Origin of the sequence: Staphylococcus sp. GDY8P196P (assembly GCF_017891705.1) — a bacterium.
Taxonomy (GTDB): Bacteria; Bacillota; Bacilli; order Staphylococcales; family Staphylococcaceae; genus Staphylococcus; species Staphylococcus ureilyticus.
Genome location: NZ_JAESJS010000014.1, coordinates 1 through 57,671 on the forward strand (window position 1 = coordinate 1; position 57,671 = coordinate 57,671).

General features: G+C 32.7%; 57 protein-coding genes and 6 tRNA genes (1 of these 63 running past the window's edge). 52 read left to right on the forward strand and 11 right to left on the reverse strand.

The genetic code is table 11. The features are described from left to right. Positions 1-31 precede the first annotated feature (31 nt). The 10 genes from KA814_RS08470 to glmM all read left to right on the forward strand — a co-directional run bounded on the left by KA814_RS08470 (position 32) and on the right by glmM (position 4,943). Positions 32-106 (forward strand) — tRNA-Asn (locus tag KA814_RS08470). Between the two features lie 3 nt (positions 107-109). Continuing rightward, positions 110-181, forward strand: a tRNA-Glu gene (locus KA814_RS08475). 12 nt (positions 182-193) lie between these two features. Then, positions 194-269, forward strand: a tRNA-Val gene (locus KA814_RS08480). Between the two features lie 18 nt (positions 270-287). Next, positions 288-371: transfer RNA gene (locus KA814_RS08485), tRNA-Tyr, on the forward strand. A 4-nt stretch (positions 372-375) separates the two neighbouring features. Beyond that, positions 376-450 (forward strand) — tRNA-Gln (locus KA814_RS08490). Between the two features lie 3 nt (positions 451-453). Next, positions 454-526: transfer RNA gene (locus KA814_RS08495), tRNA-Lys, on the forward strand. 250 nt (positions 527-776) lie between these two features. Next, positions 777-1,682, forward strand: a complete 906-nt coding sequence (gene rocF, locus KA814_RS08500; protein ID WP_064209820.1) for an arginase — start codon at positions 777-779, stop codon at positions 1,680-1,682. A gap of 140 nt (positions 1,683-1,822) precedes the next feature. After that, entirely contained in the window at positions 1,823-2,629 is an 807-nt protein-coding gene (gene cdaA, locus KA814_RS08505; protein ID WP_019467737.1) for a diadenylate cyclase CdaA, read from the forward strand. A gap of 1 nt (position 2,630) precedes the next feature. Further along, positions 2,631-3,563, forward strand: a complete 933-nt coding sequence (locus tag KA814_RS08510; RefSeq protein ID WP_064209821.1) for a CdaR family protein — start codon at positions 2,631-2,633, stop codon at positions 3,561-3,563. A gap of 24 nt (positions 3,564-3,587) precedes the next feature. Continuing rightward, the gene (gene glmM, locus KA814_RS08515) at positions 3,588-4,943 is read left to right on the forward strand and encodes a phosphoglucosamine mutase (RefSeq protein WP_046207709.1); all 1,356 of its coding nucleotides are present in this window, start codon (positions 3,588-3,590) and stop codon (positions 4,941-4,943) included. Between the two features lie 310 nt (positions 4,944-5,253). Here glmM and KA814_RS08520 read toward each other — a convergent pair whose 3' ends face one another. Genes KA814_RS08520 through KA814_RS08535 form a run of 4 tightly spaced genes read right to left on the reverse strand, consistent with a single transcriptional unit; the run spans position 5,254 to position 10,401 of the window. Then, a complete protein-coding gene (locus tag KA814_RS08520; RefSeq protein WP_064209822.1) occupies positions 5,254-6,357 on the reverse strand; it encodes a mannitol-1-phosphate 5-dehydrogenase in 1,104 nt (367 codons plus the stop codon). Then, positions 6,357-6,791 (reverse strand): PTS mannitol transporter subunit IIA, encoded by a 435-nt coding sequence (locus KA814_RS08525; RefSeq protein ID WP_046207711.1) that lies wholly within the window; start codon positions 6,789-6,791, stop codon positions 6,357-6,359. Before KA814_RS08525 ends, KA814_RS08520 begins: the two co-directional genes overlap by 1 nt. Before the next feature lie 5 nt (positions 6,792-6,796). Further along, complete coding sequence (locus KA814_RS08530) at positions 6,797-8,827, reverse strand: BglG family transcription antiterminator (RefSeq protein ID WP_064209823.1); 2,031 nt, start codon at positions 8,825-8,827, stop codon at positions 6,797-6,799. 38 nt (positions 8,828-8,865) lie between these two features. Continuing rightward, positions 8,866-10,401, reverse strand: a complete 1,536-nt coding sequence (locus KA814_RS08535) for a PTS mannitol transporter subunit IIBC (protein ID WP_046207713.1) — start codon at positions 10,399-10,401, stop codon at positions 8,866-8,868. A gap of 641 nt (positions 10,402-11,042) precedes the next feature. Between KA814_RS08535 and glmS the strand changes: the two genes are divergently transcribed. The 4 genes from glmS to KA814_RS08555 all read left to right on the forward strand — a co-directional run bounded on the left by glmS (position 11,043) and on the right by KA814_RS08555 (position 15,088). Further along, positions 11,043-12,848 carry a glutamine--fructose-6-phosphate transaminase (isomerizing) gene (gene glmS, locus KA814_RS08540; RefSeq protein ID WP_046207715.1) on the forward strand — a complete coding sequence of 602 codons (1,806 nt, stop codon included), beginning with the start codon at positions 11,043-11,045 and terminating at the stop codon, positions 12,846-12,848. 149 nt (positions 12,849-12,997) lie between these two features. Then, the gene (locus tag KA814_RS08545) at positions 12,998-13,357 is read left to right on the forward strand and encodes a DUF2200 domain-containing protein (protein WP_046207716.1); all 360 of its coding nucleotides are present in this window, start codon (positions 12,998-13,000) and stop codon (positions 13,355-13,357) included. A 27-nt stretch (positions 13,358-13,384) separates the two neighbouring features. After that, positions 13,385-14,185, forward strand: a complete 801-nt coding sequence (locus tag KA814_RS08550; RefSeq protein ID WP_064209824.1) for an ABC transporter ATP-binding protein — start codon at positions 13,385-13,387, stop codon at positions 14,183-14,185. 51 nt (positions 14,186-14,236) lie between these two features. Further along, the gene (locus KA814_RS08555) at positions 14,237-15,088 is read left to right on the forward strand and encodes an HAD family hydrolase (RefSeq protein WP_210122722.1); all 852 of its coding nucleotides are present in this window, start codon (positions 14,237-14,239) and stop codon (positions 15,086-15,088) included. 269 nt (positions 15,089-15,357) lie between these two features. On the opposite strand, the gene KA814_RS08560 is transcribed toward KA814_RS08555, so the two are convergent. Continuing rightward, complete coding sequence (locus KA814_RS08560; protein ID WP_064209825.1) at positions 15,358-16,446, reverse strand: hypothetical protein; 1,089 nt, start codon at positions 16,444-16,446, stop codon at positions 15,358-15,360. Between the two features lie 131 nt (positions 16,447-16,577). Between KA814_RS08560 and KA814_RS08565 the strand changes: the two genes are divergently transcribed. Continuing rightward, positions 16,578-17,309: a metallophosphoesterase family protein gene (locus KA814_RS08565; protein WP_064209826.1), complete on the forward strand. Its 732-nt coding sequence runs from the start codon at positions 16,578-16,580 to the stop codon at positions 17,307-17,309. A gap of 133 nt (positions 17,310-17,442) precedes the next feature. Here the strand turns inward: KA814_RS08565 and czrB are convergent, their stop codons facing one another. Together czrB and KA814_RS08575 are read right to left on the reverse strand one after the other, a co-directional pair. Then, the gene (gene czrB, locus KA814_RS08570) at positions 17,443-18,396 is read right to left on the reverse strand and encodes a CDF family zinc efflux transporter CzrB (RefSeq protein WP_046207721.1); all 954 of its coding nucleotides are present in this window, start codon (positions 18,394-18,396) and stop codon (positions 17,443-17,445) included. Positions 18,397-18,422: 26 nt separating this feature from the next. Further along, positions 18,423-18,722, reverse strand: a complete 300-nt coding sequence (locus KA814_RS08575; protein ID WP_080937829.1) for an ArsR/SmtB family transcription factor — start codon at positions 18,720-18,722, stop codon at positions 18,423-18,425. Positions 18,723-18,869: 147 nt separating this feature from the next. Here KA814_RS08575 and KA814_RS08580 point away from each other — a divergent pair, with 147 nt between their 5' ends. The 9 genes from KA814_RS08580 to KA814_RS08620 all read left to right on the forward strand — a co-directional run bounded on the left by KA814_RS08580 (position 18,870) and on the right by KA814_RS08620 (position 26,944). Continuing rightward, the gene (locus KA814_RS08580; protein WP_064209828.1) at positions 18,870-19,529 is read left to right on the forward strand and encodes an SDR family oxidoreductase; all 660 of its coding nucleotides are present in this window, start codon (positions 18,870-18,872) and stop codon (positions 19,527-19,529) included. 131 nt (positions 19,530-19,660) lie between these two features. Next, positions 19,661-20,359 carry a FadR/GntR family transcriptional regulator gene (locus KA814_RS08585; RefSeq protein ID WP_046207724.1) on the forward strand — a complete coding sequence of 233 codons (699 nt, stop codon included), beginning with the start codon at positions 19,661-19,663 and terminating at the stop codon, positions 20,357-20,359. Between the two features lie 538 nt (positions 20,360-20,897). Next, positions 20,898-21,836, forward strand: coding sequence for a type I phosphomannose isomerase catalytic subunit (locus KA814_RS08590; protein WP_046207725.1), 939 nt, complete (start codon positions 20,898-20,900; stop codon positions 21,834-21,836). A gap of 24 nt (positions 21,837-21,860) precedes the next feature. Beyond that, complete coding sequence (locus KA814_RS08595; RefSeq protein WP_046207726.1) at positions 21,861-22,091, forward strand: hypothetical protein; 231 nt, start codon at positions 21,861-21,863, stop codon at positions 22,089-22,091. A 209-nt stretch (positions 22,092-22,300) separates the two neighbouring features. Continuing rightward, complete coding sequence (locus KA814_RS08600) at positions 22,301-23,281, forward strand: YeiH family protein (RefSeq protein WP_046207727.1); 981 nt, start codon at positions 22,301-22,303, stop codon at positions 23,279-23,281. A 72-nt stretch (positions 23,282-23,353) separates the two neighbouring features. After that, positions 23,354-24,721, forward strand: a complete 1,368-nt coding sequence (locus KA814_RS08605) for an EVE domain-containing protein (protein ID WP_046207728.1) — start codon at positions 23,354-23,356, stop codon at positions 24,719-24,721. 323 nt (positions 24,722-25,044) lie between these two features. After that, on the forward strand, positions 25,045-25,428 hold the full coding sequence (locus KA814_RS08610; protein WP_064209829.1) for a thiol-disulfide oxidoreductase DCC family protein: 384 nt from the start codon (positions 25,045-25,047) through the stop codon (positions 25,426-25,428). A gap of 23 nt (positions 25,429-25,451) precedes the next feature. After that, positions 25,452-26,315 (forward strand): ribokinase, encoded by an 864-nt coding sequence (rbsK, locus tag KA814_RS08615; protein WP_064209830.1) that lies wholly within the window; start codon positions 25,452-25,454, stop codon positions 26,313-26,315. Positions 26,316-26,494: 179 nt separating this feature from the next. Next, positions 26,495-26,944, forward strand: coding sequence for a Dps family protein (locus KA814_RS08620; RefSeq protein WP_046207731.1), 450 nt, complete (start codon positions 26,495-26,497; stop codon positions 26,942-26,944). Positions 26,945-27,079: 135 nt separating this feature from the next. Here KA814_RS08620 and deoD read toward each other — a convergent pair whose 3' ends face one another. Continuing rightward, on the reverse strand, positions 27,080-27,790 hold the full coding sequence (gene deoD / locus KA814_RS08625; protein ID WP_046207732.1) for a purine-nucleoside phosphorylase: 711 nt from the start codon (positions 27,788-27,790) through the stop codon (positions 27,080-27,082). Between the two features lie 179 nt (positions 27,791-27,969). On the opposite strand from deoD, the gene deoC reads away from it, so the two are divergent. From deoC to KA814_RS08645, 4 genes are all read left to right on the forward strand, one after another. Continuing rightward, positions 27,970-28,632: a deoxyribose-phosphate aldolase gene (gene deoC, locus KA814_RS08630; RefSeq protein WP_046207733.1), complete on the forward strand. Its 663-nt coding sequence runs from the start codon at positions 27,970-27,972 to the stop codon at positions 28,630-28,632. A gap of 67 nt (positions 28,633-28,699) precedes the next feature. After that, positions 28,700-30,001, forward strand: coding sequence for a pyrimidine-nucleoside phosphorylase (locus tag KA814_RS08635; protein WP_064209831.1), 1,302 nt, complete (start codon positions 28,700-28,702; stop codon positions 29,999-30,001). Positions 30,002-30,012: 11 nt separating this feature from the next. Then, on the forward strand, positions 30,013-31,200 hold the full coding sequence (gene deoB, locus KA814_RS08640) for a phosphopentomutase (RefSeq protein ID WP_064209832.1): 1,188 nt from the start codon (positions 30,013-30,015) through the stop codon (positions 31,198-31,200). Continuing rightward, a complete protein-coding gene (locus KA814_RS08645) occupies positions 31,197-31,550 on the forward strand; it encodes a DoxX family protein (protein ID WP_064209833.1) in 354 nt (117 codons plus the stop codon). Before deoB ends, KA814_RS08645 begins: the two co-directional genes overlap by 4 nt. Positions 31,551-32,343: 793 nt before the next feature. On the opposite strand, the gene KA814_RS08650 is transcribed toward KA814_RS08645, so the two are convergent. Continuing rightward, a complete protein-coding gene (locus KA814_RS08650) occupies positions 32,344-32,814 on the reverse strand; it encodes an S-ribosylhomocysteine lyase (RefSeq protein WP_046207737.1) in 471 nt (156 codons plus the stop codon). A 252-nt stretch (positions 32,815-33,066) separates the two neighbouring features. On the opposite strand from KA814_RS08650, the gene KA814_RS08655 reads away from it, so the two are divergent. The 3 genes from KA814_RS08655 to KA814_RS08665 all read left to right on the forward strand — a co-directional run bounded on the left by KA814_RS08655 (position 33,067) and on the right by KA814_RS08665 (position 36,271). Then, positions 33,067-34,251 (forward strand): M20 family metallopeptidase, encoded by a 1,185-nt coding sequence (locus KA814_RS08655; protein ID WP_064209834.1) that lies wholly within the window; start codon positions 33,067-33,069, stop codon positions 34,249-34,251. Further along, the gene (ldmS, locus tag KA814_RS08660) at positions 34,248-35,441 is read left to right on the forward strand and encodes an L-aspartate--L-methionine ligase LdmS (RefSeq protein ID WP_064209835.1); all 1,194 of its coding nucleotides are present in this window, start codon (positions 34,248-34,250) and stop codon (positions 35,439-35,441) included. The genes KA814_RS08655 and ldmS overlap by 4 nt, the downstream gene beginning before the upstream one ends. 164 nt (positions 35,442-35,605) lie before the next feature. Beyond that, positions 35,606-36,271, forward strand: a complete 666-nt coding sequence (locus tag KA814_RS08665; RefSeq protein WP_064209836.1) for a DUF2750 domain-containing protein — start codon at positions 35,606-35,608, stop codon at positions 36,269-36,271. A gap of 141 nt (positions 36,272-36,412) precedes the next feature. Here KA814_RS08665 and coaW read toward each other — a convergent pair whose 3' ends face one another. Then, entirely contained in the window at positions 36,413-37,213 is an 801-nt protein-coding gene (gene coaW / locus KA814_RS08670) for a type II pantothenate kinase (protein ID WP_046207741.1), read from the reverse strand. 91 nt (positions 37,214-37,304) lie between these two features. Here coaW and KA814_RS08675 point away from each other — a divergent pair, with 91 nt between their 5' ends. From KA814_RS08675 to KA814_RS08690, 4 genes are all read left to right on the forward strand, one after another. Next, the gene (locus KA814_RS08675; RefSeq protein WP_064209837.1) at positions 37,305-37,670 is read left to right on the forward strand and encodes a VOC family protein; all 366 of its coding nucleotides are present in this window, start codon (positions 37,305-37,307) and stop codon (positions 37,668-37,670) included. Positions 37,671-37,756: 86 nt separating this feature from the next. Continuing rightward, positions 37,757-38,617: a GNAT family N-acetyltransferase gene (locus tag KA814_RS08680; RefSeq protein ID WP_064209838.1), complete on the forward strand. Its 861-nt coding sequence runs from the start codon at positions 37,757-37,759 to the stop codon at positions 38,615-38,617. A gap of 115 nt (positions 38,618-38,732) precedes the next feature. Beyond that, positions 38,733-39,227, forward strand: coding sequence for a DNA-directed RNA polymerase subunit delta (rpoE, locus tag KA814_RS08685; protein WP_210122723.1), 495 nt, complete (start codon positions 38,733-38,735; stop codon positions 39,225-39,227). 325 nt (positions 39,228-39,552) lie between these two features. Next, positions 39,553-41,163: a CTP synthase gene (locus tag KA814_RS08690; RefSeq protein ID WP_046207744.1), complete on the forward strand. Its 1,611-nt coding sequence runs from the start codon at positions 39,553-39,555 to the stop codon at positions 41,161-41,163. 104 nt (positions 41,164-41,267) lie between these two features. Here the strand turns inward: KA814_RS08690 and KA814_RS08695 are convergent, their stop codons facing one another. Beyond that, positions 41,268-41,789 carry a DUF2529 family protein gene (locus tag KA814_RS08695; RefSeq protein ID WP_064209840.1) on the reverse strand — a complete coding sequence of 174 codons (522 nt, stop codon included), beginning with the start codon at positions 41,787-41,789 and terminating at the stop codon, positions 41,268-41,270. Between the two features lie 220 nt (positions 41,790-42,009). Here KA814_RS08695 and fdaB point away from each other — a divergent pair, with 220 nt between their 5' ends. From fdaB to atpB, 17 genes are all read left to right on the forward strand, one after another. Continuing rightward, positions 42,010-42,870: a class IIb fructose-bisphosphate aldolase FdaB gene (gene fdaB, locus KA814_RS08700; protein WP_046207746.1), complete on the forward strand. Its 861-nt coding sequence runs from the start codon at positions 42,010-42,012 to the stop codon at positions 42,868-42,870. A 361-nt stretch (positions 42,871-43,231) separates the two neighbouring features. Next, positions 43,232-44,491: a UDP-N-acetylglucosamine 1-carboxyvinyltransferase gene (locus tag KA814_RS08705; RefSeq protein ID WP_046207747.1), complete on the forward strand. Its 1,260-nt coding sequence runs from the start codon at positions 43,232-43,234 to the stop codon at positions 44,489-44,491. A gap of 87 nt (positions 44,492-44,578) precedes the next feature. Next, positions 44,579-44,902: a winged helix-turn-helix transcriptional regulator gene (locus KA814_RS08710; protein WP_046207748.1), complete on the forward strand. Its 324-nt coding sequence runs from the start codon at positions 44,579-44,581 to the stop codon at positions 44,900-44,902. A gap of 434 nt (positions 44,903-45,336) precedes the next feature. Next, entirely contained in the window at positions 45,337-46,767 is a 1,431-nt protein-coding gene (locus KA814_RS08715) for an aldehyde dehydrogenase family protein (RefSeq protein ID WP_046207749.1), read from the forward strand. Positions 46,768-47,327: 560 nt separating this feature from the next. Next, the gene (gene rho / locus KA814_RS08720) at positions 47,328-48,644 is read left to right on the forward strand and encodes a transcription termination factor Rho (protein ID WP_046207750.1); all 1,317 of its coding nucleotides are present in this window, start codon (positions 47,328-47,330) and stop codon (positions 48,642-48,644) included. 133 nt (positions 48,645-48,777) lie between these two features. Then, the gene (locus tag KA814_RS08725) at positions 48,778-49,035 is read left to right on the forward strand and encodes a type B 50S ribosomal protein L31 (protein WP_019468287.1); all 258 of its coding nucleotides are present in this window, start codon (positions 48,778-48,780) and stop codon (positions 49,033-49,035) included. A gap of 202 nt (positions 49,036-49,237) precedes the next feature. Beyond that, positions 49,238-49,837: a thymidine kinase gene (locus KA814_RS08730; protein WP_046207751.1), complete on the forward strand. Its 600-nt coding sequence runs from the start codon at positions 49,238-49,240 to the stop codon at positions 49,835-49,837. Then, positions 49,837-50,913: a peptide chain release factor 1 gene (prfA, locus tag KA814_RS08735; RefSeq protein ID WP_046207752.1), complete on the forward strand. Its 1,077-nt coding sequence runs from the start codon at positions 49,837-49,839 to the stop codon at positions 50,911-50,913. The genes KA814_RS08730 and prfA overlap by 1 nt, the downstream gene beginning before the upstream one ends. Then, positions 50,900-51,736, forward strand: coding sequence for a peptide chain release factor N(5)-glutamine methyltransferase (gene prmC / locus KA814_RS08740; RefSeq protein WP_064209841.1), 837 nt, complete (start codon positions 50,900-50,902; stop codon positions 51,734-51,736). The genes prfA and prmC overlap by 14 nt, the downstream gene beginning before the upstream one ends. Before the next feature lie 95 nt (positions 51,737-51,831). Beyond that, positions 51,832-52,875 carry an L-threonylcarbamoyladenylate synthase gene (locus tag KA814_RS08745; RefSeq protein WP_046207754.1) on the forward strand — a complete coding sequence of 348 codons (1,044 nt, stop codon included), beginning with the start codon at positions 51,832-51,834 and terminating at the stop codon, positions 52,873-52,875. Next, positions 52,872-53,294: a low molecular weight protein arginine phosphatase gene (locus tag KA814_RS08750; RefSeq protein ID WP_064209842.1), complete on the forward strand. Its 423-nt coding sequence runs from the start codon at positions 52,872-52,874 to the stop codon at positions 53,292-53,294. The genes KA814_RS08745 and KA814_RS08750 overlap by 4 nt, the downstream gene beginning before the upstream one ends. 144 nt (positions 53,295-53,438) lie before the next feature. After that, entirely contained in the window at positions 53,439-53,963 is a 525-nt protein-coding gene (locus tag KA814_RS08755) for a TIGR01440 family protein (RefSeq protein WP_046207756.1), read from the forward strand. Positions 53,964-53,984: 21 nt separating this feature from the next. Beyond that, a complete protein-coding gene (gene glyA / locus KA814_RS08760) occupies positions 53,985-55,223 on the forward strand; it encodes a serine hydroxymethyltransferase (RefSeq protein ID WP_046207757.1) in 1,239 nt (412 codons plus the stop codon). A gap of 16 nt (positions 55,224-55,239) precedes the next feature. Continuing rightward, positions 55,240-55,869, forward strand: coding sequence for a uracil phosphoribosyltransferase (gene upp / locus KA814_RS08765; RefSeq protein ID WP_019468295.1), 630 nt, complete (start codon positions 55,240-55,242; stop codon positions 55,867-55,869). A 22-nt stretch (positions 55,870-55,891) separates the two neighbouring features. Further along, complete coding sequence (gene wecB, locus KA814_RS08770; RefSeq protein WP_064209843.1) at positions 55,892-57,022, forward strand: non-hydrolyzing UDP-N-acetylglucosamine 2-epimerase; 1,131 nt, start codon at positions 55,892-55,894, stop codon at positions 57,020-57,022. 155 nt (positions 57,023-57,177) lie between these two features. Beyond that, positions 57,178-57,528 (forward strand): ATP synthase subunit I, encoded by a 351-nt coding sequence (locus KA814_RS08775; RefSeq protein WP_046207759.1) that lies wholly within the window; start codon positions 57,178-57,180, stop codon positions 57,526-57,528. Between the two features lie 27 nt (positions 57,529-57,555). Then, positions 57,556-57,671, forward strand: partial view of a F0F1 ATP synthase subunit A gene (atpB, locus tag KA814_RS08780; RefSeq protein ID WP_019468297.1) — the start only. The gene runs 607 nt beyond the window's last position; only the first 116 of its 723 coding nucleotides appear in the window; it begins with the start codon at positions 57,556-57,558; its stop codon lies beyond the right edge, outside the window.

Genomic DNA, 57,671 nt, shown 5'->3' on the forward strand with positions numbered 1-57,671 from the left:
AGTAGGACGTTGCCAGGCAATGTATTATTATTCCACAGTAGCTCAGTGGTAGAGCTATCGGCTGTTAACCGATCGGTCGTAGGTTCGAGTCCTACCTGTGGAGCCATATGGCCCCGTGGTCAAGCGGTTAAGACACCGCCCTTTCACGGCGGTAACACGGGTTCGAGTCCCGTCGGGGTCATTGATACATATTGGAGGATTAGCTCAGCTGGGAGAGCATCTGCCTTACAAGCAGGGGGTCGGCGGTTCGAACCCGTCATCCTCCACCATTGCTAATTTAATAATACGGAGGGGTAGCGAAGTGGCTAAACGCGGCGGACTGTAAATCCGCTCCTTCGGGTTCGGCAGTTCGAATCTGCCCCCCTCCACCATTAATGGGCTATAGCCAAGCGGTAAGGCAACGGACTTTGACTCCGTCACGCGCTGGTTCGAATCCAGCTAGCCCAGCCATTAGAGCCATTAGCTCAGTTGGTAGAGCATCTGACTTTTAATCAGAGGGTCAGAGGTTCGAATCCTCTATGGCTCACTTTTAAGCATTCCTTCGGGAATGCTTTTTTTGTTTTTAATAGAAGTTTTTTGATATTTATTATATACATTTTTTTGTTTAAAATAATGAAATTATGTTGCTATACCTAGTTATTTTGAATTAAAAATCGTTATTTTGTTTCTTTATGTAATTTGCTTAAATTTACATAATTGGGGGCTTTTGTATTAGCTTGAAAGTCATATCACTTTAGATTATCCTAGTATCAAACGAAAACAAAGGGGTTTTTTAAATGGATAAATTAGTAGAGATTATTGGTGCACCTTCGACTTATGGCCAAAAAAAATTGGGGGTAGATTTTGGACCGGACGCAATCCGTTATGCAGGTATTGTAGAACGAATACAAAATATTGGAATTAATGTTAAAGATTCAGGTAATATTAGTGTTCCTGCAATACATTTAGAGAAGTTCAACTCAGCTCAAAAAGGATTACGCAATTTAGATGAAATAGTTGAAGTATCTAACCAACTTAGTGAAACAGTATCACAAAGTGTTGATAATGGTAATTTTCCACTTATATTAGGTGGTGACCATTCCATAGCAATAGGCTCAATTTCTGGTATTAGTAAACACTATGAAAATTTAGGAGTGATTTGGTATGATGCACATGGTGATTTAAATGTACCTGAAGAATCACCTTCAGGTAATATACATGGGATGCCACTGCGAGTGTTGGCAGGCGAAGGGGACTCACGATTAGTGAATATCTCTAATTATGCGCCAAAAGTTAGACCAGAGAACATTGTACTGATAGGTATGAGAGATTTAGATAAGGGAGAACGTCAATATATTAAAGAAAATAATATAAAAACATATACAATGGCCGATATTGATAAACTTGGGATTAAGCACGTGATGGAGACAACTTTAGATTACTTGAAATCTAAAACAGATGGCATTCATTTGTCATTAGATGTAGATGCCTTAGATCCTGCTGAAACACCAGGAACTGGTACAAGAGTACTAGGAGGCTTAACATATAGAGAAAGTCATTTTGCGCTAGAATTATTACATAATTCAAATTTAATCACTTCCATGGATTTAGTTGAAGTAAATCCATTGATAGATATGAATAATCACACGGCAGAACAGGCAGTTTCATTAGTAGGTAGTTTCTTTGGTGAAACATTATTGTAAAACAATAAAAGGAATAATATGGGGGGTAATTCCATATTATTCCTTTTAATTTTATGATAAAAAATTAATACTTAATATGACAGTTAATGTTATGATTGGTATAATATATAACATGGGAACAGATAACCGGAGGAGATGTTATGGATTTATCCAACTTTTTTGATGATTGGAGTACAGTCAAAATAATTGCTAGTGTACTCGATTTGCTCATTGTATGGTATGTACTTTATCTTCTCATTACAGTATTTAAAGGTACAAAAGCGATTCAATTACTGAAAGGTATTGTAGTAATTGTGATCGGCCAACAAGTGAGTAAAATGTTAAACTTAACAGCGACATCTCGTTTGTTTGATTTAGTAATACAATGGGGTGTTTTAGCTTTAATCGTTATATTTCAGCCGGAAATTAGACGTGCTTTAGAACAACTGGGTAGAGGAAGTCTATTTAAACGCTATTCTACAAGTTTGAATAGTGATGAAGACAAGCTTATTTCATCTGTTTCTAAGGCTGTTCAGTATATGGCTAAACGCCGGATTGGCGCATTAATCGTATTTGAAAAAGAAACAGGATTACAAGATTATATTGAAACAGGTATAGCAATGAATTCCGAAATTTCTCAAGAATTACTGACTAATGTGTTTATACCAAATACACCTTTACATGATGGTGCTATGATCATTCAAGCGAACAAAATTGCAAGTGCTGCCAGTTATTTGCCACTGTCAGACAGTGCTAAAATAGCTAAAAGTCTGGGAACAAGACATAGGGCAGCTGTGGGCATTTCAGAAGTTTCAGATGCATTTACAGTAGTAGTATCTGAAGAAACAGGATCTATTTCAGTCACGTTTGATGGTAAATTAAGAAAAGATATCTCTAATGAAGCATTTGAAGAATTATTGGCTGAACATTGGTTTGGCACACACTTTCAAGAGAAAGGTGTGAATTAATATGTTAGAAAGTAAATGGGGATTAAGATTAATCGCATTAGTTTTAGCATTAGTATTCTTCTTATCTGTCAATAACATGTTTGGTAATATCTTTAATGCTGACCAACTGGGACAAAAATCTACTGAAACACTTCAGGATGTACCAGTACAAGTTAATTATGATAGTAAATCGTTATATGCTAGCGATGTACCGAATAAAGTGGATATTGAAATATCTGGTCCACAATCTCAAGTGTTGAAAGCTGAAAACGGCGAAAATATTAAAGCTGTACTTGATTTGAGTGGTGAGAAGGCTGGAAAACATACCACACAATTCAAGGTCAATGGTTTAAATAAAGACGTTGATTATACAGTTAAGCCAAAAGAAACAACAGTTAATCTTGAAGAAAAAGTTACTAAGAAACTTAAAGTAGAACCTGATGTGAGTGATAATGACTTAGATGCCAATTATAAAGTGAGTGACCAAAGCGTATCGCCTGAAACAGTTAAAGTTACTGGTGGTAACAAGCAAATTGATAAAATTGCATACTTAAAAGCTACGTTTAAAGATAAAGATAAAATTAGTAAAGATACTACGGATATTGCACGTATCACTGCTTTTGATAGAAAACTCAATAAAATCAAAGTATTAATACAACCAAATGAAGTTAATTTGAGCGTCAAATTGGAAGATTATAGCAAGAAAGTAAAAGTGAAAACTAAAGCAATAGGCGCCTTACCTAAAGGTAAAGAGATAGATGATATAAAATTAGATAAAGAAGAAGTAGAAATTTTCGGTAATAGAAACGACATTCAAGATATTGACGAAATTACTGCAGAAATCGATTTAGATGGAGTTACAGAATCAACTGAAAAAAATGTAGAATTTAAATTACCAGATGACGTTTCAAAAATTGAACCAAATGAAACAACAGCAAAAATTAATATTAAATAGATTTTTATAAAGGAGATATAAATCATGGCAAAATATTTTGGTACAGACGGCGTAAGGGGCGTTGCAAACAAAGAATTAACGCCAGAACTTGCGTTTAAATTAGGGCGTTTTGGAGGTTACGTGTTAGCCCATAATGAAGGTGAAAAGCACCCTAAAGTACTAGTAGGTAGAGATACTCGTGTTTCTGGTGAAATGCTTGAATCTGCGTTGATCGCTGGATTGATTTCAATCGGTGCAGAAGTCATGCGTTTAGGCGTTATATCAACACCTGGCGTAGCATATTTAACTAAAGAGATGGAAGCTGAATTAGGTGTTATGATTTCTGCTTCTCATAATCCTGTCCCAGATAACGGTATTAAATTTTTCGGTTCAGATGGTTTCAAACTATCTGATGATCAAGAAAGAGAAATTGAGCAATTATTAGACCAAGAAAATCCAGAATTACCACGTCCTGTCGGTGAAGACATTGTGCATTATTCTGATTATTTTGAAGGTGCGCAGAAGTATTTAAGTTATTTAAAATCAACGATTGATGTTAACTTAGATGGTATGAAAATCGCCTTAGATGGTGCCCATGGTTCTACTTCATCTCTAGCACCGTTTTTATTTGGAGATTTAGAGGCTGATACAGTTACGGTTGGTTGTAATCCTAATGGTTATAATATTAATGATCATGTAGGATCAACACATCCAGAAACATTGTCTGAAAAAGTTGTTGAAGCTGAATGTGACTTTGGATTAGCGTTTGATGGTGATGGCGATAGAATAATCGCTATTGATGAAAATGGAGATATCGTTGACGGAGATCAAATTATGTTCATCATTGGTCAAGCAATGAGCAAGAACCAAGAATTAAATAATAATATGATCGTCTCAACCGTCATGAGTAATTTAGGATTCTACAAAGCTTTAGAAGATGAAGGTATTCAATCTAATAAAACAAAAGTAGGAGATCGTTACGTAGTTGAAGAAATGCGTAGAGGTAATTATAATTTAGGTGGAGAACAATCTGGCCATATCGTGTTAATGGATTATAACACTACTGGTGATGGTTTATTAACAGGCGTGCAGTTAGCAAGCATTATTAAAATGACTGGTAAAAGCTTGAGTCAACTTGCAAGACAAATGAAAAAATATCCTCAATCTTTAGTTAATGTGCGTGTGACTGATAAATATCGCGTAGAAGAAAATGTAGATGTTCAGGAAGTTATGACTAGAGTAGAGGTTGAAATGAACGGAGAAGGGCGTATTTTAGTTAGACCATCAGGCACGGAACCATTAGTAAGAGTTATGGTTGAAGCAGCAACTGATGAAGCAGCACAACATTATGCCCAAACAATTGCAGATGTAGTTAAAGAGAAAATGGGGTTAAATGAATAAGTTCTATGTCTTATTTGAAACTGTTAATACAGATACTAATGATAGTGTTAGTACATGTATTGACAGTTTTTTTATTAGCTATAAACCAAACGAAGTGTGTAATTCATAATATTATATTTTAAATTCATTTTGTAAATTAAGTTAGGTAGATATCTAGTAGAATCAGAAGCATAAGAAAAGTACAGAATTGAGCTATAAAGTCACTTATTTCTTGCAAATACAACTAATGTTATAAAAATTAACTAAAAAGACTAATCCATATAAATGAGGATTAGTCTATAATTTTGGATATTTAATAATACATTATCTTTTATAAAACGTTGTATTCTTTGTTAATTTCAGAAGCCAAGTGATCATCAATTTTAGCATAATCTTTTAAGAAGGCTTCAACACCATAATCTTTAATATAATTATTTTTTTCAACTGTTTCTTGATCATTCGTATCATCGTATTTTAATAGTAATGCAGCTGCTTTAATTAAGGCATGATGTTTTAGATTATTTTGATAGAGATAATTTAATGGTTTAATTATTCTATCTTGAGGTCCAATTTTACGGATTGTGCCTCGACCAACACGAGTTACTTCATCTGAAAGATGAGGGTTTTTAAAGCGCTCAATAATTTTATCAACGTATTTTGCTTGTTCTGATGTTGAAAAATCAAATTGGTTCGTAATGTATTGACTGGTTTCTTTTAAAACTTCTTCCAGGTCATGTTTGATTATTTTATCATTCATTGCATCTAAAATCGTAGGTTGATTATTATATCTACCAGCGTAGGCTAAGAATGCATGACCAGTGTTTACCGTCAATAATTTTCGTTCAATATAAGGCGTTAAATTAGACACGTATTTGATATGATCTAATTCTGGACCATACCATGCATCTTTTTCTACAACCCATTCATAGAAAGGTTCCACGATGACATCTAAAATATTCTCATTGGACTGCAGAGGAACAATTCGATCAACTGCAGAATTGACAAAATGAATATGGTCATCTAATGGACCAGTGATATCTAAGATTGCCTCTTTCAATGTGTTCGTAGCCATAATGGCATTTTCACATGCTACAATATTTACCGGTGTTTCTTTTTCTTTTAAATAAGGCGCAAACGTTTTAGCTATAATTGGTAAAATATTTACACCGACTGCAGTAGTAATTAAATCAGCTTCTAATACAGCTTGTTTTAATTTAGCAGAAGGTTGTCCTGAATTGATTGCGTCAACATTGTGCACACGAGTTGTTGTTTGCGCATCGTCAGCTAGTATCACATCATATTCATGTTTTGAATCTAAAGCATCAATAATTTCAGCATTGACATCTGCAAATGTAACTTTAATATCATTATCAGCTAAAATATAACCAATAAAACCACGACCAATGTTACCCGCACCAAAATGTAATGCTTTCATTATGCGTCAGCCTCCTCAAATACTTGTTTAATTTCTTCAGCTGATGAAGCATTGATAATGCGTTCAACATTTTCTTCTTCACTAAATGTAATAGCAATTTTTGATAGTAAATCTAAATGCTCACCATCTTTACCTGCGATACCTACAACCACTTTAACTTCTTCTCCATCCCAATCAACACCATCAGGAATTTGAATTAAAGTTAACCCTGATTTTAATACACTAGTTTTCGCTTCATCAGTACCGTGGGGAATGGCCAATCCATTACCCATAAATGTTGTTACAACTTGCTCACGATCTTTCATAGCTTGAATGTAGTCTTCTGTAACTGCACCACTGGATACAAGTGCTTGTCCTGCTTTTTCAATTGCTTCGTTTTGATCTTTCACTGTTTGATTAATAAAAATATTGTCATTGCTAAATAATTCGCTCATATTATTCACTCCATGTTTAATTGATTTTGTAATGCTTTCAGATAACTTTGTTTTAGTAAATCTGATAATTGTTCTGGTTGTTGCATAAATTGATCGATATTATCGAGATGCTCACCAATTTTTCCAGATAATTCACTAATAAGTTGTGCCATGATATCATCCGGAGGTATGAACATATTTAATAAATATGTTACAGAAACTTTGTCATTTTGATTACTTTTAAGCAAAAGTGGGTTTTCTAATATAGTGACTAGGATAAATGGTTTTTTAATTAAATCACTTTTTAAGTGTGGCATAGCAATAGGATAAGGATCTAAAACAAAGCCTTGTTCATCCATGCGTTGCTTAATAAGTTCAGCGAATGACTGTTTATCTTCAATAATTTGATGTTTAAATAATTGTCTTGTTAAATAAATAATCCAATCTTGAATATGTGTATAATCAATATATATCGAATCAATGACTTCAAGTCCTTTACGGATATAATCTAATTGATATTCAGGATTTGAAAAGGTTATATCAGCATCATCAAATATTTGCGTTTGTGGCTTGTCTTGTTGCATGTTTAGAAAAGCAGCTACGTGATTAATGTCTGCATCTGGTAACAATGGATTAACAGTGAGATATGGTAAGCTGATATCTAGATTAACTGTTGAAATAATAGCATCATATTGTTGAATATCAATGGAATTAAGATCACCCACAGAGGCTTGCGTTGTTTGTTGAATTTCACTAAATGTTTGTTGTAATCGTGTAGCAAGTAGACGGCTTGTACCAATCCCACTACTGCAAACGACGAGCACCTTATAAAAAGATGTGGCTTGTTTTTGAATTGCACCACCGAAATGTAATACGATAAATGCAATTTCACTTTCTGGAAATTGAAAATTTGGCCATGTTTTTATTAAACCTTGATGTACACTTTCAAATAATCTTGGATATTTATGCTTAATCATTTCAGTTAAAGGATTATGCGTTTCAATATTAGCATTTAATCGATTGATTGCAGGTATTATATGCAATTTTAACCCTTCGCTTAATGTTCGCCAATCTTTAAATGTTTGTTGAGAAATCTCTGATACCATTTGAATAAGATTTTTGATGCGTTGATCATCTTTATTATTTTTAAACACTTCAGTAGTTTCTTTGCGTTTGGCCCCGCGTAAATGAATCGTGATAAAGGTTATTTCGGCTTGGTTGAACTGAACGCCGTAGATGTGCTCTAAATGTAATGCTAAAGCTGAGGCGACTTGATGTTCAAAGGTATCTTTGACATGATTATAAATATCATCATTTAAAGCTACATATTCATCTTTAAGCATTCGATCAATGCTGAGCACAATGTGTACTGTTAAAGTTAAATAGCTTGATTCTGTCAGTGAATAAGGTAGTTGTCCTAAATGATCCATAAGAATTCTCTCAACTTGGAAGATTTTATCTAAATCTACCATTGGTAACTGAGTTTGATTAATGGATTGATACACAAAGTGGTTTTCTATTACAGAATAAACACTCGTACTGTTTAAATTATTAACCATCAATTGACTTAATAACTCTCTTTTTTTTGATTCAGCACCATAAAGGTGAATACCTTCACCACGCTTTTTTTGAAGCGTTAATTGATATTGTACGAGTTCACCATCTAACTCATCTAGTAATTTAGCTAGGGTTTGCGTAGAAACACCAATTTCGTGTGCTAAACTGTATTGCTTGATTGGATCTTTAGCTTGAATAAGTGCATATAATATAATTACTTTTTGTTCTTCTTGAGACAAATCAATCGTAACTTGTTGAAGTAATTCATTTTTTAATGAATGTATCGCTGATGGACTACCAGATAACTGTAAACCTTTTTTCGTAACGCGTTCCAATTCAATATTAAAACTTTCTAAAAATGGCTCAATAGACTTTAATTCTCTATGAATAGTACGAGAGGATACAGCTAAATGTTGAGCAATGTCATAAATAGTGACATATTGACCGTGATACTTAATTAACATTTCGATAATTTCCTTTTCACGTGTACTCAAAAACATAGCCATACCCTCCAATTTATTTCTCTTTTAGTGAGTGATTAGTTTTCTTCTTTTTTAAGGTTTTCTAATAATTCATCATATCTAGGAGAATTTAAGAAATTCTCTACTGAAATATGAATTGCATTTGGAACTTGTTTGATTGCTCTATCTGTTAATTTTTTCTGAGTAATGACAAGTTGAGCGTCACTTGGCAATTGATTAATCGCTGTATTCGTTACTTCAACGTCTTGAATGCTAGCTTTTTTGAATTTGTTACGTAACATGCTTGCGCCCATAGCACTTGATCCCATACCTGCGTCACAAGCGAAGATAACATGATTTACTTTACTGTAGTCATGTGCATCTACATTCTCTGTATCATAGTTATCTAGTAAATCATCCTCTGATTGACTATCACTATTTTTGTCAGCTGTATCTTTTGTAGTTGTTGAAGTGTTATCATCACTATTCCCTGTTAACTTAGAAGATACACTCGATTTTTTACCTTTTGAGGCTTCCATTTTCTCTGTCGCTGCTTCTAAATCTTCTTCTGTTTCTTTTGTGAATTTTAAAATAATTGATGAAACAATAAATGAAACGATTGCTGCTAATAACACACCTGTAATCATGTGTAAGAATTCGCCTTTAGGGGCATTTAACATATATACGATAAATGAACCAGGTGAAGCTGGACTCTTGAACCCAAAGTCTAATAATGAATAAGTAGCAACACCAGTCATACCACCTAATATTACTGCGATGAACAATAAAGGTCTCATTAACACATAAGGGAAGTAAATTTCATGAATACCACCTAAGAAGTGGATAATCCCAGCCCCATATGAAGTAGCTTTAGCTGTCCCTTTACCAAAGATCATATAAGCAACTAAAACACCTAAACCTGGACCAGGGTTTGATTCGATTGTGTATAAAATAGATTGGCCTGCAGATGCAGCTTGATCTGCACCCAATGGTGTAAATACACCATGATTTATAGCGTTATTTAAAAATACGATCTTAGCAGGTTCAACAATAATACTTACCAATGGAAGTAAATGCGCATGTACCAATGCTTCAACAGCAACTGATAAAATATGCATGATAAATTCCATGATTGGTGCTAATATTTTAAAACCTATGATAGTCATAATAAAACCTAAAATACCAGCTGAGAAGTTATTGAATAACATTTCAAAACCTTGTGGTGTTCTTGGTTGAATGAATTCATCAGTTTTCTTCATTAACCAACCAACAAGTGGTCCCATAATCATTGCACCTAGTAACATAGGTGTTTCTGGTAATGCTACAATAACACCCATTGTTGCTACAGCTGCAATAATTCCGCCACGCATCTCGTGTATTAGGCGACCACCACTATAAGCAATTAATAATGGTATTAAATAAGTAATCATTGGTCCAGCTAATTCACCTAAATCTTTATTTGGCCACCAACCGCCATCTATAAATATTGCTGCTATAAAACCCCAAGCAATAAAAGCACCAATATTAGGCATAATCATACTACTTAAAAATGAACCAAAGGCTTGAACTTTACGACCAATTCCTTTATTTTCTTGAGCATCTGTTTGTGACATAATTTGCACCTCTTTTTCTCTGTATTTAAGTATCATTGTAGGTCTGTTTACATAAATAAACAACAAATAGTAATCTCAAATTTGTCACATATTTTTTGACAAGTTTATGACTATTAATATATGGAAGGTTTTGAATTTTTAATAATAAAAACATTTTGCAATTATTTTAAGGATGAAGTTAATAAAAAATTTGCATTTGGTCACAAATACATTGTACAATTAGTGGTATTGAAGGAAAGGAGGAAAGTTTGTCTTAAATATATCAATAAAAGCGCCTGTGCAAGTGAAGCGGTTAAATATTTAACATTTAAGATTTATAGCAGAAATCTTAATAGATATGAAATCGAAGCTTGTAGACGAGGAGGATAGTTATCGAACCATCGGCGGATGCTATCCCGGATGTGGCTCATTCGTAAACTTATTAAGGAAAACATTAGGGTGACCTAGTGCACAAAGTTAATAAGATAGCCAAATTAAATAAAAATTAAAAGTAAAGGTGAATGGGATTTCTGTGCCTATTTTTAAAATTTCTTACAAAAACGAATGTTAAGAAATTTATTTGAATTGGTCTTATATATTGAACAGGTTCCTATACGCCGAACGTTCAATACCCTTCACCATTAAATTGGAGGAGTATTTATATGTGTGGAATAGTTGGATATATCGGGCATGATAATGCCAAAGAATTGTTACTAAAAGGATTAGAAAAATTAGAATATAGAGGATATGACTCTGCTGGTGTTGCTGTTGTTAACGATGATGGCACAAATGTATTTAAATCAAAAGGACGTATTGCAGAGTTAAGAAAAGTTGCAGATAGTAAAGACGTTGATGGCAATGTAGGTATTGGTCACACACGTTGGGCAACACATGGTGTGCCAAATTATGAAAATTCACACCCACATCAATCTGCAACTAAACGTTTCACTTTAGTGCATAATGGTGTAATTGAAAACTATGAAGAGTTAAAAAATGAATATTTATCAGATGTAAAATTTCTATCTGAAACTGATACAGAAGTTATTGTTCAATTAGTTGAATACTTCTCAAATACTGGACTTTCTACAGAAGCAGCGTTTACGAAAGTTGTATCGTTATTAGAAGGTTCTTACGCATTAGGATTAATTGATAGTCATGACCGTGACACTATGTATGTTGCAAAAAATAAATCGCCGTTATTAATTGGTGTAGGCGATGATTTTAATGTTATTGCTTCAGATGCACTTGCAATGTTACAAGTAACAAACCAATACAAAGAAATTCATGATCATGAAATTGTTATTGTTAAACGTGATGATGTAGTTATTAAAGACCAAGAAGGTACGGTACAAGACAGAGAAGCATATACTGCACAAATTGATGCTGCTGATGCAGAAAAAGGTGTTTATGATCATTACATGTTGAAAGAAATCCATGAACAACCTGCAGTAATGCGTCGTATTATCCAGGAATATCAAGATGCTGAAGGTAATTTGAAAATGGATGCGGATATTATAAAAGATGTAGCAGATGCAGACAGAATTTACATCATCGCAGCAGGTACAAGTTATCATGCAGGATTAGTTGGTAAAGAATACTTAGAAAAATGGGCAGGCGTGCCTACAGAAGTACATGTTGCTTCAGAATTTGTATATAATATGCCATTACTTTCTGAAAAACCATTATTTATTTACATTTCACAATCAGGTGAAACAGCGGATAGTCGTGCTGTATTAGTAGAAACTAAGAAACTAGGGCACAAATCATTAACAATTACAAACGTTCCTGGTTCAACATTATCTCGTGAAGCAGATCATACTTTATTATTACATGCCGGTCCTGAAATAGCCGTTGCATCTACAAAAGCCTACACTGCACAAATTGCAGTACTTTCAATTTTGTCACAAATTGTAGCGAAAGAACACGGTAAAGAAGCCGACGTTGAGTTATTACGAGAACTCGCGAAAGTGACTACTGCTATTGAAACAATTGTGGATGATGCAGATGTAATGAAACAAATTGCTACAGATTTCTTAGAAACAACTAGAAATGCATTCTTTATTGGTCGTACAATCGACTATAATGTTAGTTTAGAAGGCGCATTGAAGCTTAAAGAAATTTCTTATATTCAAGCAGAAGGTTTTGCAGGTGGTGAACTTAAACACGGTACGATTGCTCTTATTGAAGAGGGTACTCCAGTGATTGCTTTAGCTACACAAGAAAATGTAAACCTTTCTATTCGCGGCAATGTGAAAGAAGTTGCTGCACGTGGCGCAAACCCTTGTATAATTTCTATGGATGGATTAAATAAAGAGGGCGACACATACGTTATTCCTCATGTCCATGAGTTGTTAACACCATTAGTTGCTGTTGTTGCAATGCAGTTAATTTCATATTATGCTGCACTGCACAGAGATTTAGATGTGGATAAACCACGTAACTTAGCTAAGTCTGTAACAGTTGAATAAATTTATAAATAAGTTTGAGCTGGGACATTAAATTGTCTCAGCTTTTATTTTTAACTTATTGAAAGTGAAATGTTTTCAAAAGTTTAGAAAATTTAATATGCTAAGAAGAACGATTACATATAGAAATTAAAGAAAGGTAGTGTAAAATAATGACAAAACCTAAAATTTATACTATGGCTTTTGGAAATGTTTATCCTCATTTAGTGAAAAAGGCCGAAAAAAAAGGTAGAACGAAAAATGAAGTGGACACGATCATTAAGTGGATGACCGACTATAGTCAACCTCAGTTGGATGAAATGGTAGAAGATGGCACTGATTATGAAACATTTATTCAACAAGCACCACAATTAAATCCACATAGAACTAAAGTGACAGGTGTTATTTGTGGGATTCGTGTTGAAAATATGGAAGAATCAGTAATGAAAGAGATTAGGTATTTAGACAAGATGGTTGATGAATTAGCTAAAGGTAAGACATTGGAAAATATATTTAGACAGAATCAAAAATAAATGGCAATTTAACAAAGGGGGATATATATGCTAGTTGATTTGAACAATATAGCAAGAAGAAAAGATGGAAAAGAAATTGTTCAAGGTGTGAGTTGGCAGATTAAAGAGGGAGAAAAATGGATGTTATATGGTTTGAATGGGGCAGGTAAGACGACACTATTGAATATTTTAAATGCCTATGAGCCAAATACGTCAGGTGAAATGACTTTATTTGGTATGAAGCCTGGAAACAAAGGATATTCTGCTGAAAATGTACGCCAGCAAATTGGATTTGTATCTAGTAGTTTAATGGATCGTTTTCAAGATGGTGAAATTGTTTTAGATGTAGTAATGAGTGGGATATTTAAATCAATCGGTGTGTTTCAGGATGTACAACAACAACACATAGATTTGGCAAAACAATATTTAAAGCAAATGGGAATGACTCAATTTGAAAATCAATATTATGGTTATCTTTCTACTGGAGAGCGTCAAAAAGTGTTGATAGCAAGAGCTTTGATGGGGAGCCCTAAACTTTTAATTTTGGATGAACCAGCTTCAGGACTAGATTTTATTGCAAGAGAAGATTTATTAAGTGCATTGACACAATTGTATAAGCAAAATCCTCAATTAGCAGTAATTTATGTCACGCATTTTGTAGAAGAAATCACCCAGGACATTGATTATGGTTTTTTATTGAAAAATGGACAATCTTTCAAACAAGGTCAATTATCCGAAATTCTAAATAATACAACATTAAGTCACTTCTTTAAGCGGAATGTCAGCATAACATATAACCATGGGCGCTATACATTGTTTTTAGAAGATGAAGACATTGCAGAAACATAGACAAAGTGCCATAATTTAAGACGATAACATATGATGGAGGATTTATATTAAATGGAAAATGTTAAAGCAATATTTTTGGATATGGATGGTTCAATTTTACATAAAAACAATCGTGTAGATAACGAAACGACAGAAATAATACAGACTTTAAGAAATCATGGTTATAAAGTGTTTTTAGCTACTGGAAGAGCACATGATGAGATTCATTACCTTGTACCTAAAGACTTTAAAGTGGATGGTATTATTAGTTCTAATGGTACGAACGGTGTCGTTCACAATGAAACTATTTTTAAACATAGTTTAACATTTGATACGGTAAATGAAATTGTGAAAAGAGCAAAAGCACAAGCAATTTATTATGAAGTGTTTCCTTTCGACGGCAATCGTATCATTCTTAATGAAGATCAAACGTGGGCAGAAGCTATGTTTAAACAATCAACACCACCTGAAAACGTAGGCTATAGTGAGTGGACATCCCGTAGAGAATCTATTGTTGAAAAAGTAAGTTGGGAACCAATTATCCCTGACACATCATTTTCAAAAATTTATTTATTCTCACCAGATTATGATAAGATTACTCAATTTCGAAATCAGTTAATCGATGACCAAACAGCACTTCAAATCAGTGTATCAAATTCATCGCGCTTTAACGCGGAAACAATGGCTTTTGGTATTGACAAAGGCACTGGAATTAAAGAAATGATAGACTACTTTGGCATTAAACAAGAAGAAACATTAGTCATTGGTGATAGTGATAACGACAGAGCGATGTTTGCGTTTGGTAATTATACTGTAGCGATGAAGAACGCTCGGCCAGAAATTCAAGCTTTAGCTGATGATGTCACTTCATTCACAAATGAAGAAAACGGTGCGGCATTATACTTGAAAAAACATTTATTATAAAATATACGTATAGATAAATTGATTAAAAAAGACACTTTTCTCGTTTAATAATGATTATTAAATGAGATAAAGTGTCTTTTTTTGATATGGATAATTGACTGTTCACATGCTTTAGCATAAGAATCAATTGAGAGTGTGCAAGTATAATATAAACAGTTAAGTAGTATCGTAAAAAAAGACAAGTATAAATTCAAAAGGACTAATCCTTTTGAACGTGGATTAGTCCTTTTTGAAGGTAGAACGATGGTCCTAACTGTTTCCTATTGATATTATTTTTCTTTGTTATCAATTTGATCTTTGATATCTGAAGCCTTTTCTTCAGCATTATCTTTAAACTGATCAGAAGTTTGATTAACTTTATCCGTAGCTTTCTCAGTTGTATGATTAACACTATTGCTTACTTTAGATGTTTGATTAGCTTGTGTAGAAGCTTTTGATTTTTTAACTTCTGATTTATCTATTTTCTCGCCATTTTTATTGTAGTATTGAATAATTGCTAATAAGTTTGTGTAATAAACGATTAATCTAATTATAATAACGATTACTGACACAATATAGATAATAGTCGTTGCTAATGTTTGTGAAATACTACCAGTACTAATAGAAACTAATTGACTTACTGGGTTTGCTAAGATGATAACAAGTAAATTTAGCAATAATATACCTATATAGAATTTAAACCAAGTTTTATTGCCGTTTTTAATAGCTTTAAAGCCACGTTTCACAGATGACCAAGCGCCTCTACTAGGTTCTTTAACAAAAGCTAATGTATAATTGATGATTAGGATTGTAAAGAACCAATAAACAAATGACAATATAAATACTTGTAAAGTAGCGGCAATGATTTGGAATGTTAATGACCATCCAAGTGCATGATCAGAACTGCTTAACGGTCCTTGTAATGCAGTGAATAATTGTACAATGCCTAATTGTAATAGCTTACTTATTAGAATATTAAGTAATAATATAATAATAATACTTAATAAAGTAATTAAAGATAATTTTAACGATTTAGCATATTTACCTTTTTTAAATATTGAAAATAAATCTTTGAATTTAACCTTGTCTTTATTAATTGCATTGTCTATAGTGTATATAGTTCCAGCAATAAGTTGATAGCCTACAAATATGAAAACCACTAATGGAATTAATATTGCTAGTATTAATGTAATTAAGGCACTACCAATAGGTTGTTGCATTGCCATTGACATTAAAAACTTATATATTGCTGGTTGAACTGGTATAAAAGTTAGAACAGTCAAAGCAAATAATATGATAAAACTTACAATTGTGAATAGTAAAATTTTAGCATTTTGCGGTTTAGCATTTTGTAATGCTAGTTTATGAAATTTAAACAAATTTTAAGCACTCCTTTTTAGTGATAAGCATATGCTATCAAAAAATTAGAGATTTTAAAATTAATAGGTAACAAAATGGCTATAAAATGTTAAAATGACCAAATGAGAAAATGTTGAAAGGAGATATCATCATGAAATTTGCAATTCTTACTGATGTACATGGCAATTTTGATGCGTTGGATACAGTATTGGATGATATTGATAGAAGAAAAGATATAAATAAAATATATAACCTAGGCGATAATATTGGTGTAGGCCATGAAACAAATAAAGTACTTGACGAAATATTTGAAAGAGATGATATGGAAATTATTGCAGGTAATCATGATGAAGCGGTGATGTCAATTGTTAACGATACGCCTTATCCTGAAGACTTAAAAGATAAATTTTATGAACACCACCAATGGATTGAAAGTCACTTAGACGAAGATTATTATGATAAATTAAATGCGTTACCTCGTGTTATTGAAAAAACTATAAATCATAAAAAAATCATGTTCATTCATTATGAAATCCCAAATGATAAATTGAACACGCCAATTGATGGGCAGCCGTTTAGTCCCATTGTGGAACCTACAGAAGAAAATATTAAATCACTATTCGAGGATAAAGAAGCAGATTTAATTGTTTTTGGTCATAATCATACGGTTCATTTGTTTGATGATAAATCTAAAGTTTATTTTAATCCTGGATCTGTTGGATTGAATAATGGCGCATATGCTGTATATGGTATTGTTACTATCGATGAAAATGAATTTTCATTTGAAAGGGTTAAAGTTCCTTATGATAATGAAGAATTTATAAGAGGTTTTAAAGAAAAACAAGTGCCAGCTAAAGAGCTGATATTTGATAAATTTTTATAGGCATAAAATGTTTTGGATTTGCTATATATTTTAAAAGAAATTTAAATAATAAAAGTGACTAGATTGATATTGCTTATTTTAAGCTTTAAAATCTAGTCACTTTTTATTTTTATTCATGTTATTTTTATTCATGTTATTTTTCTGTATAAATTGCTGAACATAAAGTATTGTTGTCATGATTATGATATTCTGTTTCAAACTGTATTGTCATATGTTGAATGTTTAAATGTGTTAGACGATGTTCGAGTAAGTTTAAAAGTTGTTCACCTTCTTCAATTGTCATGTCATTTGGTACAACTGCATGACAACTTAAAGCATTTATTTCGTTAGAAATAGTCCAAATATGACAATCATGTACATTTATTATTTGCGCTTCACTTGTAATAGCACTTATGATTTCACTCATATTGACATCGCTTGGCGTACCTTCCATCAATATATTGATGGATGATTTCGTTATCCCCCAACTACTTTTAATAATAAGTAGAGAAACGATAATACTCGCAATAGGATCTGCAAATGTCCAATTAAATGCCCAAATAAGAATAGCTGCTGTAATGGCTCCGACTGAACCTAATAAGTCACCAATAACATGGAGAAATGCACCACGCATGTTTATATTATGATCTGTATCTCCACCTTTAAACATAAAGGAAGCAACAACGATATTAACGATGAGTCCAATTACACTGATAATAAACATTTCTGTAGATTTTACAGCTACTGGATTAAAGAAACGGTCGATTGCTTCTATGATTATAAAAATACCGATAACAAATAGCGTTACGCCATTAAATAATGCAGCTAATATTTCGAAGCGTTTGTATCCAAAAGTCTTAGATTTAGTAGCGTGTTTTTCAGAATAAATAAAAGCTAATAAAGCCACACCTAATGAAATTGAATCACTGAACATGTGTAAACCATCAGATAATAGTGCTAAACTATGTGCTAAAAAACCTCCGATGATTTCAACAATCATAAATATACCAATAATTAAAAAGCTAATGAGCAAGATTTTTTTATTATTGGTATGTACATGTCCATGTGTATGATTGTGTGTGTGATTGTGTTCGTGTTGTTGAGTCATATAGGTCCACACCTTTCATTATAGTTTTATAGTTTGTGATTTGCGTGATGTATTGCTTGTTTTAGTAAATCAGTTACATGTGTATCGTCAATTGAATATATCATTGACTGGCCTTCTCGGGTAGATTTGACTAGGTGGGCTTGTTTGAGTATACGTAACTGATGTGACACATTAGATTGGCCCATATTTAAAGTGTGCGCAATATGTCCTACACTGCTAGAACTTTGAGATAATAAGTGCATGATGCGTATGCGATTTGTTTCGCTTAATGCTTTGAAAATATCGGTTACATGATTTAATGTTTCAGTGTTTATTGATGCATCCACAAAATTCACCTCTATATATGAATATATTAGTATATGTTCATATATTAATGGTTTCGTACTAATATGTCAACAAAAAGTGCATAATTGTTTTAAATTCTTATAAAAGTGGTAGACTTTTAGTATTAACTTAATTAAGGAGGTACCAATATGAGTATTTTAGTTATTGGCGCTAATGGTGGCGTTGGCCAACATTTAGTAGAACAATTGAAAGAAAAAGATATAGACTTTACCGCTGGAGTTAGAAAAGAATCCCAAGTTGAACAGTTAAAAGAAAAAAATATCAAAGCAACATTAATTGATGTAGAAACAGACGATATTCAAGCTTTAACTGAAAAATTCAAAGGTTTTGATCGTGTAGTATTTTCTGTTGGTTCAGGTGGTAGTACAGGCGCTGATAAAACAATTATTGTAGACTTAGATGGTGCTATTAAAGCTATTAAAGCAAGTGAGGCAAATCATGTTAAGCAATTTGTTATGGTGTCAACATATGATTCTAGAAGAGAGGCATTTGATGCTAGTGGAGACTTGAAGCCTTATACAATTGCTAAACATTATGCTGATGAATATTTAAAACAAGCATCAGTATCATATACGATTGTACATCCTGGTGTTTTATTAAATGATGATGGCACAAACAAGATTGAAGTAGGAGCCTTTTTTGAAGGTAGAGGCTCAATTCCAAGAGAAGATGTCGCTTCAGTTATCAATGAAGTTGTAACAACTGATGATTATTTAAATACTGAATTCCAAATTATTAGTGGAGATGTGGAGATACCACAAGCTTTAGATAATTTTAAAAATAAATAATTAATAGTTACAAAGATGGGCCAATTTACAACTTATAGTAATTTGGTCCATTTTTAACTGAAATATCTATTATTTTAATAAATTTTATGAAGAAAATTTGATACAATAATAGATATCGTTTGGAGGTAACTATGAAGATTTCAAACACTAAAATTTATGAACAAGTCGCAGATACTTTATTGGAAAGCATCAAATCTGGAAATTATCAAGTCGGAGATAAAATACCATCGATACAAAAGCTCAGTAAAGAATTTGGTGTGAGTGTGGCTTCGGTAAGAGAAGCTTTGAATGCATTAAGAACGATAGGCGTATTAGAAATAAAACAAGGATATGGGACATTTGTAAAACAAATTGAACCAACTTTTTTTGAATTAGGAGATAAATTTAATTCAGTAGTTCAGATAAAAGAATTGTTAGAGTTAAGAGAAATTGTTGAAAGCGCCACCGTTAAAATGGCTGCTTGTCATCGTACAGAAGCAAACTTAATTGATTTGAAAAATGCTTTGAATCGAATGGGGGAAGCGATAACAGATGGCACGTCAGGAGAAAGAGCTGATTTAGAATTCCATTTATTAATTGCTAAAGCTGGCAATAATTCTTTATTAGTTGAATTACTAAATAATATATCTGAACTCATGCAAGATTCTATGAAAGAAACAAGAAAGATATTTATTTATAGTAAACAAAAAACAATGAATAAATTGCTAGAGGAGCATGTAGTCATTTATAATGCGATTGCTAACAAAGATGATGTAGAAGCAGTTAAAGCAATGGAGTCACATTTATTAGAAGTCAAAGAAACAATATTAGCCAACTTCAAAGAAAAATAGATTTGAGAAAGCATCATGGCGGTAATCTTCAAATTTATTTTAATGCTTTCCAAATTCATAAAGTCTAAGGCGAGTATAATTAAATTTCAATGAATAAAAAGCCCAAACTATAGCAGTTTGGGCTTTTATTGCAAATTTTAAATTTTGAACAGTAATCATCTGATCAAAATCATCATAATTCATTACCTTATATGTAAAAGACTCTAGTATCATTATAATGTGAAAAATATTGACAAGGCAAGTCTTTATTTAAAAAATTTATGACAATTGAATGATTTTATTGTCAAATTCAACTGAATGTAATTGAATCACATTAATTTAACTATACGTCTATGAAACGTATTGATATAATAATTATTGATTTAAATATGAGTAAACGTTGAAGTGACAGTTTATAATGCGTTAAGATATGTGATACAATTTCAATAGTTCTGTCAAATTAATTTTAAAATGTAATATTAATAGTATAAATTTATATTTTTCTAAATTGGAAATATCAGATTAAATAATATATTAACTAAGTTTGGAGGTGTGGTGAATGCCATTATTTTTAAAACCAGTATTACATGAGAAAATTTGGGGTGGCACAAAGTTGAAATCACTCGGTTATGATTTGCCGGCTGAAAATATTGGAGAAGCATGGGGGATTTCAGCACACCCAAATGGAAAATGTGAAGTGTTGAATGGGCCATACAAGGGGCAGACACTAGATATGGTATGGGAAAATCATCGAGAATTGTTTGGTGATTTCCCGAGCCAAGAGTTTCCATTAATGACAAAAATTGTAGATGCAAAAGAAGCATTATCAATCCATGTGCATCCTGATGACGCATACGCTTATGAAAATGAGAATGGACAATATGGTAAGTCAGAATGTTGGTATATCATAGATGCAGAAGAAGACGCAGAAATCATTTATGGTGTGAATGCAGATTCGAAAGATATTGCAGTGAATCAAATCAATGAAACTGACTATGCAAATTTATTTAATAAAGTTAAGGTTAAGCCGGGTGAATTTTATTTCATACCAGCAGGAACGGTTCATTCTATAGGTGCTGGTGTACTTGTCTATGAAACAATGCAATCTTCTGATGTCACTTATCGCGTATACGATTTTGGTCGAGAGGAAAAAGCGCATCATAGCAGAGGATTGGATCAAGCAAAAGCAAAGGATGTCATCGAAGTTACTCAAGAAAATATTAATATAGCTACGGATACTGAAATTATTGAAAATCACAAACGAATTCAACTAGTTTCAAATGACTTTTTTACAATGGTTAAGTGGGAAATATCTGGCACATTAAATTATATGAAACCGAGAGAATTTGTTTTAGTTTCTGTATTAAAAGGCAATGGACAAGTCATAGTTGATGGAGATATTTATGATGTAACACAAGGTCAAAATTTCATACTAACTTCAGACGATTTAGATACAATTTTTGAAGGGAATTATGAATTAATTATAAGTTATTTATAGAGAATAAAAACGGAGTGTTTTAAAATGTATAAGTATTTATATGTATCGTTAATTTGCGGCTTATTAGCTGGCGCAGGGATATTTTTAAAAATACCTATTTTCCCTTCATTTTTCTTACCCGTAATCATTGGTGCAATTGGTATAATTGCTACATTAATTACGATACCTAACAAAGAAATAAGTGGATTATTAAAACTTGGTGGTGTACTCATTAATTTAATGCCAATTATGGGTGCATTGACGATGGTTCAATAATCAATAAATTTAGTGTCTTTACTTTTGAAGTTAAAGATACTTTTTTTATAAGTAATAATCATTAGTTTTATTAATTAAATCAAATTCAGTTTGGACGAAATGGATATTAATAATTAAAATGAATCAGTTTTATAATTAAAAGATTATAAAATTTTCTTTAGCGATAAAATATTTATGGTAAAATAGAATTTAAATTGGAGGTGGGCTAAATGTCGAAATCTCGAGGTTTATTGATGACATTTATTATTGCGCTTATTGCAACCATTATGGGAAGCAAATTTCCAGTAATAGGAAGTGCAATCTTTGCCATTGTTATAGGTATTCTTTTAAATAACTTTATTGAAATTCCCAAAAAATATCGTGCCGGTATCCAATTTAGTAGTAAAAAAGTATTGCATTATAGTATTATTGTTCTCGGTTTTACGTTGAGCTTTCAATCTATAGGTTCAATTGGTTGGAAATCTCTGCCAATTATAATTATAACTTTATTAGCTGCATTTATAATCGTGTTTATTTTGATGAAAATATTTAAAATAAATGAAAATCTTAGCATCCTGATTGGGGTTGGGACATCTATCTGTGGTGGGTCTGCGATTGCTGCCACAAGCCCAGTTATCAAGGCTAAAGAAAACGAAGTAGCATTTGCTATTTCAACTATATTTTTATTCAACTTAATAGCAGTTTTTATATTCCCACCACTCGGTCATTTAATGAACATGGGTCAAACGGCTTTTGGATATTTTGGGGGTACGGCAATAAATGATACATCTAGTGTTATTGCTGCGACTTCTAATTACGGAAATAAAGCATTAGAAACTGGCGCAATTGTAAAATTAACACGGACGTTAATGATTATTCCAGTAGTATTATTTTTTACATATAGAACGATTCGTAAAGAAAAATCTAAACAAACAGGCACGTCGATCAAACAAATCTTTCCATGGTTTATAGTTTGGTTTATTATAGCCTCATTAATTAGTACAATTTTTAATTTTTCACCAACTGTTATTCATATATTTCAACAAATATCACTATTCTTAATAACGATGGCAATGGCAGGTATAGGATTAAATGTAGATTTCAGACAATTTAAACAAGCTGGTGCAAAGCCGATTTTATTAGGGCTAGTGACTTGGATAGTAGTAATCATAACAAGTTTGATATCAATGAAATTGATTAATTTATTGTAATCGTTGTTTGCGGATTAATTTTTAAATATAATGAGAAGATAGAATTTTTTATATGAGATAAGGAGTATCTAAATGGCAGAGGAAACAAATTATTTTTGGTTAAATTGCGGATATAATCGCTGGAATCATAACGAACCATTAGTGGGTCAAACAACATTATTTGAATCAGGTGCTCAATTTAATCCGTCACAAGGTTTCCGATCTTTTAAACAAGCTAAAGTAGGAGATAAAGTTGTATTTTATCAAGTACAGATGGATACTGGTTTACTAGGATTTGGTGAAATTACTAGCGTTCAAACAGGCGCACAGAATAAAATTCGTGTTCATTTTCAGTTGTTAGAACAATTGAAACCATTAACTGCTGATTACTTAAAAAGAAGTGAACAATTAGAATTTCGTATTACTAATATGAAAGAAACACTATTTAATCAAATTACAAAAGACGAATTTGACTTAATCGTGAGTTTGGGTAAAGGAGAAACGAAAATACCTAGATATTTCTTTATATCAGAGGAGCAAGAATTTGAACCCAATTCTTATAATACGTTGTTTACACACACATATAATGGTATTAAACGAAATGGATACCATTTTTATAGACAACTTGAAATTGGAGACCAACTCGTTTTTTATAATAAACATAGAGAACAATCAGTGATTGGTGTTGGTGAAGTAAGTCAACATTTACATGAAAAATCTCCAATCCCTGGTCGTACAAATAGTACAGCGATAGAGGTTTATTTTGAAAAAGAAATCGAGCCCGTAACATTAAGTACATTAAATAAACACCCAAAATTAAAAAACTTATATTATTTACAAGAAAATGCAAAACAAGCGATTGCGAGTATGTCACGTACACAATTTGATGCAATACTTGAAATGAGTGAAAACGATGGAATGAAATCTCAGTTTGAAGCAGTTAAAAGTCAAGATGTTATTGATAAAGCAGATGAGGATGTAAAACCATTTATTCTGTTAGTAGTTGATAAAGGCGAAGGTCTAAAAGCTGCAGAAAACTTGCTACAAAAGACAAATGCTAATCCAGTAATTACAGCAGGGCATCCAGATTTTACAGAGGATATGTTATATGGTAAATATTTACCAAATGAGGCGGGTGCTTTGTATTATAGAGAGGGTTTCATTACTAATCTTATGCCAAGAAATGATAAAAGTTATCTGGTTATAGATAATTTTAATCGTATAGATCCAGACATTTTTCAAACTTATATTAATGTTTTAGAAGGCTATGAAATGACATTACCAAGATATAATAGAGATGGAAGTATGGTTAAATGGTCCAGAAAGAAAGATTCATTTTATCATTTTAATCCCAATTGGCATATCGTTGGCATTACGTATGATAGCATAAATGATATAAAACAAAAATATACTGAACAGTTTTTAAAATATGCAAGAATTGTTAAGGTAAATCAAGATTAAAATCACAGTTTAAAAATAGTGAATAAGCGTCTGGGACATCATTGGTTCGTCCTGGGCGTTTTTATATTATCTGTAGAAGACTAAAGCTCAATTCAGGTAAAGTTTAATACTTTTTCTATTCTAGTCATCATTACTGTGGTGAGGTGACGAAATATTTTAAATAAAATGAGATTTCTGCCCAATTTTGTATGTGAAATAAATACTTAAGGATACCTAATAATATATTTCATATAATGATTTATTTTTATCATTTTAGGATATAATAGAACTGTGAATAAATAATTTATATTTTATGGTTACAAATCATAAAAGGAGATGAAGGCATGCCAATAATTTATTACGATGGTAACTGCGTATACTGTTATAATTACGCAATTTGGCTTATTCAAAATGGGTTGTCTAGACGTTACCAATTTGCAAAACTTCAAGGGTCTACAGCTCAAAATATGTTTGAAAATTATCCAGAAACAAAACAACACGATAGTGTTATTTTGCAAGAAGGAGACCAATTTAAGTATAAATCAGATGCAATAGCATCATTGATTTCATCTTTAACAAATTATAAATGGATTGGCTTATTATTATATATAACCCCTAAATGGTTAAGAGATTTTGGTTATCAACTTTTTGCAGATAATAGAAACAGAATGTGGAAAACGCATTGGCACAAACCTAATGATTATGAGCAATCATTTTTTATTGACTGAATGCATAGATGGAGGAAAAGAATATGGGAAACATAGTTGTGATTGGTAGCGCATCAATCGATTTAGTGGTAAAAACAGATATTTTACCTAATGTAGGTGAAACAGTAATGGGAGAATCATTTTTCACAAATCCTGGAGGTAAAGGTGCTAACCAAGCTGTTGCGGCTGCACACTTAAGCGACCATGTTTATATGATCGGGGCTGTAGGCGATGATGATAATGGACAGCAAATACTGTCAAATCTTAAAAAAAACAATGTAAATACAAAGTATATGGATATTATTGAAAATGAAGCGTCAGGAACTGCACATATAACGTTGTTTGAAGATGATAATCGAATTGTTGTAGTGCCGGCAGCAAATAATTATGTAACGCCAGATAAAGTAATTCCAAAACTAGAATTTTTTGCTGCTGGCGATATTATTGTAATGCAACATGAAATACCTGAAGAGACTATTAAAAAAGTAGTGGAATATGCACAAAATCATGAAATGAGGGTAATGTTAAATCCTGCACCATTTCGACCATTAGATAAAGAAATAATTGAGAAAGTTAATTGGTTGACGCCAAATGAATCAGAAAGTGAACTATTATTTGAAAATGAAGTTGATAAAGCTCTTATGATGTATCCTGAAAAATTAATCGTAACTAAAGGGGCTGCGGGTGCATTGTTTTACAGTGATTCTCAACAACTTGTTAAGGGATATAAAAAAGAAGTAGTTGATACTACAGGGGCTGGAGATACGTTTAATGGTGCGCTAGCAGTTGCTCTAATTGAAAATAAGTCATTAGAGGAAGCAGTTAATTTTGCCAATTTAGCTGCTAGTTTTTCAGTTACAGGATTAGGTGCTCAAGGTGCAATGCCATACAGAAAAGAACTAGATTAAATGACTTAATTCAGGGTATAATATAAGTGAGTGATTAAGCTGCATTCTAAATTATAATAATTATAATTTAATACTGATAAACACTTTACAGATTGTAATTATTATAATATAATAATTATTGTAATCGAAAATTGATTGTCGCTTAGTTACGACAAAAATTTAAAGGAGAGATTTTTGATATGTCAAAAAATAATGAAGAAGTTGTAAAAGTATTAAACCAACAAGTAGCAAACTGGACAGTTGCATTCACCAAATTACACAATTTTCATTGGTATGTAAAAGGACCAAATTTCTTCTCACTACACACAAAATTTGAAGAATTATATGATGAAGCAAGTCAATATATAGATGATTTAGCAGAGCGTATTTTAGCAGTAGACGGTAATCCAGTAGGTACATTAAAAGAAAGTTTAGAGTTATCAATTATAGATGAAGCAGGTAAAGGTTATACAGCAGAACAAATGGTTGAAGCATTATCAACAGATTTTGAAAATATTTCAAAACAATTAGAAGAAGCAATTGAAGTTGCTTCTAATGCCGAAGATGATGTAACTGAAGATATGTTTATCGGTATGCAAACCAATATTGATAAACATAATTGGATGTTAAAATCTTATTTAGGAAAATAATAGTTTATAGATAGACAAACAGTATTTATATTTAAAACAGTAAAAGACAGGAATCAAATTTTTTATTTGATTCCTGTCTTTTTTGTAATAGAGATAGAAATAAGAACTTACTTCATGTATGAACGCTATAAAATTTTATTCAGCAATTTCTAATGCAATTTCCATCATTTGAGTAAATGAGTTTTGACGTTCTTCTGCAGTAGTTGCTTCATCACGTAGAATATGGTCACTTACAGTGAAGACGCCTAAAGCCTTTTTATTAGCAAAAGTTGCATTTAAGTATAATGCAGCAGATTCCATTTCAATGCCTAAGATGCCCATACGTTGCCATTTTTCGTTAAATGTTGGATCGGCATTATAAAATGTGTCTGAAGAAAGAATATTACCAACATGCGTAGTAGCACCAATTTCATCCGCTTTTTGTTTTGCTTTTAACATTAAGTCAAAATCAGCTAAAGGCGCATAGTGACCTGGAATATTATATTGCTCTACATAACTCGAATTCGTAGAAGCACCTTGAGCAATAATGATGTCATATAGGTTAACGTTTTCCTGTAAAGCGCCACATGATCCAATTCGAATAATTGTGTCGACATTGAAAAAATTATATAGTTCGTATGAATAAATACCAATACTTGGAATACCCATTCCAGAACCCATAACAGAAACTTCTTTTCCTTTATAAGTGCCTGTATAACCAAACATGTTTCTAACTTCATTAAATTGTTTTACATCTTCTAAATAGTTATCAGCGATATATTTAGCTCTCAAGGGATCCCCAGGCATTAAAACAGTTTTAGCAATTTTAACTCCGTTAGGTTGAATATGTGGTGTAGATTTTGTCATAGACTTCTTCTCCTTTAAATTCTTTTATCAAAATAAAGATAACATTTGTTTATTATTTTTGCGAATTTTTGTAATATAGAGGTAAAGCACTTGTTGTGATGTTATTAATTTTTTAGAAAAGTAATGACTTTCAAGAATTAGAATAATTTCATACAGTTAATATATTAGGAGGAATTAGAATGAATTATGCAAAATATATAGATCACACTTTACTAAAACCGGAGTCTACTAGAGCACAAGTAGATAAAATTCTTGATGAGGCAACAGAATACCATTTTAAGTCAGTGTGTATTAACCCTACACATGTTAAATACGCAGCTGATAAATTACAAGATACTGACGTATTAGTATGTACAGTTATTGGTTTTCCATTAGGTGCTACAAATACTGAAGTGAAAGTGTTTGAAGTAGAAGATGCTATTAAAAATGGCGCATCAGAAGTAGATATGGTTATCAATATTGGTGCCTTAAAAGACGGACGTTATGATGAAGTCCAAAAAGATATTGAAGGCGTAGTAGCAGCAGCTAATGGTAAAACGGTAAAAGTAATTATTGAAACTTGCCTTTTAACTGATGATGAAAAAGTAAAAGCTTGCGAACTCAGTAAAGCAGCAGGTGCTGACTTTGTGAAAACATCAACTGGATTTGCTGGTGGTGGTGCCACACCTGAGGATGTTAAATTAATGAAAGATACAGTCGGAGATGCATTAGAAGTTAAAGCTTCAGGTGGTGTCAGAAACTTAGAAGATTTCAATAAAATGCTAGAAGCTGGTGCTACTCGAATTGGCGCTAGTGCAGGTGTACAGATCATCCAAGGATTAGAAAGTAATTCAGATTATTAATCACTATCTTTAAGTTTAAAATGAGACATATAAAGACATAAATGTCTAACAGGGGAGGCCAACTCAAATGAGAATGGTAGATATTATTGAAAAGAAACGTGATGGTCAAGCTTTAACAAATGAAGAAATAGAATTCTTTATTAATGCTTATACCAGTGGTGAAATACCAGATTATCAAGCTTCGAGTTTAGCGATGGCAATTTTTTTCCAGGATATGAATGATCAAGAAAGAGCAGCACTTACAATGGCAATGGTTAATTCTGGTGACGTGATTGATTTATCAGCGATTAATGGGATAAAAGTTGATAAACATTCTACAGGTGGTGTTGGAGATACAACTACACTAGTATTAGCTCCATTAGTAGCTTCTGTTGGTGTTCCTGTGGCTAAGATGAGTGGTAGAGGATTAGGTCATACTGGCGGCACAATTGATAAATTAGAATCAGTTGAAGGGTTTCACGTTGAAATTAGTGAAGATAAATTTGTTGAACTTGTAAATGAAGCAAAAGTAGCTGTAATAGGACAAACTGGGAATTTAACACCGGCAGACAAAAAACTTTATGGCTTACGTGATGTGACTGGAACAGTTAATTCAATACCACTGATTGCATCTTCTATTATGAGTAAAAAAATTGCCGCTGGCGCTGATGCTATTGTATTGGATGTCAAAACAGGCAATGGTGCCTTTATGAAAACAATCGAAGATGCTGAAGCACTTGCACATGCGATGGTTAGTATTGGTAATAATGTTGGCCGAAACACGATGGCGATTATTTCAGACATGAGTCAACCATTAGGTAATGCAATAGGTAATGCCTTAGAAGTTAAAGAGGCGATTGAAACACTGAAAGGTCAAGGTCCAAAAGATTTAACTGAGTTAGTTATGACTTTAGGTTCGCAAATGGTAGTGGTTGGCGGCAAAGCTAAAGATTTAGAGGAAGCCCAAGCATTATTAGAAAAAGCAATTGAAGATGGTTCAGCATTGGAAAGTTTCCGTACATTTTTAGAAAATCAAGACGGTGATGGCTCAGTAGTTGATGATGTTAGTAAACTACCACAAGCGCGTTTTCAAATTGATTTACTTTCGCAAAAATCTGGTACAGTAACCGAAATTATTGCCAATGAAATCGGTGTTGCATCTATGATGTTAGGGGCAGGTAGACAAACTAAAGAAGATGATATTGATTTAAGTGTTGGCATTGTCCTTCACAAAAAAGTAGGAGATTCAGTTGATGAAGGCGAAGCTTTATTAACGATTCATAGTAACCGTGAGCAAATTAATGATGTTAAGGAAAAATTAAATCAAAGCATTACGATAAGTTCACACGGCGAAGTTCCTACGTTGATTCATAAAATAATTACTGAATAGGAGATGGAATGATGACTATACCATTTAAAAGGGTACATTTAATTGTCATGGATTCAGTGGGTATAGGCGAAGGGCCTGATGCAAAAGCATTTAATGATGAAGGCAGTCACACTTTGAAGCATACGCTTGAAGGTTTTGATAAATCATTACCTAATTTACAAAGGTTAGGTCTAGGTAATATCGCTGCATTACCTAATGTCGAAAAAGTGTCTAAACCAGAAGCGTTTTATACTAAGATGAGTGAAGCTTCTGTAGGTAAGGATACGATGACGGGCCATTGGGAAATTATGGGCTTAAATATTATGCAACCTTTTAAAGTTTATCCTGATGGATTTCCACAAGAATTAATCAGTGAAATTGAAACGATGACAGGTCGAAAAGTAGTTGCAAACAGACCAGCTTCTGGTACACAAATTATTGATGAGTGGGGAGAGCATCAGATGAAAACTGGAGACCTGATTGTCTATACATCAGCAGATCCAGTACTTCAAATTGCGGCACATGAAGATATTATTCCACTCGAAGAATTGTATGATATTTGTGAAAAAGTAAGAGAACTAACTAAAGATCCAAAATATTTAATTGGTCGAATCATTGCACGACCATATGTAGGTGAACCAGGTGCTTTTACAAGAACTTCTAATCGACATGATTATGCGTTAAAACCATTTGGACGAACAGTGATGAATGAGTTGAAAGAGAATCAATTTGATGTGATTGCATTAGGAAAAATCAATGACATTTATGATGGTGAAGGTGTTACTGAAGCAATTCGAACAAAAAGCAATATGGATGGCATGGATAAGCTCATAGAAACTGTACAACGTGAATTTAAGGGGTTAAGTTTCTTGAATTTAGTGGATTTTGACGCTCTGTATGGACATCGACGTGATAAAAATGGATATGCTGAGGCATTGAAAGATTTTGATGAGCGTTTACCAGAACTTATCAAACATCTTAAAGATGACGACTTAGTAATCATTACTGCAGACCACGGCAATGATCCTACGGCACCGGGGACAGATCATACAAGAGAATACATCCCAGTCCTAATGTTTAGTCCTAAAATAAAAGATTACCATGAACTATCTACGGACAATACTTTTAGTTCTATAGGTGCTACAATTGCGGATAATTTTGACGTTACATTACCAGAATTTGGTCGAAGCTATTTAAAAGAAATGAGTGTCGATAAATGAAGCGGTTATTAAGCTTGATTTTAGGCTGTTGCTTCATGATTATTGGTGTCTTACATTTTAAACATGAGTCACGTTTTAGAAAAATTGTACCTGAATATTTACCACTTAGAAAATCTGCGGTTATTATTTCGGGTGTAGTCGAAATAATTTTTGGCTTGCTTTTAATAGTTAATAGACCTGGCCAATGTCTCAAGAAAATGATTAATATGTTTTTATTAGCAGTATTGCCTGCAAATATTTATATGGCAAGAAAAAAATTGCCACTAGGCGATAAACAACTACCGAATAGTTTGTTATACAGTCGAATCCCACTACAATTTGTCTTAATAAAAATCGTGAACAAACTATAAAGTGAACAATCAATAGTTGCGTGACTGGATATACATTATAAAGCGCCATGGTTAGAATGCTCTGATTATAGACTAAACGCCAATTTCTATTAAATTAATATAGAAATTGGCGTTTTCTATGTTTTATATATCATAGTTAAGGTGTAAACTTGAAAAAACAAAACTTAAACGATAACATCATTTCTTTTAAAAATAAAGTTTTATAGCTGAGTCGAAACATGCGGACAGCCAAGGTAACCTTATAATTTGAGCGGTTGCATGTTCAAACTTTACAAAAATATATTTCTGATAAACATAAACGTATAAAAATGAAAAAAATATAAAAAATACCATTTTTCAATTTTGTTTTAATTATCATTAGCGCATTGAGTTACTACTTTTTTATATTAAATGCCATTAAAACAAAGAAATAAAGATTCAAATATGGACTTGTTTTTAAAGTGTTTTAATGTGAAATTACATATAAATACGTTGTATTTTGGCGAGACGCTTGAGGGAACGGAACAATCTGAAAACGACAGGCTGAAGTCGTCCTCTTAAGCAAGCGAGCCAACAATAATACGCCGCAGTATTGAATAATAAAGAAGCACGCAGATGTATTAATTAAATCATCTGCGTGCTATTTTTCTAGGTTTTATGTCTCAGATTCTTGTGTATTTTGACATTAGATGATAACGATTCAAATCAAGCAATCTTTTTAAATAAATTAGAATATTGTCAGTGCTTATTCAAAAATAGTTACTTATATTTTGAATTTGATTTTTGTATCTTATTTTACAACGGTAATAAGATATTATTTGCCTTCGCCATAAATATCATGCCATTGATTCTTTTTATCTAAAAATGCTTGTGCAATTTCTTTGGCACCTTCTAATGAATGGCTAGCAGCCCAACCACATTGTACTTCATTACATGCTGGAACTTCTGTAGCAGATAATACATCTTGAAGTGTTTGTTCAATTATACTTAACACATCATCATAATCACTATGATTGATAAAAGATACGTAAAAACCAGTTTGACAACCCATTGGACTTATATCAACAACTTTATCTGAATGATTTCTAATATTTTCAGCCATTAAATGTTCAAGTGAGTGCAAACCAGGCATTTCCATATGTTCTTTGTTTGGTTGTTTAAAACGAATGTCATATTTATGGATAACATCTCCATTAGCACCTTCCATTTTACCTGCAAGTCGAACAAATGGTGCTACTACTTTGGTATGATCTAAATTAAAACTTTCAACGTTCATTTTTGGCATGTGATGTCCTCCTAAAATAATAATTATCATAATTGTAACAAGACGTAACGCTATTTACAATTTCTATAAATTTTAGAAAACACAACTAAATATCATTTTTTAAAATTTCAGAAAAATAATGACAGAATTAATCAAAACGGATAGAATAAGTAATAATAAAAATGTATTTTGCACATTTAGTATTAAATATGCTTTATTTATAAGTTTTATAATACGTGTAAAATGTTGTAGTACAAGGGAGTTGTATTGAAAATGACACATGAACAAATCATATTAGATTATATAGAAAATGAAAAATTAACATACATAGAATTGAGTCACCTTATTCATCAAAGACCTGAATTAGGTAATGAAGAAATATTTGCTTCAAGAACGTTAATTGAAGATTTAGAGAAGCATGGGTTTGATGTTGAAACAAATATTGCAGGTTATGCTACAGGCTTTATTGCGCGTTATGATTCAGACATCGATGGACCAACTATTGGTTTTTTAGCAGAATATGATGCTTTACCAGGCTTAGGACATGCTTGTGGACACAATATTATAGGTACGGCAAGTACATTTGCTGGTATAGCTTTGAAGCAAGTGATTGAACAAACGGGTGGAAAAGTAGTAATACTTGGTTGTCCAGCCGAAGAGGGTGGTGTCAATGGTAGCGCAAAAGCTGCTTACGTTAAAGAAGGTATTGTAGATGAAATGGATGTTGCTTTAATGGTACATCCCGGAAATGAAACTTACAAAACAATTAACACATTAGCGGTAGATGTTTTAGACATTAAATTTTATGGTAAAAGTACACATGCGTCTGAGAATGCTGAAGAAGCAAGAAATGCTTTAGATGCAATGATTACATATTTTAATGGCGTGGCTCAGCTAAGACAGCATATCAAAAAAAGTCAAAAGGTTCATGGTATTATATTAGATGGTGGAAAAGCTGCTAATATTATCCCAGACTACACACATGCGCGCTTTTATACACGTGCAACATCTCGTAAAGAATTGGATATTTTAACTGATAGAGTAGGGCAAATTGCAAAAGGAGCCGCGATTCAAACGGGATGTGACTATGAATTTGGTCCCATACAAAATGGTGTTAATGAATTTATTAAAACGCCCAAATTAGATGATTTATTTGCAAAATATGCTACGAAAATGGGAGAGGCAGTGATAGATGATGATTTTGGTTTTGGCTCGACAGATACGGGTAATGTAAGTCACGTTGTACCAACGATTCATCCTCATATTAAAATAGGTTCTAGAAATTTAGTGGGACATACACATCGTTTTCGAGAGGCGGCAGGAAGTGCCCATGGAGATCAAGCTTTAATAAGAGGTGCTAAAATCCTTGCATTAATGGGATTAGAATTAATAGAAAATCAAGCAGAACTTAATGAAATAGTTGAACAGCACCAATATATAAAGGGGAACAAAAAATGAAAAAACTAAGTACTCAACACCCTAAATTAACACTTAGTGATTTATACAATGATGATGTCGTATATACTTCTAGACCATCTTATATTTCCAATCCATGGTTAGAACCAGAGGAACATCAATCTAATTTTTTGACTGGTAGGGAATTGATTATAGCTGATCAAATGCCTGTTATTGTGCATCAAGCAAGTGTCACAAAGAAATTGGAAAGGTTATTGGAATTGATTGGCAAACCAATGCCGACCAATATCTATACTTTTTATGATCAAACTTCGTACGAAAAAACAATAAAAAAACTTGCCAAACAAGACAATAAACGCATTTATTTTCAATATATTCATAGTGAATCTATTTTAGAAAAAGAATATTACGCAATGGATAAAGATATTTTTGTTGCATTAAATAATAAAGCACGCATTCCAGAATGGACGAATCAAAAATATTTACCTGCACGTGAAGTGGTAAAAGTAGAAGCGTTTGAAGATGCGATTACAAACTGGACGTTTCCTTTTGTCTTGAAGCCTGGTGATGACTTACCAACTGCAGGCGGTTATGGCGTGATGATATGTTATGACGATGAGGACTTGATTAAAGCAAAATCACGTATTGAACAAGCAAAAGATGAGACTGACACAATTATTATCGAACAAAAAATTCAGGAAATAGCTAATTATTGCGTGCAATTTGCATGTGAAAAAGAAGGGGATATTCACTATATAGGTACATCAGAGCAAATTACAGACAAATATGGACATTATAGTGGTAATCAAAATGTACATGATGTGCCTGAATCAGTCATTCAAGCAGGCAAAGAAATCATGGAAATAGGTGTGTCGAAAGGTTATTTTGGCATTGCGGGTTTTGATTTACTTATAGATGAGCACGGTGATATATTTGCGATTGATTTAAATTTTAGACAAAATGGCTCAACAAGCATGCTTTTATTAGATCCATTAATTCAGTCTGGATATCAAAAGTTTTATAGTTATATTGCACCTCATGATAATGAACATTTCTTCCAAACAATTATAAAATATGTTCGTAAGGGTTGCTTGTTTCCGCTATCATATTATGATGGTGATTGGTATAATAATGAAAACGTTCCTTCAAGATTTGCATGTATTTGGCATGGACAATCTCAAGAACAAGTGGATAAACTAGAACAACAATTTTTAAAAGAATTAAAAATATAATCAGTAATATAGGAAAAATTCAGTTAATAGGATTTGTTAACTTAGTTTATTGTTTAGATATATTAAAATTTTAATATTTATTGTATGACGTTAATTGACTATAGTATTATACTCATTTATATTTTAAATATAGTTAAATATTTTAATGAATTGAAGGTGTGATTATGTCTTATAAAGCAAGTTCATTTTTTCAAGATATTCTGGTAAATGAATATTTTTATATAGCAACAAAGTCAAAACAACTAATTAGACATGAAATTTTAGGGAAAGATGTCATTTGTGTTTGGACTCAAAAAGAAACAGCTGAAACATTCTTAAATAAACATGACACCGATTATGATAAGATTAAAAAAATTGATATTGATCGTTTCGTAACATATGAAATGGATGATGTGTTTGCAGAAGGTGAAGAAGTGTTGATGAATGCTTCATCTCAGACAGATGGTGATTTAGTAAATATTATTGATTTTACAAATGAATTGATGTCAGATTTAGATGAAATTCGTCTCAAAGAATTTGTTATTGATGTAGCAGAAGAAGATGCTGTATTTGGTTTATCTAATAAAGATGCCAAACAATTCATTATGATTAGTGATGATGAGCATCAAAAACCACATATTATGCCGGTGTGGAGTATTAGAAATAGGGCAGAAAAAGTAAGAAATGAAGATTTTGAAGAATGCGATATTATTGAAATAGAAGGTGAAGTCTTCGCAGAATGGTTAGATACTTTAAGAGATGATGACAAAGCAGTAGCGATTGATTTGAAATCAGGCGTTGTAGGTACCGTAGTCTCAGCTCAGAAAGTATTAGATCAATTACCGTTTTAATATCATTGAATACAAGCACTGTTGGAAGTAATTATTCCGTTTGAATGAATAGTGATATTCAAACGGAATAATTACGTTCATTTTTTACCGTGACATAAGTAAAGAAAAAACAATTCTTTACATTTATGTCATGGTATTTTTTTAACTTAAATGAATTGCGCCTAGTGCACCGGAAAAGGCACCGTGTTCAATATAAAATGGTTTAAAACCACGTAATACCGTATAATCTTTTACAACTTCTTTAAGTAAATGATTATTGTGGAACGAAGAACCGATATAAGCTACGTTTTCTGTACCATATTCTCTCGCTACTGTAATAGACATCGTAGTAATGACTTCTCCCACGACACCAATCAATGAAGCTAATTTGTCAGAATCTGAAAAATCCTTGTCTAAATTATGTAACACATGACCGAAATTAGCAGCAGTTAAATCTCCTGAAATAGGAGGTTCACTATCTTTATAGATATGTTTTACTTTTAAATCAATAAATTCGCGATCTCCTTTTTGGGCAGTATCTGTCAATTGTTTGTAATCTTTTAATCCAGTTAATAAATAACCCAAACCTTGTATCATACCACCGCCTGTACCGACACCACCAACACGTTGTTGTTCTTTGCCATTTGAATAATGCAATGATGTTCCAGTACCAACATTAGTAAAAATATAATTATCTAAATGATGACCTTGTTCTTCTAACAAGAGTTCTAAGCCTTTTGCAGCAGCATCAAACTCTACAAAAATACGAGATTCACAATTTAAACTATTTTGAATTGTCCCAGCTTGCCCCCCTGTTAAACTGATACTTTCACAAGATTGTTGTTCCAACCATTCAATGACGTCATTTATTTCAGTAGTTAATTTTGTAGTATATTGTCGTTTACCATTATCATCTTGAACAATTTTTATAAGTGTTCCGCCGGCATCAATGCCTATTTTCATCTGTGTACCTCCTAAAAAATTTACATTATAACTTATATTATAATAAAATGAGGGAAAATCAAATATAGAAAATTAGAAAGGAATGGTTTTAATGAAATTAAGCCCTTTTATTAAAGTAGATGATGTAGAACAAGCATTAACATTTTATAAAAATGCGTTTGGTGGTAGCGAAAAAATATTAAACGAAACAAACGGTAAAATTTTACACGCGGAGCTCCATATTAATGAAACAGTTGTATTACATATTTCCAGCACATATGGACGGGAATGGAGCAATGACAACACAAATATAATTTTAACTTTCGACGATTTGGAAACTCAAAAACAAGTATATGATAAATTAAGCGAAGCGGGAGACGCACATATGCCTCTGTCTAAAACATTTTTTAATGCGATGCATGGACAAGTGAAAGACCAATTTGAAGTCAACTGGCTCATGAATTGTTTCTTAGACTAATAAGACAAAATGTTCAACTTTCGATTATACTAGTGTAAAAGTGGTATTAATAACTAATAAAAGTTAAACACAATAGGGGATATAATATGTTTATTAAAGAAACGTTTGAAAATATTACAATACAAGTTTTTGAAGAAAAATATAAATCAGCTGTTTGTCATTTTAAATTAAGTGAGCGCCAACAGATATATTCTTCATTGCCAAAAGATGTGCTTAGTGATGCGTTGAAGGATAACGACCGAGTAGCTAATATTGCTTTGAATGATGAAGGAGAAGTAGTAGGTTTTTTTGTCTTACATCAATATTATCAACATGAAGGATACGATACACCTAAACAAGTTATATATGTTCGTTCTTTATCTGTAAACGAAGATTTTCAAGGGTTTGGGTATGGTACAAAAATGATGATGTATTTGCCACAATATGTTCAAAAGCTATTTCCAAATTTTAATCATTTATACTTAGTTGTAGATGCGGAAAATAAAGGTGCATGGAATGTATATGAACGTGCAGGTTTTATGCATGCTGCCACAAAAGAAGAAGGCCCGATTGGCAAAGAACGTCTATATTATTTAGATTTAGATTCTAAACATGTATCTTCTTTAAAGCTAACAGCAAATGGAGATAGATCACCTTATGATGTGCATATTATTGATATGATGAAAGACGATAATAAGGTAGGTTTTATAGCAATTGAGCAACATGAACAGCGTATGAATATTAATTCAATTGAAGTTGATAAAGCAGAGAGACATAACGGTATAGCGGAAAGTGCATTGAGACAATTACCTACATATATTCGAAAACATTTTGAAGGTATAAAGCTAATAACGATTACACTTTATGGGGAAAATAATGAATTAAAACCACTATGTGTAAACAGTAATTTTGTTGAAATTGAAAAGGCAGAAGATTTTTCTGTTTTTGAAAAATATATTAATTATTAATAGTGTTTGCGAAATCAGGGATTGTCATTTATAATTTACTTTTGTTATTATTACTTAAGATGAATAGTACTGATTTGGATAAATGCATAAATGCCTCTGAAAGGAAGAATAAATAATGAGAATTCAAGATTACACTAAAGAAATGGTTGACGAGAAATCATTTATTGATATGGCCTACACATTATTACTTGAAAAAGGCGATACAATGAACTTATATGATATTATTGACGAATTTAAAGCTTTAGGTCATTACGAAGACCACGAAATTGAAAATAGAATTGTTCAATTCTATACAGACTTAAACACAGATGGTCGTTTCCTAAATGTTGGAGAAAACATATGGGGCTTACGTGATTGGTATTCAGTTGCCGATATTGAAGAAAAAATAGCACCAACTATCCAAAAATTCGACATTTTAGACGATGACGATGAAGAAGATAAAACATTAAAATTACTTGGTGAAGATGAGGCAGACGACGATGATGACATCCCAGCAGTCACTGATGACCAAGAGACAATCGAAGAACCTGATGAAGAAGAAGTTGACGAAGAGATTCCTGAAAATGAAATCGTTATTGATGAAGACGATGACGAAGATGAAGAAAATTAATCATTAATCTATCAATATTCATTTGACTTTTTCTGCGAAAATGATAAAATTTTATTCGGGCTCCTTTAATTAGGACGACGTGTATAAATATTATACGCTCCCCCTTGCAAATACTGTGAGAGGGAGCGATTTTTTTATTTAAATGACTATACAAATTTTATAAAATTTTAATTTATGACGTTATTTTTAGTGAATATAATGATATTTAAAAATTATAACGCTTAGACGTTTACATAAATTATAACTATTTCAATGATTAATGAAACATGCCATAAATTTTTGTTGGTATTGTGGGAATGACTGTTTTAATAATAGGAGGCAGAAAATGACAAAATTTATTTTTGTAACTGGTGGGGTTGTATCTTCACTAGGTAAAGGTATCACAGCAGCATCTTTAGGACGTTTATTAAAAGATAGAGGATTAAAAGTTACAATACAAAAATTTGATCCCTATTTAAATGTTGATCCAGGTACAATGAGTCCATACCAACACGGTGAAGTATTTGTTACTGATGATGGTGCGGAAACAGATTTAGACTTAGGACATTATGAAAGATTTATTGACATTAATTTAAATAAGTATTCAAATGTTACTGCTGGTAAAGTTTATTCACATGTTTTGAAAAAAGAACGCCGTGGTGATTACCTTGGTGGTACAGTTCAAGTAATTCCTCATATTACAAATGAAATTAAAGAACGTTTACTTTTAGCAGGAGAAAGTACGAATGCTGATGTAGTTATTACTGAAATTGGCGGTACTACTGGAGATATTGAATCATTACCATTTATAGAAGCGATTAGACAAATTCGTAGTGACTTGGGTCGTGAAAATGTCATGTACGTACATTGTACACTTTTACCATTTATAAAAGCTGCCGGTGAAATGAAAACAAAACCCACACAACATAGTGTTAAAGAACTTCGTGGGTTGGGTATTCAACCAGACTTAATCGTAGTACGTACAGAATATGAATTAACACAAGATTTAAAAGATAAAATTGCTTTATTCTGTGATATTAACAAAGAAAGTGTCATTGAATGTCGCGATGCAGATTCACTTTATGAAATTCCATTACAATTAAGTAAGCAGGACATGGATGATATTGTAATTCAACGCTTAGAACTTAACGCAAAGTATGAAACTCAGTTAGACGAATGGCAGTATTTACTAGATACAGTAAACAGTTTAGATGGCAAAATAACTATCGGCTTAGTTGGTAAATATGTAAGTCTTCAAGATGCTTATTTATCAGTAGTTGAATCGTTAAAACATGCAGGTTATCCATTTAAAAAGGATATTGAAGTTAAGTGGATAGATTCTAGCGAAGTAACTGATGAAAATGTACATGATATACTGAATGATGTTGATGGCATTTTAGTTCCTGGTGGATTTGGATTCAGAGCAAGTGAAGGAAAAATATCCGCTATCAAATACGCGAGAGAGAATAATGTACCATATTTCGGTATCTGTTTAGGAATGCAACTTGCTACAGTAGAGTTTGCAAGAAATGTACTTGGCTTAGAAAATGCACACTCTGCAGAATTAGATCCCTCAACGCCACATCCGATCATTGACCTATTGCCTGAACAGAAAGACATTGAAGATTTAGGTGGTACGTTAAGATTAGGGCTGTACCCATGTCATATTAAAGAAGGAACTTTAGCGCATAAAATCTATGACGCAGTAGATATAGAAGAAAGACATCGTCATCGTTATGAGTTCAATAATGAATATAGAGATCAACTAGAAGAAAAAGGTATGATTTTCTCTGGAACTAGTCCAGACGGTAGATTGATTGAAATGGTAGAAATTCCTGAAAATGATTTCTTCGTTGCATGTCAATTTCATCCAGAATTCTTATCTAGACCTAATCGACCACAACCTATATTCAAAGCATTTGTAGAAGCATCATTGAATCATCAACAAACAAAGTAAATATTGATTAAAAAGGCTGAAACGATGACATTCGTTTCAGCCTTTTTAAAGTTAGTTTGTTTATTAAATTAGATGAGATATGAAGAATAATAGTGATTTAGATGTTAAAGATTTAAATCTCTAACCATTTCAACCATTTGTGTATATATATCATAATAAATGTAGTTGAATGCAATTGGATGTGGTATAACAATTTTATCGTAATTTTCGGTATACACAATAGGTCTTGGTGTACTTAGATTAACAAAATGAAATAAATGATCTGGAAAATTTCCTGTTTTTGGTTTATTACAAATTAAGACAAAGTCTACATCATTTGCAATTAATGACTTAACATCATTTTCAACATTCTCAGTATAGTAAGGGGAAAAAAGAAACACTCTATCTGTTGTGTCAATATCTTCGAATGTATTAAGTGAGGATAATGCAACACTAGATTCTAACTTTTCATTACTATTTAAAATATAATTTTCAAAAAAATTCAAGTCCCCATAACCTTTAACAAACACATTACCTTCTCCACCTATTGCTTGAATTAAGCATTGAGCTGCCATTTGAATATCTAAATCTTGTGCTTCAATTCGATTGAAAACACCATTTAATTGTGTGTTTAAAATTTTAGACATATATGTACCTCCGATCTATTCACTCAACTTATTTTAAATAATGATAGAAAATATTGCAATTTTATATAAAAATATGAATGCTAAAGACTGATTTAAATGAAATAAATTAAAAAAATAAATTAAAAACGCTTACAAATGAATAGAAGAATGCAAATTGTTTGGGATTTTGATATAATTAAATTGTAAAAATATGTGCTCAATGCACTAAGGAGGAACTTTCATGCCTTTAGTTTCAATGAAAGAAATGTTAATCGATGCAAAAGAAAATGGTTATGCGGTTGGCCAATACAACTTAAATAACTTAGAATTTACACAAGCGATATTGGAAGCTTCACAAGAAGAAAATGCTCCAGTTATTTTAGGAGTTTCTGAAGGTGCAGCACGTTATATGGGCGGATTCTATACAGTAGTTAAAATGGTAGAAGGATTAATGCACGATAAAGAAATTTCGATTCCAGTTGCAATTCACTTAGACCATGGTTCAAGTTTTGATAAATGTAAAGAAGCTATCGATGCTGGATTTACATCAGTTATGATTGATGCTTCTCATGAGTCATTTGAAGATAACGTAGCAATTACATCAAAAGTAGTTGAATATGCTCACGAACATGGTGTATCGGTAGAAGCTGAATTAGGTACAGTAGGTGGACAAGAAGACGATGTTGTTGCTGAAGGTGTTATTTATGCAGATCCTAAAGAATGTCAAGAGCTTGTTGAAAGAACAGGTATTGATACTTTAGCACCAGCGTTAGGTTCAGTTCACGGACCGTATAAAGGTGAACCAAAATTAGGATTTAAAGAAATGGAAGAAATTGGTGCTTCAACTGGCTTACCATTAGTATTACATGGTGGAACTGGTATCCCAACTAAAGATATTCAAAAAGCGATTCCATTTGGCACTGCAAAAATAAATGTTAATACAGAAAATCAAATTGCTTCTGCAAAAGCAGTACGTGAAGCTTTAGACAATGACAAAGAAATGTATGATCCTCGTAAGTATTTAGGACCAGCACGTGAAGCGATTAAAACAACAGTAGTGGGTAAAATTAAAGAGTTTGGTACATCAAATAGAGCTAAATAATCTGCCTATAATAGAAAGATGCATATTTTAAAGTAATCTTGATGATTCAATCGGTAAGGCTGTGACAATTTTTAATGTCGCAGTCTTATTTTTTTATGTTATAATCTATGAGCGTTAAAATTAAGCAAATTGAAATATCAACATAAATTTTAAACAGAAATAAGATAAATAAGATTTGAACCCTATTAAATAGGGAATAAAAATATCATTATAGTATACATAAAAGTGAAGCAATACATAATTTAAAATTAAAAAAGTTTTGTTTCATTGGTGTGTTTTGCAAACTTCATTTTTTTACTTTATAATGCAAATAATGTAATTAAATTGAAATACTGATTGAAAGGCAAAGGAGATCAAGCGAATGGCTCAAGAAGTAATAAAAATTAGAGGCGGTCAAACACTAAAAGGTGAAGTTAATAATCATGGTGCAAAAAATAGTGCTGTAGCAATCATTCCAGCTACAATTCTAGCGGAAGATAAAGTTACAATAGAAGGGTTACCACAAATCTCAGATGTTGAAACGCTAGTGAGTTTATTAGGTGATTTGAATATTGATGCAAAGCTAGACGGCACGACACTTGAAGTTGATCCAAATGAAATTGAAAATGCTCCATTACCTAATAATAAAGTAGAATCACTACGTGCTTCATATTATATGATGGGGGCAATGTTAGGTAGATTTAAAAAATGTGTAATTGGGTTGCCTGGCGGTTGTCCATTAGGTCCACGACCGATTGATCAACACATCAAGGGTTTTAAAGCATTAGGAGCGCATGTTGATGAATCCAGTGAAACATCTATGAAAATTGAAGCTGATCGTTTAATAGGTGCTAATATATTTTTAGATATCGTTAGTGTAGGTGCAACGATTAATATTATGTTGGCAGCAGTACGAGCTGAAGGACAAACTGTAATTGAAAACGCAGCGAAAGAACCAGAAGTGGTTGATGTAGCTAACTTCTTAACAAGTTTAGGCGCTAATATTAAAGGTGCTGGTACAAGTACAATCAAAATAAAAGGTGTTGAGCATTTACATGGATCACATCATCAAGTGATACCAGATAGAATTGAAGCAGGAACTTATATGTGTATTGCCGCAGCTTGTGGTGAAGATATTGTGATTAATAATATTATCCCTACCCATGTTGAGCCATTAACTGTTAAGTTGAAAGAACTTGGTGTAAACATAAATGTTGGTGATGATAGTGTAACAATTAAGAGAAGTACACCATATTCTAGTGTAGATATTAAAACATTAGTATACCCAGGTTTTGCTACAGATTTACAACAACCTATTACGCCATTATTATTTATGGCTGATGGAGTTTCTTTTGTGACTGAAACAATCTATCCAGCTCGATTCAAGCATGTCGAAGAACTTAAAAATATGGGTGCTAATATTACATCAGATAATGGTACTGCAACAATCAAACCATCTAAATTAACAGGCGCAGAAGTATACGCGAGTGATTTACGTGCAGGTGCTTGTCTAATTGTAGCTGGCTTATTAGCTGAAGGTGTTACTACAATTTATAATGTAAAACATATTTATCGTGGTTATACTAATATTGTTAAAACACTAAAATCACTTGGAGCAGACATTTGGACTGAAAAAATATAAAACATGTGGTATAATAATTATACTGAATGTATAAAGTAAATTATAATTTATGCAGTGGGGAAATATAATTGATATGAGGTGATGACCATGGAGGTTTGCCCTTATCTAGAAGAGACCTTTAAAATAGTAGGTAGAAGTTGGAACGGTCTTATCATTAATTACTTGTCTAGGTGCACGGAAAAATCTGCTCATTTTTCTGATATGAAACGTGATTTGAAAACAATTACGCCTCGTGCACTTAGCATAAAGCTCACAGACCTTAATGAATGGGGACTTGTAGAGAAAAAAATTATTTCTACTAGTCCTATGAACATTTTATATCAACTTACAGATAAAGGTGATGCCTTAGCATCGGCATTGGTTCCTATGGAAAAATGGGCCCAAGAATATATCGAGTTAGAAAGCGAATGATTTTAACTTTTTAATTTGACATTTTCATGTAATATTTTATTTGAATATGATTGTTATATCTAGTCTGTTTTTAACATACTAAGATTAGCTATAAAGCAATCTTTAATTAAAGATTGCTTTATAGCTTTTTTATTTATTGTCGAATCATCTAACCTTTAGTAGTGTTAAAATAATTTTGTTGATTAAGAGTGGATGTGCCGATTGACATGTCATGGTATGTTTAAATATTCTAAAAAAAGCAAAATTTTAAGGATATAAATGTTATTTCTAATTGATATATAACGCAATAATGCTATTATAACTATGCATAAATTTCAGGCGTAAAACCCTGTAATAACAACGTTTGCAATGATTTGGAATGAGCAGATATGTTTTAAAATTAAAAATCTAGGTTAGAATAAAAGCATGAACACAAATTAAGGAGTGAATAATTGATGAGAAATTTCACTAAACAATATATCGACGGAGAATGGGTAGAAAGTGCAAGTGGAGAAACACTTGATGTAATCAACCCAGCAACTGAAGAAGTGGCAGGCACAATTGCTAAAGGCAATAAAGAGGATGTTAATAAAGCGGTAGAAGCAGCAGATAAAGTATATTTAGAATTTAGACAAAGTTCTGTAGCAGAAAGAAAAGAACTGTTAGATAAAATTGTTCAAGAATATAAAAATAGAAAAGATGATATTGTTGACGCAATAACTGACGAATTAGGAGCTCCTTTAAAAGTATCTGAAAATGTCCATTATCAAATGGGATTAAATCATTTTGAAGCTGCACGAGATGCATTAGATAATTTTGAATTTGAAGAAAGACGTGGCGACGATTTAGTTGTTAAGGAAGCAATTGGTGTTGCTGGATTAATTACACCATGGAATTTCCCAACTAACCAAACTTCATTAAAATTAGCAGCAGCTTTTGCGGCAGGAAGCCCAGTTGTATTAAAACCATCAGAAGAAACACCATTTGCAGCCATCATTTTAGCAGAAATATTTGATAAAGTTGGCGTACCTAAAGGTGTATTTAACTTAGTGAATGGTGATGGCCAAGGCGTTGGAAATCCACTAAGTGAACATCCAAAAGTAAGAATGATGTCCTTTACTGGATCTGGTCCAACTGGTGCAAGCATTATGAAGAAAGCAGCTGAAGATTTCAAAAAAGTATCATTAGAATTAGGAGGTAAATCTCCTTATATTATTTTAGATGATGCTGATATTGATGGTGCTGCAAGTGCAGCAACTGGTAAAGTCGTCAATAATACAGGACAAGTTTGTACTGCAGGGACTAGAACATTGGTACCAGCAAGTATAAAAGAAGAATTCTTAACAGCTGTTAAAGAAAAATTTAGCCAAGTTAAAGTTGGTGATCCTCGTGAAGAAGGTACACAAGTAGGACCAATTATTAGTAAAAAACAATTTGATCAAGTTCAATCATATATTGATAAAGGTGTAGAAGAAGGTGCCGAATTATTATACGGTGGTCCTGGAAAACCTGAAAACTTGGAAAAAGGCTATTTTGCAAGACCAACTATTTTTAATAATGTTGAAAATGATATGACAATTGCACAAGAAGAAATTTTCGGTCCTGTTATGTCTGTGATCACTTACAACGATTTAGACGAAGCAATTGAAATTGCAAATGATACGAAATATGGCTTAGCTGGTTATGTATATGGACAAGACAAAGAAAAACTGCATAAAGTTGCGCGTTCAATTGAGGCTGGAACAGTTGAAATAAATGAAGCTGGACGAAAACCAGACTTACCATTCGGTGGCTATAAACAATCAGGTTTAGGACGCGAATGGGGAGATTATGGCATAGAAGAATTCTTAGAAGTTAAATCTATTGCAGGATATTTTAACGCGTAATTTAATACAAAATAAAATTATAAGTTGTAATAAAAATATACTGTGACAAATAATCTCAAGCTTAAAAATGACTAATCCGTATGCTTATGGATTAGTCATTTTTTAATCTTCCGATTTTTAACATGCATGCGTGAGGATATGATTTGAGCCTGTAGCCTCTCATAACCACCATTTCTTCGGTGTAAGGACATTATAAAATCGCCAAAAATGAATGTTTAACTTATATTACTTAACGAAACGACAATCTCCAATTCCTAATATAAGTCTATTACGATATGCAAAGGTCAGTTTTTATATTTCTCAATGACAATTGATGTTAATGATTGAACCAGAGATACCTATGCTTAGCTCTAATTATTTTTAGAAATTTTGAATTATAAATTAAAGCTTTACAATTTAACATACTGTTTTATTAACTAATTAGCTTTAAAGCAGTATTAATAAATTTCAAAAATTGAAATACATTTTGTAATTAAATAAAATATTTGCTATAGTTATAAAGGTAAATAGCGTAGCCCTCTATGTTATTTAAAACTTTTTTATGAAATGGGTGCAAGATAATGCCTGATAAAGTACGAACATCACCTCAGTACGAATCGTTCCACGAGTTATATAAAAATTACACTACTAAAGATCTCACTCAAAAAGCAAAATCACTGAAATTAACAAACTATAGTAAATTAAATAAAAAAGAGTTAGTTCTTGCAATTATGGAAGCCCAGATGGAAAAAGATGGCAACTATTATATGGAAGGTATCTTAGATGATATCCAACAAGATGGTTATGGCTTCTTAAGGACTGTCAATTATTCAAAAGGTGAAAAAGATATTTATATCTCTGCTAGCCAAATACGTCGTTTTGAAATTAAAAGAGGCGACAAAGTAACTGGTAAAGTAAGGAAACCAAAGGATAATGAAAAGTATTATGGTTTGCTACAAGTAGATTTTGTTAATGATGAGAATGCAGAAGAAGTTAAGAAAAGACCACATTTCCAAGCATTAACACCATTATATCCAGAAGAGCGCATCAAGCTAGAAACAACAAAAGAAAATTATTCTACACGTATTATGGATTTAATTACGCCAATTGGTTTAGGACAACGTGGTTTGATTGTTGCCCCACCAAAAGCTGGGAAAACGTCATTATTGAAAGAAATTGCAAATGCCATCGCAAGCAATAAACCTGATGCAGAATTATTTGTGCTACTTGTGGGTGAAAGACCAGAAGAAGTAACTGATATTGAGCGTTCTGTAGAATCAGCAGAAGTCGTTCATTCAACATTTGATGAACCACCACAGCACCATGTCAAAGTAGCAGAATTACTATTAGAACGTGCCAAGCGTTTAGTAGAAATAGGTAAAGATGTCATTATTCTTATGGATTCTATTACAAGACTTGCACGTGCATATAACTTGGTTATCCCGCCAAGCGGACGCACACTTTCAGGTGGTTTAGATCCAGCTTCATTACACAAACCTAAGGCATTCTTTGGTGCTGCGAGAAATATTGAAGCTGGTGGAAGTATGACGATATTAGCTACTGCTTTAGTAGATACAGGATCACGTATGGATGACATGATATATGAAGAATTTAAAGGGACAGGAAACATGGAATTACACCTTGATCGCAAACTGGCTGAACGCCGTGTCTTTCCAGCTATTGATATTGGTCGAAGTTCTACACGTAAAGAAGAATTACTAATACCGCCAAAAGATTTAGAGTCACTTTGGCAACTACGTAACATGTTCACAGATTCACTTGATTTCACAGAAAGATTTGTAAGAAAATTAAAACGTACAAAAACGAATCAAGAATTCTTTGAACAATTGCAACAAGCTGCCAAAGAAAGTACTAAAACTGGTAAGCCAATTATTTAAAGCAGCTTAACATTTAAATATGTGATTTAGGGTTGCGTTTTAGTTTTATAACAATTATAATTATCAAGTATTGGGTAAAAAAACTCACAAACAACTCTGTTCCAGATGGTTCAGGGCAAAGGAGCTGAAAAAAATGAAACAAAATATTCATCCTGAATACCACAAAGTTATCTTTTTAGATACAACTACAGACTTTAAATTCTTAAGTGGTTCAACAAAATCTTCATCAGAAACAATGGAATGGGAAGATGGAAATGAATACCCAGTTATTCGTTTAGATATTTCATCTGATTCACATCCATTTTACACAGGACGTCAAAAATTCGCTGCTGCGGATGGTCGTGTGGAACGTTTCAACAAGAAATTCGGATTCAAATCAAGCAACGAATAATTGTTGTCATAAGGCATTCTCATTTTATGAGAATGCTTTTTTATTTAACATGGACGATGTGAAGGTTTGAACAGAATTGCACAGTTGTTAGAGCACTTTGATTACATATTAAATTACAAATATCTTATGAGAAATTGATATTTTAAGATGGAAAATATGATATAATAAACCGATTATGTTTTGAAAAAGGGTGGAACGCATAATGAATGAAACTTATCATTCCGGGTGGATAGAATGTATAACTGGAAGTATGTTTAGTGGTAAATCTGAAGAATTAATTCGTCGTTTAAGACGTGGACTATATGCTAAACAAAAGGTGGTTGTATTTAAACCGGCAATAGATGATCGCTATCATAAAGATAAGATTGTGTCGCATAACGGCAATGCAATTGAGGCAATTAATATCTCGACAGCAGCTGAGATCTATAAACACGATTTAACAAATTTTGATATTATAGCAATTGATGAAGTTCAATTTTTCGAAAATAATATTGTCCATATTGTTGAAGAATTAGCTGAAAAGGGGCATAGAGTGATTACTGCAGGTTTAGATATGGATTTCAGAGGTGAACCATTTGAACCAATTCCCCATTTATTAGCAGTAAGTGAAGAAGTGACTAAACTACAAGCTGTATGTGCAGTATGTGGCTCGTCATCAAGCCGTACACAACGATTAATTGATGGTAATCCAGCAAAAATAGATGATCCAGTGATTCTCGTTGGCGCTAACGAAAGCTATGAACCTAGATGTAGGGCACATCATATTGTTGCACCAAGTAATCATGAGAAGGAGGAAATGTAGTGTTTGATCAATTAGACATTGTAGAGGAAAGATACGAGCAATTAAATGAAATGTTAAGTGATCCTGAAGTCGTAAATAATCCAGACAATTTACGAAAATATTCAAAAGAACAGGCTGATTTGCAAAAAACAGTAGAAGTATATCGTGAATATAAACAGGTTAAAGAAGATGTAACTGAAATAGATGATATGTTACAGGAAACAAAAGACGATGAAGAAGTCGAAATGCTTAAAGACGAAAAGCAAGAATTGAGTCAAAAAATTCCAGAACTGGAAGAAGAATTAAAATTCTTGTTAATACCAAAAGACCCTAACGATGAAAAAGACGTAATTGTTGAAATTCGTGCAGCAGCTGGTGGGGATGAGGCTGCAATATTTGCTGGTGATTTATTTAGAATGTATTCTAGATATGCAGAAGCACATAGTTATAAAACTGATATCGTAGAAGCTACTGAAAGTGATCATGGTGGTTACAAAGAGATTAGCTTCTCTGTTTCAGGAACAGGCGCTTACAGTAAATTGAAATACGAAAATGGTGCACATCGTGTACAACGTGTACCAGCAACTGAGTCTGGAGGACGTATTCACACATCTACTGCTACTGTTGCCGTATTACCAGAAGTTGAAGATGTTGAGATAGAGATTCGAAATGAAGATATTAAAGTAGACACATATCGTTCTAGTGGTGCAGGTGGACAACACGTAAATACCACTGATTCTGCCGTTCGAATTACACATATACCGACAGGTGTCATTGCTACATCATCTGAGAAATCTCAAATTCAAAACCGTGAAAAAGCAATGAAAGTGTTAAAAGCACGTTTATTTGATATGAAATTACAAGAAGAACAACAAAAGTATGCTGCACAGCGTAAATCAGCTGTCGGTTCAGGTGATCGCTCAGAGAGAATTAGAACATACAATTATCCACAGAGTCGCGTAACGGATCATCGTATTGGATTGACATTGCAGAAATTAGAGCAAGTTATGGAAGGTAAGTTAGATGAGATTATTGATGCACTAACTTTAGCTGAACAAACTGATAAATTGAAAGAACTGAATGATGGTGAATTATAGAGAACGATTAAAAATCGCACAAGACAAATGCGAAACTAAAGGTATTGAAGTAACACGAGCTGAATGGTTAATGCTTGATTTATTTCAATGGCAAAAATTAGATTATTTGCTACACGCAGATGAAGTTATGACGGAAGCACACAACGTGTTGTTTGATAATGCGGAAGCAAGGATGTTACAAGGCGAACCGATTCAATATATTGTAGGAACGCAAACTTTTTATGGTGAAATATTTAAAGTGAATGAGCATTGTTTAATTCCAAGGCCAGAAACCGAGGAAGTATTACTACATTTTTATAATTTGGTAAAATCGGGAGATAAGGTTGTAGATATTGGAACAGGTAGTGGTAACATACCTATTTTACTAAAAAAAATGAATCAAAATTTGGATGTTATAGCTACAGATTTATATGATGAAGCCTTATCTGTGGCAAAAGAAAACGCTGAGTATCATGATGTAGATGTTATATTTTTACAAGGCGATACCTTAAATCCATTAATAGAAAAGCATATTAAAGTGAATGGATTGATTTCAAATCCCCCCTATATCGCTGAGAGCGAAAAAGCTTTAATGGATGATACTGTTTTACAATATGAACCTATGAGTGCTTTGTTTGCTGAAAACAACGGCTTTCAAGTTTATGAAAAGATTTTAGATCAATTACCAGACGTATTATTACCTAATGCAATTGTTGTGTTTGAGATTGGTTATAAACAAGGAGCTACATTAAAAAGCAAAATTGAAAAAAAATATCCTGCTGTAAGTGTCCAAATAATAAAAGATATTAATGATAATGATAGAATGGTTTCTTTTAAATGGTAATTTAAGAAGTTGTGTACCTAACATGATATGTCATGAAGGTGCATAACTTCTTATTTTGTTTTAAAATTGAAATTAAGATGAAAGGGTGAGTATAAATGAAAACAAAAATATGGGATTTAAGAAATCATGTGACAGAAGATGCAAATGTAGATGCTTTTAATGAGATAAAAAATATTTTTGAAGCTGGTGGACTCATCGCTATACCAACTGAAACTGTATATGGTTTAGGTGGTGATGCAAGAAATGAACAAACTATAAAAAATATTTTTGCTGCAAAAGGTAGACCTTCAGATAATCCACTCATCGTGCATATACATAATGTTAAGCAACTAGATGTATTTACGAAGCATATTTCACAAGAAGTTAAAATACTGATGAATCAATTTTGGCCAGGACCAATTTCGTTTATTTTACCATTAAAAAAAGGATATTTATGTGAAAGTGTAAGTGGTGGGCTTTCATCCATAGCGGTTAGAATGCCAAGTCATGTGATTGGGAGAAAAATATTAGAGTTTGTAGATATACCGATTGCCGCACCGAGCGCTAATTTAAGTGGTAGACCTTCTCCAACTAAGTTTGAACATGTATATCATGATTTAAACCAAAGCATTGATGGTATTGTTAATGGTGATCAAAGTGAAGAAGGTTTAGAAAGTACCGTGTTAGATTGCACGCAATACCCATTTAAAATTGCTCGTCCAGGATCTATCACCAAGTCGATGATTGAAAATGTTTTGCCAGGTTCTATTTCAGCAAAAGATGATTTAAATCAAGAAAAACCTATAGCCCCCGGAATGAAATATAAACATTATGCGCCAGATACGCCAATAACGATTGTATACGGCGTTCATCAACAACCATCCTCATGTAAAGATTGGAGTGATGTTGCGTTTATATTCCCGAAAGATAAATGTAAATATATTCCAAAAAACGCAACTTTCATTCCACTGTGTGAAAATGAAAGAGATATTAAAGGGGCAAACCATAATTTGTATCAAATATTGCACGATATAGACAAAAATAAAAAGATAAAAGAAGCTTATATATTTGGATTTGAAAATAGTGGCGAAGCAGTTGCTATTATGAATCGAATGCAAAAGGCGGCAAACTTTACCGTCGTTAAAGGAGAAAAATTATGAAAATCGTTTTTGTTTGTACTGGTAATACTTGTAGAAGTCCAATGGCAGAAAGTATTGCAAAAGCTAAAATACCTGACATCGAAGTTGCTTCGCGTGGTTTATTTGCATTAGATGGCACACCTACCTCAGAACATACGCGTGCTATCTTAAAAGAAAAACAATTGCCAATACCTGACAATGCGCAACAATTCACTGAGATGGACATGCATGCAGATCTTATTTTGACAATGTCAAGGAGTCATAGAGATGCGATTAAACAAACGTATGGCGTAAATACACATATATTTACTTTAAGTGAATATGTATTGCATGGTGATGATGTTTCTGACCCATTTGGAGGAACTAAATCAGATTATATTGAAATTTATAATGAATTAAATTCATTGATTGAAAAATTAAAAAATAAAATATTAGAGTAAATAAATATGTGAAATTAGTATGAGTAAGTCATTAAATACGTTATAATAATTACGTGTAGCAAATGTGCTAGCAATTAAATTTGCCAGATTGGACTTATGTATTTTGGCTTACTTTTTTATCAAAATAAATAAGGGGTGTTTAATATGGAAGATTTAAGAGCATTGTTAGATGAACTAAAGTCTAAATCTTTCTTTAAAAAGGATGAGCTTTGTATTGTAGGTTGTTCTACTTCAGAAGTGATTGGCGAACGCATAGGTAGCGTCGGTTCAATGGAAGTAGCTAAAGATATATTTGAAGCATTAAAAGAGATTGAAACGGAAACAGGCGTTTCTTTTGTATTTCAAGGCTGTGAACATATCAATAGAGCAATTACGATTGAAAAAGCTAACTTCGACCCCGCAACGATGGAAGAAGTAACTGTTGTACCCGATGTCCATGCTGGAGGTAGTTTAGCTACGTATGCATATCAGCATATGGAAGCGCCTATGGTGGTTGAAACTATAACTGTTCCGAAAGGTATAGATATTGGTCAAACATTAATTGGTATGCATATCAAACATGTAGCAATACCCGAACGTACAAGCGTGAAGCAAATTGGCGAAGCAATTGTTACAATCGCTTCTTCAAGACCTAAAAAAATTGGTGGCGAAAGAGCAAAATACAACTAATACAGAAACGAGGGTTTACTAATGTCATTTATTAAAGATCAAGATAAAGAAATTTATGAAGTGATTCAAAACGAGTTCAACCGTCAAAATAACAATATAGAGTTAATTGCGTCAGAAAACTTTGTGTCGGAAGCAGTTATGGAAGCTCAAGGTTCAGTATTAACTAATAAGTATGCTGAAGGTTATCCGAACAGAAGATATTACGGTGGTTGTGAATATGTCGATGTATCTGAAACATTAGCTATTGAGAGAGCAAAGCAATTATTTGGTGCAGAACATGTTAACGTTCAACCACATTCTGGTTCACAAGCAAATATGGCTGTTTATCTCGTGGCATTAGAACACGGAGATACTGTATTAGGTATGAATTTAAGTCATGGTGGGCACTTAACTCATGGTGCGCCAGTAAACTTTAGTGGTCAATTTTATAACTTTGTCGAATATGGTGTCGACAAAGAAAGCGAACAAATAGACTATGACGAAGTATTAAAAGTAGCAAAAGCGCACCAACCTAAGTTAATCGTTGCTGGGGCTTCTGCATACTCAAAAACAATAGACTTCAAACGTTTTAGAGAAATTGCTGATGAAGTGGGCGCTAAATTGATGGTAGATATGGCTCATATCGCTGGATTAGTCGCTGCAGGCTTACACCCAAGTCCAGTAGAATATGCTGATTTTGTAACTACAACAACACATAAAACATTACGTGGCCCTCGTGGTGGAATGATTTTATGTAAAGAAGAATACAAAAAGCAAATTGACAAAACAATCTTCCCAGGCATTCAAGGTGGCCCTTTAGAACATGTTATTGCTGCCAAAGCAGTAGCGTTCGGTGAAGCACTACAAGATGATTTTAAAACATATCAGCAACAAGTTATTAAAAATGCAAAAGTATTAGCTGATACACTAAATAAAGAAGGATTTAGAGTAGTATCTGGCGGTACTGATAATCACCTAGTATGCGTAGATGTAAAAGGATCAGTCAATATTACTGGTAAAGTAGCAGAAGAAGCCCTTGACTCAATAGGTATTACTTGTAATAAAAATACAATACCATTTGATCAAGAAAAACCTTTTGTAACAAGTGGTTTAAGACTTGGTACACCAGCAGCTACTACACGTGGTTTTGATGAAGCGGCATTTGAAGAAGTAGCTAAAATTATAAGCTTAGTGTTAAAAGATCCTGAAAACGAAACAACATTAAAAGAAGGACAAGAAAGAGTTAAAGCATTAACTACGAAACATCCTTTATATAATTAAATTGGAGGAAGTAATTATGGGCAACGTACATGTTTTTGATCACCCACTTATTCAACACAAATTAAGTTACATTAGAGATGTACATACAGGTACAAAAGAATTTAGAGAACTCGTAGATGAAGTAGGCATGTTAATGGCTTACGAAGTGACTAGAAATTTAGAGTTACAAGATGTAGAAATTGAAACGCCTGTTACTAAAATGATAGCTAAGCGTTTAACTGGTAAAAAATTAGCATTTATTCCCATTTTAAGAGCAGGTCTTGGCATGACACAAGGTATCTTAAATCTTGTGCCGGCAGCAAGAATAGGTCATGTTGGCTTATACAGAGATCCTGAAACGCTAGAAGCAGTTGAGTATTTTGTGAAATTACCACAAGATATTGAAGAAAGAGAAATTGTCGTAGTTGATCCAATGCTAGCGACTGGTGCTTCCGCAATTGAAGCGATTAATTCACTTAAAAAACGTGGCGCCAAGCATATCAGATTTATGTGTCTAATTGCAGCACCAGAAGGTGTAGAAAAATTACAAGAAGCACATGAAGATGTCGATATCTATATCGCAGCATTAGATGAGAAATTAGATGACCATGCTTATATTACACCTGGATTAGGTGACGCTGGTGACCGTTTATTCGGTACAAAATAGTTTGACCCAGGAGTGGAGTAGTATGAAAAAAGTTATGACTGTATTCGGGACACGGCCTGAAGCTATAAAGATGGCACCACTCGTTTTAGAATTGGAGAAAGACGCTGAATTACAACCAATCGTTGTAGTGACGGCACAACATAGAGAAATGTTAGATTCTGTGTTGAAAAGCTTTGACATCACACCTGATTATGATTTGAACATTATGAAGCAGGGACAATCATTGTCTGATATAACTTCACGCATACTCGTACGATTAGAGGATGTTATAAAAGAAGCGAAACCAGATATGATACTTGTTCATGGTGATACCATGAGTACATTTGCTGGAAGTCTTGCAGCATTATATAATCAAGTCCCAATCGGGCATGTCGAAGCTGGTTTGCGAACTTGGAATAAATATGCTCCATTTCCTGAAGAAATGAATAGACAAATGGTAGGAGTAATGTCCGATTTAAACTTTGCTCCTACCAATAATGCTGCAAATAATTTGATTGCTGAAAACAAACCAGAAGACTCAATTGTCGTAACAGGTAATACTGCTATTGATGCAATGAAAACGACAATTCATAATGGTTATCAATCAGAAATTATAGCCAAGCACAAAGATAAACGAATTATTCTACTCACTGCGCATAGACGAGAAAATATTGGGGAACCAATGGCACATATTTTCAAAGCAGTACGAGATATCGTCGAAGCATACGAGGATGTTGTTGTCGTTTACCCAATACATAAAAATCCTAAAGTAAGAGAAATTGCAGATTATTATTTATCAAATCACACGAGAATTGAGCTTGTAGAACCCTTAGAAGTTGTTGATTTTCATAATTTTGCACATCAGTCTTATTTAATTTTAACTGATTCTGGTGGTGTACAAGAAGAAGCGCCTTCTTTAGGTAAACCAGTACTCGTTTTGAGGGATGTTACAGAAAGACCAGAAGGTGTAGCGGCAGGTACATTAAAAATTGTAGGCACAAATGAAAAGAATATATTCGCAGCAACAAAAGAACTATTAGATAACAAAAATTTGTATGAGATCATGAGTACAGCTCAAAATCCATATGGAGACGGCAATGCATCATATAGAATTTGTCAAAATATTAAATATTTTTTTGGTTTAATTGATAAAAAACCTTCTTCTTTCAAATAATTTTCGTATTTATGTGTCATTTTTGTGACATTCTTGTAAAAAATTGAATTACAATTTGAATAGAATTGACACGTAAAGTACCCTATATTATTATTAAAATTGTATGATTGGAATGGTTTTCATATAAGAAAGATAAGGTGAAGCGAGGCACTGAAATGAAACGTTTCAACATCATTTTTAAACAGTACATGCAATACTATATATATTGTATTATTGTACTTGTAATTGTGTTTATTTTCACATACTCTGCATTTATATTAGGTCTTATAATTGGAATGATCGGATCGCTAATCAATACTTTTACTTTTGAATATTATTTGGCGGAAGCAAAAGAAAAGGATAACATACATATTTCAACGGGCAACATTTGGAGATATTTGGTTGTGATATTAGCTTGTACGACATGGTATTTTTATAAGGACCATATAAACATTTTTGGAGTAGTTGTTGGTTTAATGATTTCTTATGTTTTAATTGTTTTCAAACCATTTTTACACAAGAAATAAATTTTATAATGAAAGAGGTGAGAAAGCATGGATCATAAAGACCCTCTAGTCAGTTGGAATGTGTTCGGTCTAGACATCGTGTTTAATCTATCATCGATTATGATGATGTTGATTACGGCGTTTATTGTTTTTGTAATAGCTAT

Excerpts from the sequence above, each read along its gene's own strand:
- rocF (WP_064209820.1), top strand. The coding sequence starts at position 777 with ATGGATAAATTAGTAGAGATTATTGGTGCACCTTCGACTTATGGCCAA.
- cdaA (WP_019467737.1), top strand. The coding sequence starts at position 1,823 with ATGGATTTATCCAACTTTTTTGATGATTGGAGTACAGTCAAAATAATT.
- KA814_RS08510 (WP_064209821.1), top strand. The coding sequence starts at position 2,631 with ATGTTAGAAAGTAAATGGGGATTAAGATTAATCGCATTAGTTTTAGCA.
- glmM (WP_046207709.1), top strand. The coding sequence starts at position 3,588 with ATGGCAAAATATTTTGGTACAGACGGCGTAAGGGGCGTTGCAAACAAA.
- KA814_RS08520 (WP_064209822.1), bottom strand. The coding sequence starts at position 6,357 with ATGAAAGCATTACATTTTGGTGCGGGTAACATTGGTCGTGGTTTTATT.
- KA814_RS08525 (WP_046207711.1), bottom strand. The coding sequence starts at position 6,791 with ATGAGCGAATTATTTAGCAATGACAATATTTTTATTAATCAAACAGTG.
- KA814_RS08530 (WP_064209823.1), bottom strand. The coding sequence starts at position 8,827 with ATGTTTTTGAGTACACGTGAAAAGGAAATTATCGAAATGTTAATTAAG.
- KA814_RS08535 (WP_046207713.1), bottom strand. The coding sequence starts at position 10,401 with ATGTCACAAACAGATGCTCAAGAAAATAAAGGAATTGGTCGTAAAGTT.
- glmS (WP_046207715.1), top strand. The coding sequence starts at position 11,043 with ATGTGTGGAATAGTTGGATATATCGGGCATGATAATGCCAAAGAATTG.
- KA814_RS08545 (WP_046207716.1), top strand. The coding sequence starts at position 12,998 with ATGACAAAACCTAAAATTTATACTATGGCTTTTGGAAATGTTTATCCT.
- KA814_RS08550 (WP_064209824.1), top strand. The coding sequence starts at position 13,385 with ATGCTAGTTGATTTGAACAATATAGCAAGAAGAAAAGATGGAAAAGAA.
- KA814_RS08555 (WP_210122722.1), top strand. The coding sequence starts at position 14,237 with ATGGAAAATGTTAAAGCAATATTTTTGGATATGGATGGTTCAATTTTA.
- KA814_RS08565 (WP_064209826.1), top strand. The coding sequence starts at position 16,578 with ATGAAATTTGCAATTCTTACTGATGTACATGGCAATTTTGATGCGTTG.
- czrB (WP_046207721.1), bottom strand. The coding sequence starts at position 18,396 with ATGACTCAACAACACGAACACAATCACACACACAATCATACACATGGA.
- KA814_RS08580 (WP_064209828.1), top strand. The coding sequence starts at position 18,870 with ATGAGTATTTTAGTTATTGGCGCTAATGGTGGCGTTGGCCAACATTTA.
- KA814_RS08585 (WP_046207724.1), top strand. The coding sequence starts at position 19,661 with ATGAAGATTTCAAACACTAAAATTTATGAACAAGTCGCAGATACTTTA.
- KA814_RS08590 (WP_046207725.1), top strand. The coding sequence starts at position 20,898 with ATGCCATTATTTTTAAAACCAGTATTACATGAGAAAATTTGGGGTGGC.
- KA814_RS08595 (WP_046207726.1), top strand. The coding sequence starts at position 21,861 with ATGTATAAGTATTTATATGTATCGTTAATTTGCGGCTTATTAGCTGGC.
- KA814_RS08600 (WP_046207727.1), top strand. The coding sequence starts at position 22,301 with ATGTCGAAATCTCGAGGTTTATTGATGACATTTATTATTGCGCTTATT.
- KA814_RS08605 (WP_046207728.1), top strand. The coding sequence starts at position 23,354 with ATGGCAGAGGAAACAAATTATTTTTGGTTAAATTGCGGATATAATCGC.
- KA814_RS08610 (WP_064209829.1), top strand. The coding sequence starts at position 25,045 with ATGCCAATAATTTATTACGATGGTAACTGCGTATACTGTTATAATTAC.
- rbsK (WP_064209830.1), top strand. The coding sequence starts at position 25,452 with ATGGGAAACATAGTTGTGATTGGTAGCGCATCAATCGATTTAGTGGTA.
- KA814_RS08620 (WP_046207731.1), top strand. The coding sequence starts at position 26,495 with ATGTCAAAAAATAATGAAGAAGTTGTAAAAGTATTAAACCAACAAGTA.
- deoD (WP_046207732.1), bottom strand. The coding sequence starts at position 27,790 with ATGACAAAATCTACACCACATATTCAACCTAACGGAGTTAAAATTGCT.
- deoC (WP_046207733.1), top strand. The coding sequence starts at position 27,970 with ATGAATTATGCAAAATATATAGATCACACTTTACTAAAACCGGAGTCT.
- KA814_RS08635 (WP_064209831.1), top strand. The coding sequence starts at position 28,700 with ATGAGAATGGTAGATATTATTGAAAAGAAACGTGATGGTCAAGCTTTA.
- deoB (WP_064209832.1), top strand. The coding sequence starts at position 30,013 with ATGACTATACCATTTAAAAGGGTACATTTAATTGTCATGGATTCAGTG.
- KA814_RS08645 (WP_064209833.1), top strand. The coding sequence starts at position 31,197 with ATGAAGCGGTTATTAAGCTTGATTTTAGGCTGTTGCTTCATGATTATT.
- KA814_RS08650 (WP_046207737.1), bottom strand. The coding sequence starts at position 32,814 with ATGCCAAAAATGAACGTTGAAAGTTTTAATTTAGATCATACCAAAGTA.
- KA814_RS08655 (WP_064209834.1), top strand. The coding sequence starts at position 33,067 with ATGACACATGAACAAATCATATTAGATTATATAGAAAATGAAAAATTA.
- ldmS (WP_064209835.1), top strand. The coding sequence starts at position 34,248 with ATGAAAAAACTAAGTACTCAACACCCTAAATTAACACTTAGTGATTTA.
- KA814_RS08665 (WP_064209836.1), top strand. The coding sequence starts at position 35,606 with ATGTCTTATAAAGCAAGTTCATTTTTTCAAGATATTCTGGTAAATGAA.
- coaW (WP_046207741.1), bottom strand. The coding sequence starts at position 37,213 with ATGAAAATAGGCATTGATGCCGGCGGAACACTTATAAAAATTGTTCAA.
- KA814_RS08675 (WP_064209837.1), top strand. The coding sequence starts at position 37,305 with ATGAAATTAAGCCCTTTTATTAAAGTAGATGATGTAGAACAAGCATTA.
- KA814_RS08680 (WP_064209838.1), top strand. The coding sequence starts at position 37,757 with ATGTTTATTAAAGAAACGTTTGAAAATATTACAATACAAGTTTTTGAA.
- rpoE (WP_210122723.1), top strand. The coding sequence starts at position 38,733 with ATGAGAATTCAAGATTACACTAAAGAAATGGTTGACGAGAAATCATTT.
- KA814_RS08690 (WP_046207744.1), top strand. The coding sequence starts at position 39,553 with ATGACAAAATTTATTTTTGTAACTGGTGGGGTTGTATCTTCACTAGGT.
- KA814_RS08695 (WP_064209840.1), bottom strand. The coding sequence starts at position 41,789 with ATGTCTAAAATTTTAAACACACAATTAAATGGTGTTTTCAATCGAATT.
- fdaB (WP_046207746.1), top strand. The coding sequence starts at position 42,010 with ATGCCTTTAGTTTCAATGAAAGAAATGTTAATCGATGCAAAAGAAAAT.
- KA814_RS08705 (WP_046207747.1), top strand. The coding sequence starts at position 43,232 with ATGGCTCAAGAAGTAATAAAAATTAGAGGCGGTCAAACACTAAAAGGT.
- KA814_RS08710 (WP_046207748.1), top strand. The coding sequence starts at position 44,579 with ATGGAGGTTTGCCCTTATCTAGAAGAGACCTTTAAAATAGTAGGTAGA.
- KA814_RS08715 (WP_046207749.1), top strand. The coding sequence starts at position 45,337 with ATGAGAAATTTCACTAAACAATATATCGACGGAGAATGGGTAGAAAGT.
- rho (WP_046207750.1), top strand. The coding sequence starts at position 47,328 with ATGCCTGATAAAGTACGAACATCACCTCAGTACGAATCGTTCCACGAG.
- KA814_RS08725 (WP_019468287.1), top strand. The coding sequence starts at position 48,778 with ATGAAACAAAATATTCATCCTGAATACCACAAAGTTATCTTTTTAGAT.
- KA814_RS08730 (WP_046207751.1), top strand. The coding sequence starts at position 49,238 with ATGAATGAAACTTATCATTCCGGGTGGATAGAATGTATAACTGGAAGT.
- prmC (WP_064209841.1), top strand. The coding sequence starts at position 50,900 with ATGGTGAATTATAGAGAACGATTAAAAATCGCACAAGACAAATGCGAA.
- KA814_RS08745 (WP_046207754.1), top strand. The coding sequence starts at position 51,832 with ATGAAAACAAAAATATGGGATTTAAGAAATCATGTGACAGAAGATGCA.
- KA814_RS08750 (WP_064209842.1), top strand. The coding sequence starts at position 52,872 with ATGAAAATCGTTTTTGTTTGTACTGGTAATACTTGTAGAAGTCCAATG.
- KA814_RS08755 (WP_046207756.1), top strand. The coding sequence starts at position 53,439 with ATGGAAGATTTAAGAGCATTGTTAGATGAACTAAAGTCTAAATCTTTC.
- glyA (WP_046207757.1), top strand. The coding sequence starts at position 53,985 with ATGTCATTTATTAAAGATCAAGATAAAGAAATTTATGAAGTGATTCAA.
- upp (WP_019468295.1), top strand. The coding sequence starts at position 55,240 with ATGGGCAACGTACATGTTTTTGATCACCCACTTATTCAACACAAATTA.
- wecB (WP_064209843.1), top strand. The coding sequence starts at position 55,892 with ATGAAAAAAGTTATGACTGTATTCGGGACACGGCCTGAAGCTATAAAG.
- KA814_RS08775 (WP_046207759.1), top strand. The coding sequence starts at position 57,178 with ATGAAACGTTTCAACATCATTTTTAAACAGTACATGCAATACTATATA.